Consider the following 46446-nt stretch of genomic DNA (forward strand, 5'->3'; position numbering starts at 1 on the left):
AGCGACCGCTTGTTCATCCTGGAGCGGCAGACGGGCGAGCCGGTGCTGTACAACCCGACGCCGGGTGGTGATCAGCCGCAGCCCAGCCTGCATACCTTCGCCTACACCGAGAATGTGCGCACCGCGCGCCAAGTGCAGCGCGACTACACGTTCAAGAATCCGCGCTTCAATCACGAGTATCCGCGCGAGGGGACCGATCTCGATCATCAAGGTCGAGGCTATCTCCGGCGCCTCGAAGACTATCGTCATCGCCTCAAGGCTGCGGACAATGCCCGTACCACGTCGGTACCTGATGAGCCTCCGCCCGAACCGCCAGTTAAACCATATTCGGATGAGGAAGAAAAACTGGCGCGGCAGATGGAGCTGCGGGAACTCTATAAACAAAAGCTCAGCGTTCCACTCGATGAGTATGGTGCTGTTCGGCCGGTCAGCTCAGGAAAAACGCCGGAAGGCTTGCCTATGGGGTTGATGTCATTCAGCCCGACGGTGTGCGAATGAGATTATCAAAAACATCACGCCGTTATGCATGCATCTTCTTGTTTGTGACGGCGGTTATTGCAGTCGGAACAGGGTTGTCGTGGGATCGAGGGCAAGGTATGGACGAGAAAATATTGATGCGGGCTTCTTTCGACGAGCCGCTTTTTGATGCAAGCCCGTGGTTCGCCGACGGGAAATATCAGCGTGTTCCAAATGACGATCAGCAGTTGTTTCCTGGGTTGAAGTATTCCCAAATCATAATGATTCGCACGTCACCGCAACCATTCACAGATGATGCGGTTCGCTCACTACGATTGAGAATATATATGGCTCTAACGGACCCTCTCGGGGCCAATTTTAGCCCGCAGGTTCCTAAATCTGTAGAGAGCCTTGGACCGGGCTCCGACTATGATCCTCGCTCGCAGGTTGTCTATATCAACAGTGGCTTTCGTCCGGGGTTCGCCGCCCCTGGAGTTGCATTCGACTACTATGAATTCTATGTATTATTAGATGGTGACCGTTTCTTCGTTACTATCGTGCGAGACGGGGAGACCGGGGAAATAATCTCTACCAATAGAGGACATAGCCGCAGCATTCCCAAGGACGAAGAAGAGCGGCGGTTCCAAAAACTTCAATCCAAAGCCGACTACCAAGCCAAGCTGGATGCGCCCGGCTGGAAAAAACGTTCAGGTGAACTCTGCCCCTGGCCCGGCATCTGGGAATGCCTCGAATTGCCCGTGGGCCAACAGACGTTCGCCTATAACTATCCATTCCCGCAGGTCAATGGACAGGATGTGACATGGCGTCATGTTCGATAGGCCGCCGAAAGCCTTGTTTGACATGCTGCTTCAAAAACGCCGGAAGGGTTACCCATGGCGGTAACGGCATCTAGCCCGACGGAGCGTGAATGAAATTATCAAAACCAGCACGCCGCTATGTCTGGCTCTTTCTGTTCGTGGCGGGAGCTATCGCAGTTGTTGAAGGATGGCCGTGGAATCGAGGCAAAGATATGGACGAGAGGATCATGATGCGGGCGTCTTTTGACGAGCCGTTGTTTGATGCAAGCCCCTGGTTCCATAACGGGACCTATCAGCGCTTCCCCAATGATGATCAGGCCTTGTACCCAGGCTTGGAATATTCTCAAATTATCATGAAGCGAACCTCCCCGCAGCCGTTCCCTGATGAAGAAGTGCAGTATCTCCGCGTCAGAATCTATATGGCACTTACACATAAGTTAAGTGGCAATTTTCAGCCGGCTGTTCCCATATCGGTAGAGAGTATTGGCGTTGAGGCGGACTTTGATCCACGGCCTCAGATTGTCTATTTCAGCAGTGGTTTCCAGCGGGGAGTGCATGCACCAGGCGCTCCCGTAGACTATTACCAGTTCTATACCTTGCTGGACGGGAAACGCTTCTTTGTTTCAATAGAGCGCGACGGAGCAAGCGGGGAAATCATCTATGCAAGTCGGGATATTAGCTCCCGCCTACCCAAGGACGAAGATGAGCGGCGGTTCCAGCAACTTCAATCCAAAGCTGACCACCAAGCCAAGCTGGATGCGCCCGGCTGGAAAAAACGGACGGATTGCCCATGGGGCTACGTGTCTTCAAGCCGAGGAGGCAACCATGACAACCAGAAAGTTGTCGCTAATCCTGATGGTTGCCATAACTGGCCTCGTATTGGCCTGGACGATGATGAGAGGTGACACGATGAGCGGCAAGATCCTCCCGTTGCCGGCATTCGCGGACGGCTCCATCGGATTCAAAGAGGATCTGCTCCCTCTTTTCCGCAATAAGCCGACGCTTGAGCGCTTCGTACTGGCAACCTTTACTATCACGGGCGCACCGGAAGGGACACGCATATCCACGGACGCTATTCCCGCCCTAGCAGGAACGAGGATCGGACCGTACTCAGTGCCGGTTACCTGGCAAGACCACGGCTATCCAGTTGCCGCCACATTGACGATCTATACAACGCAGCAGTTCTACGATAAGCACGGAGCGGCTCTCGAAAGCGACCTCCGCACAGCAGTTAGAGTCGCCGAACAAGTGGACTCCATTGACGTCGAGCCCCTTCCTGCTAGCGACCGAGATATACCGCCGTAATTTGCACCCGTTCGTGCCCCAGCTCGCTGGCTGATAACGTGCCGTGCCCTCGCATCCATTCCACGCTGCTCCCTATCTGGGCCAGGATGTGCATGGCATCCACGTCGTTGAACTCTGGCGCTCGTTCAAGGCCATTCAGAGAAGATGCATTCCGTTCAAAGGCAAGGACAAAAATGGCCGTTACATCGATCCGAGCAATAACGCCGACGCATTTTCGGTCGTGAAATGATGCCGCGCATCCGTCAAACACCGTCTCGACTGCTCGCCCTAGCCGCGCTCGCGTACAGTCTTCTCGCCGCACTCCCCGCGTCGGCTGCGCCCGCCGACTGCCCCGCCCGCGTTGCCGTTACCCAGCAGATCGACGGCCAACCGCCCGACGGCTGGAAAACCTTCAACACGCAAAGCACCTATCCGCTTGCCAGCGTCACCTTCTGGTCAGGGCCGCCGGACCGAATGACGTCGCTGGTGCCGAACCGCTCGCGTGCCGAGTCCAAGAGCGACATCTACATCTGGTCGCTCGCCGAAAGCCGTGAAGACTATTGGATCTCGTGTGACTACGGCAATACGAGCGTCGTGATCGCGCGGCCACTGGGCAAACACGCACAGACTTGCGTCGCGCGCTACAGACGTGGGCACGCGATCGTACAAAGCTGGGAATGTACGCCGCGGAAGTAATCCGCGTTCAGGCCGTTGCGCTGCCGTGAATCAGCCGCGCTGCCATCGGCCCGCGCAACGCATTGCAGATCATCAACTCATCCGCATTCAGCACGTCGTCGAGCGTCAGCGCACGCTCTTTTGCGCCTACTGCCGGATCGTCGAGCAGCACGCCACGCATCACGCCCGGCAGCACGCCGCTTGCCAGCGGCGGCGTGAGCCACTGGCCGGCGAGCTTCACGAACAGGTTCGAGCGCCCGCCTTCCGTCACCTCGCCGCGCTCGTTCTCGAACAGCATGTCGAAGCCGCCGAGCGCTTCGGCCGCCTGCCATGCGCGGTCGTATTCGGCACGGCGCGTCGTCTTGTGCAGCAGCAGCGCGTCGTCGGTGCGGGTCGGCGCGAAGCCGTGCGCCGACGCGAGCATCACGCCGACCGGCCCCGCCGGCAGCGGCTTCAACGGCGCGGCGATGATCTCGACCGTGCCGTCCTTTGCGAGCGCGAGCTTCATCCGGTACGGGCCGTCGCCGTCGAGCGCCGCGCAGCGTGCGTCGATCTCGCGGCGCAACGCCTCGATGTCGAAGCGAAAGCCGAACGCGTCCGCGCTGCGTTGCAGCCGCGCGAGATGCCGGTCGAGATACCGGATGCCGTGCGCGCGCGTTGCGGCGGTCGTTTCGAACAACTGGAAGCCGGGATCGGCATCGGTCAGGAATCGGGCCTTCAATTCGCACTCCGCATATTCGTCGGCGGCGACGCTGTCGAGCACGATGCCCGCGCCAACGCCCATCGTGCCGCGCCGCCGGCCGGTAGCAGCCGTTGCCGCATCGCGCGTGCCGATCGTTGCGGCCGCATCGACGGCGGCCGCTTCGAGCGTCAGCGTCCGGATCGCGACCGACAGGCAGAAATCGCCGCAGCCGATCGCATCGCCAAGCGCTGCGTGGCCTGCCGTCGCACCGTCCTTCGGCGCATCGAGCCAGCCGATCGCGCCTGTATAGAGCCCGCGCGGCGTCGACTCGATCGCATCGATCAGTTCCATCGTCTTGTGTTTCGGCGCGCCGGTGATCGACCCGCACGGGAACAGCGCGCGCAGCATCTGCGCGAACGTCGTGCAGTCACGCCAGCCGGCCTCGACCGTCGACGTCATCTGCCACACCGACGCATACGGCTCGACCGAGAACAGCGCGGGCACCTTGACCGTGCCCGTGCGCGCGATCCGCGACACGTCGTTGCGCAGCAGATCGACGATCATCACGTTTTCCGCGCGGTTCTTCGGATCGCTCGCGAGAAACGCGGCGGCCGCCGCATCCTCGCGCGGATCGGCCGAGCGCGGCGCGGTGCCCTTCATCGGCCGTGCGCGCAGCACGTCGCCATGCTTCTCGACGAACAGCTCCGGCGAGCACGACACGACCCATGCGCCGTCGGGCAGCGCGATCAGCGCGCCGTATCGCACCGGCTGGCGCGCGCGCAGCCGCCGATACAGTGCGAGCGGCGTGCCGAACACGTCGAAATTCAGTCGGTACGTGTAGTTGACCTGATACGAATCGCCCGCGCGCAGTGCGTCGTGCACCGCGGCGATCGCCGCGTCGAACGCGTCGCGCGACACGCTCTTCGCGACATGCGCGACACCCGCGATCGACGGCGCACCGCCGCCGTCCTGCCGCGCGAGCCATACGTCGACTTCGTCCCGGGACAAGCGCTCGCAGCGCGCATACAGCAAAAAGCGCAGCGGGGCATCGCCCGGCTGCGCTCTTTCCAGATTGCGTCCGAATTCGTAATCGCCGACGACGACCGCATGCAGCCCGTCGCGCACGTCCTGCGCCACCGCCGCATCGATTTCATCGAGCCGTGCCGGATCCGTGCACACGCGTTCGCGCACGAAACCGGAATACAAACGACTCGACCGCGCGGACGCGGTCGAGTCGCAATCGTCCAAGAGCGCGAACGACGCGCTCTCGTTGCCTTCAGTCATGCCATTACTCGAAGAAGCTCTTCACCCGGTCGAACCAGCTCTTGCTCTGCGGGCTGTGACGCGCACCGCCCTCGGCCAGCGACTTCTCGAACTGCTTGAGCAGATCGCGCTGCTGGTCGGTCAGCTTCACGGGCGTCTCGACCTGCACATGCACGTACAGATCGCCCGCGATGCTCGAACGCAGACCCTTGATCCCCTTGCCGCGCAGACGGAACGTCTTGCCCGACTGCGTGCCTTCCGGCACCGGGAACGTCGCACGGCCGGCCAGCGTCGGCACCTCGATCTCGCCGCCAAGCGCGGCGGTCGTGAACGGAATCGGCATCTGGCAGTGCAGATCGTCGCCGTCGCGCTCGAACACCGAGTGCGGCTTGATGTGGATCTCGACGTACAGGTCGCCCGGCGGCCCGCCGTTGATGCCCGGCTCGCCGTTGCCGGCCGAGCGGATCCGCATCCCGTCGTCGATGCCGGCCGGGATCTTCACTTCGAGCGTCTTGGTTTCCTTCACCTTGCCCGAGCCGTGGCAGTGCACGCACGGTTCCGGGATGTAGGTGCCGGTGCCGTGACACTTCGGGCACGTCTGCTGGATGCTGAAGAAGCCCTGCGACATGCGCACCGTGCCCTGGCCGTGACAGGTCGGGCAGGTTTCCGGCTTCGTGCCGGGCTTCGCACCCGACCCGTGACAGACGTCGCACGATACCCAGCTCGGCACGCGGATCTGCGTGTCGTAGCCGTGCGCGGCCTGCTCGAGCGTGATCTCCATGCTGTAGCGCAGGTCGGCGCCGCGATACACCTGCGGGCCGCCGCGGCCGCCGCGCGCTGCGCCGCCCGCAGCCTGGCCGAAGATGTCGCCGAAGATGTCGCCGAACGCATCCGCGAAGCCGCCGAAGCCTTGCCCGCCTGCACCGCCCATGTTCGGATCGACGCCCGCGTGACCGTACTGGTCGTACGCGGCCCGCTTCTGACCATCCGACAGCATTTCATAGGCTTCCTTCGCCTCCTTGAAATGCTCTTCCGCATCCTTGCTGTCCGGATTGCGGTCAGGGTGATACTTCATCGCAAGCTTGCGATATGCCTTCTTGATTTCGTCGTCGCTCGCATTCTTTGCGACGCCCAGAACCTCGTAGTAATCCCGTTTCGCCATATCGATTCACTGTGCCGTCGCGCGTCACGCACGCGGCGGCTCCTTTCGCCCGCAGTAAAGTCTCTCGACTCGTCTGGCGCTGCGCCGTCCGCGGACGGCTCGCGCAGCACCCGCCAAAAAACAAATGTGCCCGGAGGGCCGCGAAGCCCGCCAGGCGTGGAGTCGATCCGGCCATCCGGAAGGAAAGACAGACCGCTGTTCAGCCGCGCCGCGCGCGTCTCGCGCGCGGCGTGCGGTGCCATGGCAACCCGGCTTAGTCCTTCTTCACTTCCTTGAACTCGGCGTCGACGACGTCGTCCGCAGCCTGCTGCGCACCACCCGCGTGGGCCGCGCCTTCCGCTGCACCGGCCGCGCCGGCTGCACCCGCCTGCTGGGCCTGCATGTCGGCGTACATCTTTTCGCCGAGCTTCTGCGACACCTTGCCGAGCTCCTCGACCTTCGCGTCGATCGCCGCCTTGTCGGCCGACGAGTCCTTCAGCACTTCTTCGAGCGACTTCAGCGACGCTTCGATCGCTTCCTTCTCGCCCGCGTCCAGCTTGTCGCCGTACTCGGTCAGCGCCTTCTTCGTGCTGTGGACCAGCGCGTCGCCCTGGTTGCGCGAATCGGCCAGCTCGCGCAGCTTGTGGTCTTCCGCTGCGTTCGCTTCCGCGTCCTTGATCATCTGGTCGATTTCAGCCTCGGACAGGCCCGAGTTCGCCTTGATCGTGATCTTGTTTTCCTTGCCGGTCGCCTTGTCCTTCGCGCCGACGTGCAGGATGCCGTTCGCGTCGATGTCGAAGGTCACTTCGATCTGCGGCACGCCGCGCGGTGCCGGCGGGATGCCCTCGAGGTTGAACTCGCCGAGCAGCTTGTTGCCCGCTGCCATTTCGCGTTCGCCCTGGAACACCTTGATCGTCACGGCGCCCTGGTTGTCGTCGGCCGTCGAGTACACCTGCGCGTGCTTCGTCGGGATCGTCGTGTTCTTGTTGATCATCTTCGTCATCACGCCGCCGAGCGTCTCGATACCGAGCGACAGCGGGGTCACGTCGAGCAGCAGCACGTCCTTGCGGTCGCCCGACAGCACCTGGCCCTGGATCGCCGCGCCGACTGCGACGGCTTCGTCCGGGTTCACGTCACGGCGCGGATCCTTGCCGAAGAACTCCTTCACCTTCTCCATGACCTTCGGCATGCGCGTCTGGCCGCCGACCAGGATCACGTCGTCGATGTCCGACACCTTGACGCCTGCGTCCTTGATCGCGATGCGGCACGGTTCGATCGTGCGCTCGACGAGGTCTTCCACCAGCGCTTCCAGCTTCGCGCGGGTGATCTTCAGGTTCAAGTGCTTCGGGCCCGACGCGTCCGCCGTGATGTACGGCAGGTTGATTTCGGTCTGCTGGCCCGACGACAGCTCGATCTTCGCCTTTTCAGCGGCTTCCTTCAGGCGCTGCAGCGCGAGCACGTCCTTCGACAGGTCGACGCCCTGCTCCTTCTTGAACTCGCCGATGATGTAATCGATGATGCGCTGGTCGAAGTCTTCGCCGCCGAGGAACGTGTCGCCGTTGGTCGACAGCACTTCGAACTGCATTTCGCCGTCGACGTCCGCGATCTCGATGATCGACACGTCGAACGTACCGCCGCCGAGGTCATACACGGCGATCTTGCGGTCGCCCTTCTCGGCCTTGTCGAGGCCGAACGCGAGCGCGGCTGCCGTCGGCTCGTTGATGATCCGCTTGACTTCGAGGCCCGCGATGCGGCCGGCGTCCTTGGTCGCCTGACGCTGGCTGTCGTTGAAGTACGCCGGCACCGTGATCACGGCTTCCGTGACCGGCTCGCCGAGGTAGTCTTCGGCCGTCTTCTTCATCTTGCGCAGCACTTCAGCCGATACCTGCGGCGGCGCGAGCTTTTCGCCGTGCGCTTCGACCCAGGCGTCGCCGTTGTCGGCCTTGATGATCGAATACGGCATCAGGCCGATGTCCTTCTGGACTTCCTTCTCTTCGAAGCGACGGCCGATCAGGCGCTTCACCGCGAACAGCGTGTTCTTCGGGTTGGTCACCGACTGACGCTTGGCCGGCGCGCCGACGAGGACTTCGTTGTCGTCCATGTAGGCGATGATCGACGGCGTGGTGCGCGCGCCTTCCGAGTTCTCGATGACCTTGACCTGGTTGCCTTCCATGATGGCGACGCACGAGTTCGTGGTGCCGAGGTCAATACCGATGATCTTTCCCATTTTTCCTAATCTCCAGAAATGCTTGTTTGCTGCGCGAAACGCCACTTTTTCAGGCAGTTTCGCGCGCCAGAATTCAACTCTGTTCCCGAAATGCGTCCGGCCGATCCGTTTTCAAGACCCGCCGGGCGATGCAGGTATTAAATTTTTTCAATCGCCGCCGGGAGCCGGATCGAGCGGCTCGCCCGCCGCCGCGGCAACCTTCGCGCGCGCCGCCGATACCGCCGCCTGGAACTGCGCGACGCCATGCCAGCCGGTCGCGCGCCCGAGGCGCTTGCCGCGGTGAAAGAAGAACCACGTCGGCACGCCGTGCAGGCCGAAGCGGCGCCCCAGCTCATGGTGTTCGTACACGTTGCAATGGAACCACTTCAGGTCCAGCGCGCGGATCGCGTCGGACTGCGCGAGCATCGCCTTCTTCGCGATCTCGCAGTTGAAGCAGTCGACGCCCCAGAAAAACACCACGACGAGCGCATCGGCGGCGCCGCCGATCGCCGCGTCGAACGTGTCGGCGGCCAGCGCCTGCATGTCGAACGCTTCGAACGCGGCCGGATCGACGCCGGCGGGGATCATCGCGGCAGCCTTACTTCGGCTGCGCGACGGTGACGAGCGCCGGGCGCAGCACGCGGTCGGCGATCATGTAGCCCTTTTGCAGCACGGCGACGACCGTGTTTGGCTCCTGCTCGGCCGGCACCATCGAGATTGCCTGGTGCTGGTGCGGATCGAACTTCTCGCCGACCGGGTTGATCGCGACGACGCGGCCCTTCTCGAGCGCGCTCGTCAGCTGGCGCAGCGTCAGCTCGACGCCTTCGCGCACCTTCGCGATGTCGCCGGACGTGTCGCTGACCGCCGCTTCGAGGCTGTCCAGCACGGGCAGCAGGTGCTCGGCGAAGCTCTCGATCGCAAACTTGTGTGCCTTCGAGACGTCGTCCTGCGCGCGACGGCGCACGTTCTCGGTTTCGGCCTTCGCCCGGAGGAAGCTCTCCTGCAGCTCGGCGACCTTGGCTTGAGCCTCCGCGAGCGCCGCGTCGGCTGCTTCGGCGGCGGGCGCAGCGCCTTGCGCCGCCTGCTTCTCGCTGCCGATATCTTCGGCCGATTGGGTAGCCGGGTTCTCTTGCGTATTTTCCATGTCGCTGAAAGTCGATTAGAGGTTGATGCCAAATCGGCAACCGCCGGACCGTATGCCGACGGCACCGCACATTGCTGGTGCAGATAGAGGCGAAAACTGCGATTTCAAGAGGGTTATTCGCCGACATTCGCCACCGCCGCGAAACAACCACGCGACACCTCGCCAGATTGCACGCATTTGCCGCCAAACCGGGCGAAACGGCCTGTAACAACCCTTACCCAGCGAGTACTAGCTGGGCACAGAGGGCTGCACTACACTGCACTCAGGCGTCGAAAAAGCGTGTTTACCCCTAGCTGAGCGCCGCCTGACATCCATCTGGCGCCGTAGTCACTGTCTTCTCGAGGCGAGTACCGTGAAACTGACCTTTGCCATATCGGTGGTCGCGCTGGTACTGATTGCCGGCACCACCACCATCTGCCTGTCCGGGGCCGTCACCGACCGCCGACCGAGTACGGCAGTGCGCTCGCGACGTTCGATCACATGTTCAGCGCTCACCCGAAAATCTGTCGATGATGCGTCGATCGCGCTTGGTCGGCCGGCCGTGCAGTTCCGCAGCCGGCTCCCGATACGTGCGGCGCCGCTCGAGTTCGGCAAGCCGCGCGGTGCGCCCCGCTTCCGTTTCCTCGTAAAGCGTCTGCGCGACGCTGGCCGGCCCGCGCACGTCGCAGATGCCGAGCACCGCAATGTGCCAGACGATGCCGTCGATCGCAATCTCGACCTCGTCGCCCACGCGCACCTCCTTCGCCGGCTTCACCGACGCCCCGCCGATCTTCACGTGCCCCTTGTCGACCGCGTCGGACGCGAGCGAGCGGGTCTTGAAGAAACGGGCCGACCATAGCCATTTGTCGATGCGCAGCTTCGCGCCGGGTTCCGTCGAAATCCTGTAATTCATGTCAGCCTCCGCCTAGCCGCCCGCTCACGACGTAGCAAACGCCATGCGAGCCGCGGCCGGGCCATCGTTTCAGTTCACCGCCTCGGGTTGCGCCGCCTTCACGGGCCAGCCCTGCAGGTTCTCGGCGACGATCTCGCCGATTGCGTCGATCCACGCGGGCGCGCCGTTCAGGCACGGAATCCGGTGAAACGCGTGGCCGCCGCCCGCGATGAATTCGTCGCGCACTTCCATGCCGATCTCCTCGATCGTCTCCAGGCAATCGGCCGTGAAACCGGGACAGAACACATCGACCCGCCGCACGCCGGCCTCGCCCAGCTCGCGCAGCGTCGGCGCCGTGTACGGCTGCAGCCATTCGGCCTTGCCGAAGCGCGACTGGAAGGTCACGCGGCATTCGAGCGTCGACAGCCCGAGCGCGGCCATCAGCAGCGCGCCCGTCTGCTGGCATTGGTCGTGATACGGGTCGCCGAGGTCGAGCGTGCGCTTCGGCACGCCGTGAAAGCTCAGCACGAGCTTGTCGCCGGCCGCGAAGTCGGGCCGCCCGTGCTGCGCCCAATACTGCCGCACCTGCTCGGCAAGTGCGTGGATATAGGCCGGATGGTCGGCGTAATGCCGCACCGTGCGCACTTCCGGCTGGTTGCGCATCCGCGCGAGCGCCACGAACGCGGCATCGAACGCCGTCGCGGTGGTGGACGCCGAGTATTGCGGATACATCGGCATCAGCAGCACGCGCTCGACGCCCGCACGCTTGAACTGCGCGAGCGCCTGCGCAATGTTCGGGCTGCCGTAGCGCATCGCGTAGTCGACCTTCACCTGGTAGTCGTTCGATGCGAGCAGGTGCCGCACGCCCTCGGTCTGGCGCTCGGTGTACACGCGCAGCGGCGAGCCTTCGGGCATCCAGACGGCCGCGTATTTCTTCGCGGACGCGCGCCCGCGCAGCGGCAGGATCAGCGTGCGCAGCAGCACCTGCCAGACGGCCTGCGGGATTTCGACGACACGCGGATCCGACAGGAATTCGGCCAGGTAGCGCCGCACCGCGCGCGGGGTCGGGGCGTCAGGCGTGCCGAGGTTGATCAGCAGCACGCCGATGCGATGGGCGGCCGCGGTGCTCGAAGGCGGCTCAAGATCGAAACGCATGGGCAGGAACGTGCTCGGGGCACGCAGTCGGACGGCCCTCAATTATAGCGGGCCGCCTCGCTCCGGTCGGCTGGCCGTTCGGCCGACTGGCGGCGCGCACGGCGCCGCGGCACGATGGCGGGACGGTATCGGCGCCGGTTACTGCTGGCTCAGCGTGAGCGACAGCAGGCGCGCGGTGATGTCGACGATCGGGATCACGCGGTTGTACGCCATGCGGGTCGGCCCGATCACGCCGAGTGTGCCGACGATCTGGCCGTTCACCTCGTAAGGCGCGGTAACGACGCTCATCTCCTCGATCGGCACGAGCGTCGATTCGCCGCCGATGAAGATCTGCACGCCCTGGGCGTGGCTCGACACGTCGAGCAGTTGCAGGAGGCCCGTCTTTTGGTCGAAAACGTCGAACAGCTTGCGCAGCCGCGCCATGTCGGACGAAAGATCCGCCACTTCGAGCAGGTTGCGCTCGCCGGAAATGAGCACGGTGTCCTCGGTATCGGGCACCTCGGTGCTGGCCGTCACGGCCGCATGCATCAGCGTGGTCATGTCGCCGCGCAGCTGGTCGATCTCGTCGCGCAACCGGCGGCGCACCTCGTCGAACGACAGGCCGGCAAAGTGCGCGTTGATGTAGTTCGACGCCTCGGTGAGCTGCGACGGCGAATAGTCGCGCGGCGTCGCCAGCATCCGGTTCTGCACGTCGCCCTCGGGGGTGACGATGATCAGCAGGATGCGCTTGTCGGACAGGCGCATGAACTCGATCTGCTTGAACACGTGGCTGCGGCGCGGCGTCAGCACGACGCCCGCGAACTGCGACAGGTTCGACAGCACGCTCGCGGCGGCCGCCACCACCCGCTGCTGCGGCTCGCCGGCCTGCAGCGTGTTCTGCACCTGGCGGGCGACGGCCTCGGCGTCGATCGGCGCCTCGACCGTCAGCATCGTGTCGACGAACAGCCGGTAGCCGCGCGGCGTCGGCACGCGGCCGGCCGACGTGTGCGGGCTCGACACGAGGCCGAGCTCCTCCAGGTCGGACATCACGTTGCGGATCGTTGCCGGGCTCAGCTCGAGCCCGGAATAACGGGACAACGTGCGCGAGCCGACCGGCTGACCGTCGGCGATATACCGTTCGATCAGGGTTTTCAGGAGGGTTCGTGCGCGAGGATCTAGCATGGTGGAAAATTCTAGCGCAACGGCGCGAGCACGGCGAGTGGCCGCGGCCTGCGTCGAGCGGGCTGGCCGGATCCGGCCCCGCCGGCGCACAACCGATTCTTTTCGTCAACGAGCTATGGTGTAATGCCGGCATGAAAACCGGTAATCAGTTCAACACTGTCGCGCTCGTCGGCCGGAGCAACACGCCCGGCATCGCCGAGCCGCTCGCCACGCTGGCTGGCTGCATCGCGAAGCTGGGCTTCGAGGTTGTCTTCGAAGGCGAAACCGCGCGCGAAATCGGCATCTCCGGCTATCCGGCGCTCACCCCGGCCGAAATCGGGGCGCGCGCCGACGTGGCGGTCGTGCTGGGCGGCGACGGCACGATGCTCGGCATCGGCCGCCAGCTCGCGCCGTACAAGACACCGTTGATCGGGATCAACCACGGGCGGCTCGGCTTCATCACCGACATCGCGGCGGCCGACATGCAGGCGCGCGTCCCGGTGATCCTGTCGGGCAAGTTCGAGCGCGAGGAGCGCTCGCTGCTCGAGGCGCGGATCATGCGCGACGGCGAACCGATCTACCACGCGCTCGCATTCAACGACGTCGTCGTGAACCGCAGCGGCTTCTCCGGGATGGTCGAGCTGCGCGCGTCGGTCGACGGCCGCTTCATGTACAACCAGCGTTCGGACGGCCTGATCGTCGCGACGCCCACCGGCTCGACCGCCTACGCGCTGTCGTCGGCCGGCCCGATCCTCCATCCGCAGCTCGCGGGCATCGTGCTCGTGCCGATCGCGCCGCACGCGCTGTCGAACCGGCCGATCGTGCTGCCCGACGATTCGAAGATCGCGATCCAGATCGTCGGCGGCCGCGACGTCAACGTGAACTTCGACATGCAGTCGTTCACGTCGCTTGAGCTAAACGATACGATCGAGGTGCGCCGTTCGAAGCACACGGTGCCGTTCCTGCACCCGATCGGCTACAGCTATTACGCGACGCTGCGCAAGAAGCTGCACTGGAACGAACACGCATCGAACGAAGACGACCAGGCGTCCTGACGCACCCACGCCCGACACCATGCTCCGCCACCTCTCGATTCGCGACTTCGTCATCGTCGCCGCGCTCGATCTCGAATTCGACAGCGGCTTTACCGTCTTTTCCGGCGAAACCGGCGCCGGCAAATCGATCCTGATCGACGCCCTTGCGCTGGCGCTCGGCGAACGCGCCGACGCGAGCGTCGTGCGCGCCGGCTGCGGCCGCGCCGACATCACCGCCGAATTCACGCCGCACGACCGTGTCGCGCGCTGGCTCGACGAACACGCGTTCGACGCCGAGGACACCGTGATGCTGCGCCGCGTGATCGACGCGAACGGCCGCTCGCGCGCGTTCATCAACGGCACCAGCGCGACGCTCGCGCAGCTGCGCGAGCTCGGCGAGATGCTGGTCGACATCCACGGCCAGCATGCGCACCAGTTGCTGATGCGCCCCGACGCGCAGCGCGAACTGTTCGACACGCACGCGGGGCTCGTCGCCGATGCCGCGAACGTCGCCCGCGCGTGGCGCGTATGGCGCGACGCGACGCAGGCGATCGACGCGGCGAAGGCGCACGAGCGCGAATTGCAGCTCGAACGCGAAAAGCTCGCGTGGCAGCTCGCCGAACTCGACAAGCTCGCGCCGCAACCGGGCGAATGGGACGAAGTCGGCAGCGAGCACAAGCGGCTGTCGCATTCGGCGAACCTGATCGCCGGCGTGCTGGGCGCGCTCAATGCGCTGTCGGAAGCCGACGACGCGATGCTGCCGCAGCTCGGCGCGATCGTGTCGAAGCTGCGCAGCCTCGCCGACTACGATACGGGGCTCGGCGATGCGCTCGCGTCGCTCGAACCGGCCGAGATCCAGCTGCAGGAAGCCGTCTATTCGCTGTCGCACTATGCGCAGCGCCTCGATCTCGACCCGGCCCGGCTCGCGCAGGTCGAAGCACGCCTCGACGCGCTGCACTCGACCGCCCGCAAGTTCCGGCTGCCGCCCGACACGCTGCACGAGGAACACGCGGCACGCCGCGCGCAGCTCGCCGCGCTCGACGCGGCCGCCGATCTCGGCGCGCTCGAAGCCGCGCAGGCCAAGGCCTGGGAAGCCTATCTCCACGACGCGAAACAACTGTCGAAAGCGCGCACGCACGCAGCCAAGGCGCTCGGCACGGCGGTCACGGCCGGCATGCAGGAACTGTCGATGGCGGGCGGCAGCTTCGAGGTCGCGCTCGTCCCGCTCGCCGACGGCGGCCCGCACGGGCTCGAGCAGGTCGAATTCCGCGTCGCCGGGCACCCCGGCGTGCCGCTGCGACCGCTCGCGAAAGTCGCGTCCGGCGGCGAACTCGCACGGATCAGCCTCGCGCTCGCGGTGATCGCCAGCGCGGCCAGCCCGACGCCGACGCTGATTTTCGACGAAGTCGACACGGGGATCGGCGGCGGCGTCGCCGAAGTGGTCGGGCGCCTGCTGCACCAGCTCGGGCGCGATCGCCAGGTGCTGTGCGTGACGCACCTGCCGCAGGTCGCCGCGCGCGGCGACCATCATTTCCAGGTGGCGAAGGGTGCCGACGACCGCGGCGGCACCGTGTCGTCGGTGATCCCGCTCGACAAGGCAAGCCGCGTCGAGGAAGTCGCGCGGATGCTCGGCGGCCTCGAAATCACCGCGACGACGCGCAAGCACGCGAAGGAAATGCTGGCGGCCTGACATCGGCGTCCTTCAGCCGAATGCAAAAAAAACGGCGCATGCGCCGGTCCCTTTTTGCGCAAAGCGGCCGCTCGATCGCGCTGCCGCCCTGCGCCGGCGATTCGAACGCCCGCCTGAAACACCGAACTCAAACACCCAGCTCAAACGCCCGTTTCAACGGCCCCGAACACACGCTCCCACAGCGCCGTCACGGCCGCTCGCTCGTGGGCCACCACGGCCGGATCGACGCGCGCCTTTTCCATCCCGTCGAGCCGCAGCTTGTGCTGCAGCTTGCGGTACTTGCGATACGCCGCGCCGACGCGCTCGGCCTCGTCCTCGCCCATCAGCCCGAAGCGCGCGACCTCGCGCAGCAGCGCGATGTTGCCGGTGTTGCGGATCAGCTCGGCATCGCTCGACGCATGCAGCAGCACCCAGTACTGGACGATGAACTCGATGTCGACCATGCCGCCGCGATCGTGCTTCAAATCGAACAGCTCGGTCTGGTTCGGGTGGCCGGCAAACACCTTGCCGCGCATGTCGACGATTTCCTTCGCGAGCACGCCGCCGTCGCGCGGCATCGTCAGCACCTGCTGGCGGATCGCCTCGAAATCCGCGCCGATCTGCACGTCGCCCGCGCTGTAGCGCGCACGCGTCAGCGCCTGGTGCTCCCACACCCACGCGGTATTCGCCGCATCGCCCTCGCGCAACTGGTAGCGGCGGAACGCGTCGAGATCGGTGACGAGCAGCCCCGCCTCGCCGTTCGGCCGCAGCCGCAGGTCGATGTCGAACAGCGCGCCCGCGCCGGTCGCCGTCGTGAGCCACGTGATCAGCCGGCGCGTAAAGGTCGTGTAGACGTCCGCCGAGCGCTCGTCGGGGTCGTCGTACAGGAAGATCAGGTCGAGATCCGATGCGTAGCCGAGCTCCTTGCCGCCGAGCTTGCCGTACGCGATCACCGCGAACTTCGGCACGTCGCGATGGCGCTTCGCGAGCTGCGACCAGACCACTTCGATCGTCACGTCGAGCACCGCGTCGGCCAGCTCGGACAGGCGGTCGCTGACATGCTCGACCGACAGTTGCCCGGCCAGGTCGATCAGCAGGATCCGGAACACCTCCGCGTGCTGCGCGTGCCGCAGCAGGTCCATCTGCTGCTCGGGGCCGTCGGCTGCCGCGAGGCGCGCGCGCAACGCATCCTTGAACGCGGGCCAGTCGAACGGGCTCGCGATCGCTTCGTCGTCGAGCAGTTCGTCGAGCAGCTGCGGATGGCGGATCAGGTAGCCGCCGCCCCAGCGCGTCGCGCCGAGCACCGACAGCACGCGGTCGAGCGCGGCCGGATATTCGGTCAGCAGCGCCAGGTAGACGCCGCGCCGGCTGACCGTCTCGAGCAGGTCGAACAACCGGACGACAGTGTCGTCGCGGCGCGCGGCGTCGATGTTCGGCGCGGCGTCGAGCGCGCGCTGCGCGACGCTGTCGAAGCGCTGCCGGCTCTTTTCCGGCAGGCCCGCGTAGCGCGACGACTGCCAGATCGCGCGCAGCCGCGCGAGCACGGTGGCCGGATCGGCGAAGCCCAGCGCGCCGAGGCGGGCGAGCAGCGTGTCGTCCTCGCCGTCGTCGCCGAGCGCGCTGCTCCAGATCCACGCGGCCGCCGTATCGTCGCCTGCCGCGCACGGGCCGCCGCCGTTCACCTTGTCCGCGAATATCTGGTCGAACTGCGCCTCGACGAACGTGCGATGGCCATCCAGCACCGTCATCAGCGCCGCGTAGTCGGCAAAGCCGAGCGACGCGGCCAGCGCCGCGCGCTCGTCCGGATCGACCGGCATCGCGTGCGTCTGTGCGTCATCGCGGTATTGCAGCCGGTGCTCGAGCGTGCGCAGGAAGTTGTACGCGTCGGTCAGGTGCTCGCGCACGTCCTCGCCGATCAGCCCGCGCGCCTGCGCATGGCGCAACACCGCGAGCGTCGGCCGCACGCGGAACTCCGCGTCCTGACCGCCGCGGATCAGCTGGAACACCTGCGCGCTGAACTCGATCTCGCGGATCCCGCCGCGCCCGAGCTTGATGTCGTCGGCCTTGTCGGGCCGCATCGACGCACGGCGCGCGGCTTCCTGGCGAATCTGCTGATGCAGCGAACGGATCGCGCCGATCACGCCGAAATCGAGGTAGCGGCGGTACACGAACGGCTTCACGATCGCCTCGAGCTGCGCCGCCAGCCGCTGCGCGGCGTCGCTGTCGCCTTCCGACACGAGCCGCCCCTTGATCCACGCGTAGCGCTCCCATTCGCGCCCCTGCACGTAGAAATATTCCTCGAGCATCCCGAGGCTGCAGACGAGCGGCCCCGAATCGCCGTTCGGGCGCAGCCGCATGTCGACGCGGAACACGTAGCCGTCGGCCGTGACCTCGGACAGCACGCCGATCAGGCGCCGGCCGAGCCGCGTGAAATATTCCTGGGTGGACAGCGGCGCGCGCGTGCCGCCGGTGGTCTCGCCGTCGTCCTCGTAGACGAAGATCAGGTCGATGTCCGACGACACGTTCAGCTCGCGCCCGCCGAGCTTGCCCATCCCGACCACGCCGAGCACCACGCGCTGGCCGTCGGCGCCGCGCGGCTCGCCGTACATCGCCTCGAGTTCGGCCGACAAGAGCGCAAGCGAGCGCTGCACGGCCACTTCGGCGAGATCGGTCATCGCGCCCGTCACCTCGGCGACGTTCGCCAGCCCGCGCAAGTCGCGCTCCGCGACCGCGCCGAACACCTCGACGCGCAGTTGCCGCAGCGCGCGCTTCAGTTGCTCGTCGCTCGGCGCGGCCGCGCCGGCCGGCGGCACGAGCAGCTCGGTCAGGCGCGCGTCGAGCTGCGCGCGGCCGAGCGGCGCGGCGGCCCATGCGGCGATCTGGTCGGACAGCGCGGGACGCGCGGCAGCCGCGCGGGCGATGTAGCGGGAGTAGGATGGGCTGATCAGGGCGGAAGCGTCGGTCATCGAGAAGCGGGCCTGGCGGTAAGGCCCGCCGCGCCGGGAAACGCGCGCGCGCCCCGCCGCCGACAGGCCCCATGGACTCGGCGCGGTGTCGCGCGGCGCACGTGCGCCGCCGCGAAACCGCGCGCCGGAAAGCCCGTGCCGAGCTGCTGCAACGGCCGCCGGCACGGACCCGTGTGATACATTTCAACGTCAGTCTGCAAAACTACCATATCGCCGCCCGTCCGCCGCATGTCCGACCGTCAGGAATCCGCCGTAGCTGCGCCCGAAGCGGGACCTCCGAAGCACGATCACCCGGTCCTGCGTCGCGTGTTCAAGGTGACGCTGGCGGTCGGGATCGGCACGTACTTCGTCGCGTCCGGCGTGTTCCTCGGGATGCGCTACGTGCTGCTGCCGCGCATCGACGAATACCGCCCGCGCATCGAGCGCGCGGTGTCCGACAAGCTCCACGCGCAGCTTTCGATCGGCAAGCTGTCTCCGCACTGGTCCGGCATGCAGCCGGGCGTCGAAGTCGCCAACCTCACCATTCGCGGCCGTGACGGCCGGATCGCGCTGTCGGTGCCGCACGCGACGGCCGCGCTGTCGTGGATGTCGCTGCTGCGGCTGTCGCCCGCACTGTCGAGCCTGATCGTCGACCACCCCGACCTCGTCGTCGCGCGCGCGGCCGACGGCTCGCTGAGCATCGCGGGCGTCGGCGTCCCGACCACCCACGGCGGCAACGACACGTTCAGCACCTGGCTGCTGAAACAGGAAGCGATCGTGCTGCGCAACGGCACGCTGCGCTGGCGCGACGCGCAGCACGACGCGCCGGAACTCGCGCTGTCGGGCATCCGCCTCGCGGTGCTCAACCACGGCCGCGAGCACAAGGCCGCGCTGCAGGCGCCCGCGAACGGCACGCTGCTGCTCGGCCCGCTCGATTTCCGTGCGCGTTTCAAACACAAGGCGCTTGCGCCGATCGGCAAGCCGACCAACTGGACCGGCGACGCGTATCTGTCGACCGGCCCGGTCGACCTGCAGACGCTCAGCCGCTATCTCGACCTGCCGCTCACGGTCCACGCGGGCCGGATCGACAACGCGATCTGGGCGACCTTCCAGGACGGCCACCTGCGCTCGGCGGGCGGCGACCTGCAGGGCGCCGACGTCGCGCTGCGGGTGCGGCCGACCCAGCCGCGCCTCGACGTGCCGACGGTCGGGTTCGGCTGGGACATGGCGCTGAACACCGGCCGCGACTACACGCTGCACCTGACGCGCTTCAACGCAGAGCTCGGTCAGCCGCCGCTGCCGGACGGCACGCCGCTCGCGCGCTCGCTCGCGCTGTCGACCCTCACCGCCCGCTACCGCGTGCCGGCCGCCGACCAGGGGCAGTTGCTGAGCGTGGTCGGCGACCGCGTCGACCTCGGCATCCTCAGCGAGTTCATCCGCGGGCTGCCGCTGCCGGCGCGCCTGCGCAACGAGCTGATCAAGCTCGACCCGCGCGGGATGGTGTCGAACTACCACATCGAGGTCGAACGCGCGAAGCCGGCACGGCCCGACCTTGCCGACGAAGAGCGGCGCATGGGCGCCGCGCCGATCGTCCGCTACCGGTTCCTCGGCGATCTGCAAGGCATCAGCGTCGCCGCGCAGGAGCCGCCGCCGGGGCTGTCGCCGCGCGGTCACCCGCGCGCCGGCTGGCCGGGCGTCGAGAACCTGTGGGGCCGCATCGACGCGAACGAGAAGGGCGGCACCGCGCACTTCGACACGGTCAATGCGGCCGTCACGGTGCCCGGCGAATTCGACGAGCCGCGCCTGACCTTCGACCGGCTGCGCGGGAATGCGAAATGGGTCATCACGCCGGCGCCGGGCGACAAGCACGCGCGCGTCGACGTGACGCTGCCCGACCTGTTCGTGTCGAACCCCGATGCCGAGATCGCGGTGTCGGGCACCTACACGAACCCCGGCCACGGGCGCGGCGTGCTCGACCTGCGCGCGGATTTCGCGCGCGCGTCGGTGGCGCGCATTCCGCGCTACCTGCCGACCGGGATGTCCGAGCACCTGCGCGACTATCTCGGCCATGCGTTGCAGGCCGGCCAGGTGACCAAGGGCGCGTCGATCGTCGCCCGCGGCCCGCTCGAAAAATTCCCGTTCGAACACGAGCCGGATGCCGGCGTGTTCCACATCGTCGCGCCGTTTACCGGCGGGCGCTTCGAGCCGACGCCCTACCCGCCGCGCACGCTCGCGAACGGCACGCCGAGCGTCTGGCCGGCGCTCGACGGAATCGACGGCGTGTTCGAGCTCGCGCAGAACAAGCTGCACTTCGACATCGCGCGTGCGCACTACAAGCGGGTCGTGCTGACGAAGGTCGTGGGCCGCATCGACGATCTCGGCAATCCGTCGAAGTCGCCGCTCGTGATCGACGGCCACGCGCAGGGCCCGCTCGCCGACCTGATCGACTACGCGGACAACAGCTCGCTCGGCACGATGAGCAGGCATATCGGCCAGCGCATCGACGCGCAGGGCCCGGCGGCGCTCGCGCTGAAGATCACGATTCCGCAGCACGTGCCGCATCCGCATACGCACGTCGAAGGCGCGCTCGCGTTCGGCGGCAACACGCTGTCGACCGACGGCGTGCCGCCGCTGTCCGCGCTGCGCGGCAGCGTGCGCTTCACCGAGGCCGGCGCGTCGCTGCACGACCTGTCGGGGCGCTTCCTCGGCGGCCCGGTGCGGGCGAGCGGCAATTTCCAGTCGCATGGCCCGTACGCGGTGGACGTCGACGGCAAGCTCGCGCTCGACGCCGCGCGCGGCCTGAACCTGCGCGGCACGGCCGCGGCGCTGCTCGAGCACGTGGTCGGCGACGCGCCGTACCAGCTCGCCGTGCGCGGCGCGCCGGGCCGGCTGCCCGAAGTCACCGCGCATTCCGACCTGACGGGCGTCGCGCTGAACTTCCCGGCGCCGTTCGCGAAGCCGGCCGGCACGCCGATGCCGTTCCGCTTCACGCTGCAGCCGGCCGCCCAGACGGACGGCAAGCGCCTCGAACACGCCGACCTGACGCTCGGCCCGGTGTCCGCGAGCTACCTGCTCGACGCGACGCCCGGCGAGCCGTTGCGTGCGGTGCGCGGCGCGATGGGCATCCACCGGATGCCCGACATGCCGCAGGACGGCGTGAGCGCGGCCGTCGACGTCGACGAACTCGATGCGGACGCATGGATCGCGCTGGCCCGCACGCTGCAGCCGGATGCGACGCGCACGCCGCAACCGCAAGGCGCGCCGCGCGTCGACTTCGCGAGCTTCACGCCCAAGCGCTTCGCGCTCCACTTCGGCACGCTGAAGCTGCTCAAGCGCAACTGGGAGAACGTGATCGTCGGCGCGTCGCACGTCGACGAGCTGTGGCAGGCGAACGTCGCGTCGAACCAGGTATCGGGCTATCTGTCGTGGGCGCCGGGCGGCGGCCACAACGGCGCGGGCGTGTTGAACGCGCGGCTCGCGAAGCTCGTGATTCCGCAAAGCGCGCAGCACGACCTCGTCGGCCGCGCGATGAACCTGCCGACGCCGACCGACCGCCCGATGCCGTCGGTCGACCTGATCGTCGACCAGGTCGTCGCGCGCGATCACGACATCGGGCGGCTCGTCGTCAATGCCCGCAACATCGACGAGGACGGCGTGCCCGTGTGGCAGCTCGACAAGCTGGAACTCGCGAACCCGGCCGCGAAGCTGACGGCCACCGGCAACTGGCGCACGTCGCGCCGCGCGCTGGCCCGCGGCGTCGACGAAAACGATGCGCCGCGCCGCAGCGTGTTCGACTTCAAGCTCGACATCGGCAATGCGGGCGCGCTGCTCGACCGCGTCGGCCTGCCGCGCACGCTGGCGGACGGCCACGGCACGATCACGGGCAAGGTCGGCTGGCGCGGCGGCCCGACCGCGGTCGACTTCCCGACGTTCGGCGGCCAGGTCGCGCTCGACCTCGAGCACGGCCAGATCCTGAAGGTCGATCCGGGCGCCGCGAAACTGCTCGGCGTGCTGAGCCTGCAAAGCCTCGCACGCTTCCTGACGCTGAATTTCCGCGACGTGGTCGGCAAGGGGCTGCCGTTCGACAAGATCAAGGGCACCAGCCGGATCTCGAACGGGATCGCGCGCACCGACGACTTCTCGATGACGACGGCGCCGGCGAACGTGACGGTGCGCGGCGCGGTCGACCTGGGCGCGGAGACGCAAGACCTGCACGCGCACGTCGCGCCGAAGATCGGCGCCGGCACGGCGGCGATCGCGGCCGCGATCATCAACCCGCTGCTCGGGGTCGGCGTGCTGGCCGCGAACTACGCGCTGTCGCAAACGCTGTCGCACGCGTTCGCGCTCGACTACTCGATCACGGGCTCGTGGGCGCATCCGCACATCGAGCGGGTGCAAGGCGATCAGGGTAAGATGAACCGCGGGCCGGCCAATGCGACGAGCCACTGATCCGCGCATGGTGCCGGGCCGCACCCCATTTACTACGCAATCGATCCTGCGATGACCGATCACACCCGTTCCGCCACGCCCTTGCGGGTCGCCGCGCTGCAGATGGTGAGCACGCCGGACGTCGCGAGCAATCTCGCCGAGGCGCGCCGCCTGATCGCGGAAGCGGCCGGCGAAGGCGCGCAGCTCGTACTGCTGCCCGAGTATTTCTGCTTCATGGGCCACCGCGACACCGACAAGCTCGCGCTTGCCGAACCCTACCGCGACGGCCCGATCCAGCGCTTTCTCGCAGAGGCCGCGCAGCAACACGGCATCTGGGTGATCGGCGGCACGTTGCCGCTGAAGGCGCCGGAACCCGATCGCGTGCTGAACACCACGCTCGTGTTCGATCCGAACGGCCACGAAGCGGCCCGCTACGACAAGATCCACCTGTTCAACTTCGAGAAAGGCGACGAATCGTTCGACGAGGCGCGCACGATCCGCGCGGGCGACACCGTCGTCGCGTTCGACGCGCCGTTCGGTCGGGTCGGCCTGTCGGTCTGCTACGATCTGCGCTTTCCGGAGCTGTACCGCAGGATGGGCGACTGCGCGCTGATCGTCGTGCCGTCGGCGTTTACGTATACGACGGGCCGCGCGCACTGGGAAATGCTGCTGCGCGCGCGGGCCGTCGAGAATCAATGCTATGTGCTGGCAGCCGCCCAGGGCGGCAAGCACGAGAACGGCCGGCGCACCTGGGGCCACAGCATGCTGATCGACCCATGGGGCGAGATCGTCGCGGTTCGCGACGAGGGCGCGAGCGTCGTGACCGGCGTCATCGATCCGCAGCGCATCGCCGACGTGCGCCAGAGCCTGCCCGCGTGGCGGCATCGCGTGCTGGCCTGAACCGCCGAACCGCCGCGGCGCTTGCAATCACGCCCGGCGCAACCCATCTGCCCAGAACGCACCCGACAACTTTTTGAGAACCCCGATACCCGCATGAACATCATCGAACCCGGCATCCGCAACCTTGCGCTGGCGAAGGACATCCTCCTCACGCCGTACGGCCTCGACGAGAGCCTGCTCACGCGCACGATCGCCGACATCTTCACGCATCGCGTCGACTACGCGGACCTGTACTTCCAGGCGACCCGCAGCGAAGCGTGGAGCCTCGAGGAAGGCATCGTGAAGTCGGGCAGCTTCAGCATCGATCAGGGCGTCGGCGTGCGCGCGGTCGCGGGCGACCGCACCGCGTTCGCGTACTCGGACGACCTGTCGCCGGAAGCGATCGCGCAGGCGGCCGCGGCCACCAAAGCGATCGCGGCAGCCGGCGGCGGCCGCCAGAAGATCAAGGCGGCCACGTCCTTGAAGGGCATCTCGGGCCGCGACCTGTACCTGCCGTCCGATCCGCTCGCGTCGCTCGACGCGACGGCCAAGGTCAAGCTGCTCGAGCGCATCGAGCAGATGGCGCGCGGCCGCGACCCGCGCATCACGCAGGTGATGGCCGGCCTCGCCGGCGAATACGACGTCGTGCTGGTCGCGCGCAGCGACGGCGCGCTCGCGGCCGACATCCGGCCGCTCGTGCGCGTGTCGGTCACGGTGATCGCCGAGCAGAACGGCCGCCGCGAGATCGGCTCCGGCGGCGGCGGCGGCCGCTTCGACTACGGCTACTTCACCGACGACGTGCTGTCGCGCTACGTCGACGATGCCGTGCACGCGGCGCTCGTCAACCTCGAGGCGCGCCCCGCGCCGGCCGGCGCGATGACGGTCGTGCTCGGGCCGGGCTGGCCGGGCGTGCTGCTGCACGAGGCGATCGGCCATGGCCTCGAAGGCGACTTCAACCGCAAGGGTTCGTCGGCATTCGCCGGCCGGATCGGCGAGCAGGTCGCCGCGAAGGGCGTGACGGTCGTCGACGACGGCACGCTGCCGAACCGCCGCGGCTCGCTGAACATCGACGACGAAGGCAATCCGACGCAGTGCACGACGCTGATCGAGGACGGCATCCTGAAGGGCTACATCCAGGACACGCTGAACGCGCGCCTGATGAAGATGCCGGTCACCGGCAACGCGCGGCGCGAGTCGTACGCGGCGCTGCCGATGCCGCGCATGACGAACACGTACATGCTGAACGGCGACAAGGATCCGCAGGAAATCATCGCGTCGGTGAAGAACGGCCTGTACGCGGTGAACTTCGGCGGCGGCCAGGTCGACATCACGAACGGCAAGTTCGTGTTCTCGGCATCCGAGGCGTACATGATCGAGAACGGCAAGGTCACCTACCCGGTGAAGGGCGCGACGCTGATCGGCAGCGGCCCGGAATCGCTGAAGTACGTGAGCATGATCGGCAACGACATGTCGCTCGACTCGGGCGTCGGCGTATGCGGCAAGGAAGGCCAGAGCGTGCCGGTCGGTGTCGGCCAGCCGACCTTGCGGATCGACAGGATGACGGTCGGCGGTACGGCAGGCAGTTAAGGATCTTTAAAAGTATCGCAACTTGTACTTTTCCTGGAGCCGGGCAATCGCACCGGCATCCGGTTTCGCCGGTGCGGCTGCCTTGATCAGTTCACCGGCTTCCTTGAAAAAACCCTCTGCGCCCCCGGGCGTGAAGGTCGTCAGGAACCGGCAGTTTCCTGAACCCGCGTTGACGAAGTGCTGCTCGACGCCTCGCGGGGCAATGACGTAGGCGCCCGGGCCGGCCACATAGGTCGTGTTGCCGATGTGCATGGTCAGCTCGCCTTCCAGGATCAGATTGTTCTCGTCCTCATCCTCATGGACATGACGCGGGACGATCGCTCCCGGCGGGAGTGTCGTTTCCATGAGGGAATAGGCTCCGTCGGTATCGGCCGCGAATACCTTGATGAGCATGTCCGCTCCGTTAGGATGCTTCACCTGGAAGCCTTCGGACGCGGGAATCATTCTCTGGGGGGATCGGGTGGCGCTCATGCTGACTCCTGTGATGACTCGGCCGGCCGAGGCTTGCGAGACATGGGTTCAAGTTCGAATCGATGCTAGCACCCGCGCTCACGCCGCCATCTGTCGAGTCCGCCAAGTGATCGTTAAAACCAGACATTCCCGGAAGGAGGATGCGGCGGCCATGATCGAAGACAACACCGTGGAATCGTCTGTGACTGCCGCACGAGTGGTTGCGCCACTACCGGGTGGTGACCCTCGCACGCCTCATTTGCATGAGGAAGGACAACTCGTCGTTGCGCTCAGCGGCGCTGTGGCATGCCGGATTCTTGGCGCCTACTGGGCCGTACCGAGCGGGAGTGCTCTGTGGATTCCGGGTGGCGTGCCGCACGTCGGGCAGGTGTCGGTGGACGCGGAATGCTATTTTCTGTTCATCGATATGAAGGTATCGCAGCTTCCGCGCGAAGCATGCACGATGCCTCTCTCCCCCATTGCCATCGCGTTGATACAAGAACTGAGTGTCGAGCCGCACCGTCGCGATGCCCGGAATCGCGACCTCGTCATTACCCTGCTGCTCGATAACCTGCGCCGTATGCCGGTGCAGCGCACCTTCTTTCCCGTCCCGACAGACGAACGGCTGAAGGCAATCGCGCTCGCGTTGATCGATTCACCGAGCGACCGCCGGACGGTGAAGCAATGGGCTGACCACTTCGCGATGAGCGAAAGAACGCTGTCACGAAGGATCTACGGTGCAACGGGCATGAGCTTCGGGCTTTGGCGCCGGCAGTTGCGCATCGTGGTAGCACTGCGGGCCTTGTCGGAAGGACACTCGGTCCAGCGTATTTCGGCCGATCTCGGGTATAGCGACGCAACGGCCTTTATCACGATGTTCAAGCAGGCCGTGGGCATGACGCCAATGAAGTATCTGGAAAGCCAGCAAGCACCGACGTCCGGGCCGGGCGTGCCCGAGTGATAGCGACATGCGGGTGTTGACGACCGACCGGCGTGACCCAAGAAGGGCGCGACGCTGATCGGCAACGGCCCGGAATCGCTGAGGTGCGTGGGCTTGATCGGCAACGACCTGTCGGTCGACCGGGGCGTCGGCGTGTGCGGCAAGGAAGGACGGACCGTGCCGATCGGCGTCGCCCAGCCGACCGTGCGGAGCGACAGGATGACGGCCGGCGATACGGCATAACCGCATCGCGGCGCAGACAATCCGCGCATTTTGAAGAAAACGCGCGGATTGTCCGCATTTTCGACTGTCCCTGGTTGCCAGTCGCACGGCGACGCGGTATAAATTCCGAATCAACTTTTTTGACGAACCGAATCTCCGTCATGTCCGCCAAGTTTTATTTTTACTTTTTTTGGCATCTCAGACCGCTGGCGGATCGAGAGGGTTGATGGCGCGTAAAGCGCAACCGAAATTCCCGAAAAAACCGCCGGCGAACCCGGCGGTTTTTTTTCGCCCTTCGCCAGCCGGTCGCCGCCGCAAGCCGTCCCGCAGCCCCGACCGCCGCCACTGAATTGCCTGAATTGATGAATCTGCCGCACGCGCACTGACCGAACGGCGCCCCGGAAAATTAGGAGAAACAGCATGCCCCCGCACAATACCGACGACGTCCGCATTCGCGAACTCAAGGAACTGACGCCGCCCGCCCACCTGATCCGCGAATTCGCGTGCTCCGAAGCCGCGTCCGAGCTGATCTACAACGCGCGCCAGTCGATGCACCGCATCCTGCACGGGATGGACGACCGGCTGATCGTCGTGATCGGGCCGTGCTCGATCCACGATACGAAGGCGGCGATCGAGTACGCGGGGCGGCTCGTGAAGGAGCGCGACCGGTTCAAGGGCGAGCTGGAAATCGTGATGCGCGTGTACTTCGAGAAGCCGCGCACGACGGTCGGCTGGAAGGGGCTCATCAACGATCCGCACCTGGACAACAGCTTCAAGATCAACGAAGGGCTGCGCACCGCGCGCGAACTGCTGCTGCAGATCAACGAAATGGGGCTGCCGGCCGCGACCGAATACCTCGACATGATCAGCCCGCAGTACATCGCCGACCTGATCTCGTGGGGCGCGATCGGCGCGCGCACGACCGAGTCGCAGGTGCACCGCGAGCTGGCATCGGGGCTGTCGTGCCCGGTCGGCTTCAAGAACGGCACCGACGGCAACGTGAAGATCGCGGTCGACGCGATCAAGGCCGCATCGCAGCCGCACCATTTCCTGTCGGTGACCAAGGGCGGGCACTCGGCGATCGTGTCGACGGCCGGCAACGAGGACTGCCACGTTATCCTGCGCGGCGGCAAGGCGCCGAACTACGACGCGGAAAGCGTGAATGCCGCGTGCGCGGACATCGGCAAAGCCGGCCTCGCCGCGCGCCTGATGATCGACGCGAGCCACGCGAACAGCTCGAAGAAGCACGAGAACCAGATCCCCGTGTGCGCCGACATCGGCCGCCAGGTCGCGGCCGGCGACGAGCGCATCGTCGGCGTGATGATCGAGTCGCACCTCGTCGAGGGCCGTCAGGACCTGAAGGAAGGCTGCCCGCTGACCTACGGCCAGAGCATCACCGACGCGTGCATCGCGTGGGACGACAGCGTGAAGGTGCTCGACGGCCTCGCGGAATCGGTGAAGGCGCGGCGTGTCGCGCGCGGCAGCGGGAACTGACACGCGGCACCGGACTGAACCGTGGCTTCCCGTCTACGAGACGGCCTGAACATCCCGACGACCGTCGAAGCGTTCAATGCCGGTGACGGATCGATCGCGGCCGATTGCGATGCCAGCGCCGAGCGCGGGCTCGCGCCGTGAAGCCGCTGCTCGATACACGGCGCCGCAAGTAAAAAGCCCGGCTCGCGCCGGGCTTGGTCATTGCGTCGTTGCATCGGCCGAAACCGGCCATCACACCCTCACTCGATCGCGCCCGACCCGAAGATTTCGGTGTTCACGCGCTCCGGCGCGACGCCAAGCGCGACGAGCGCATCGCGTTGTGCCTTCATGAACGCGATCGGCCCGCAGATGTAGTAGTCGGCATCCGGCACCAGCGCGTATTGCTTCACACGCTCCGGCGTCAGGCGCCCTTCCAGGTCGTGATCGACGCCGATCCGGTCGTTCGGGCCGACCTGTTCGTACAGCACCGTGCGCTTGACGTTCGCGTGCTCGCGCGCCGTACCGTTCAACCAGTCGCGGAACGCATGCACCGCGCCCGAACGGCATGCGTGGACGAACCGCACTTCGCGCTTGCTGCCTTCCGCAACCAGCGTCGACGCCATCGACATCATCGGCGTGATGCCGACGCCGCCCGAGATCAGCACGACCGGCGTATCGGCATCGCGCTTCAGCGAGAAGTCGCCCATCGGCGCCGTCACTTCGACGATCGCGCCCTCTTCGACGCCGTCATGCATCAGCGTCGACACCTTGCCGGCCGGCACCGCTTCGGCGTGGCCCGATTCGCGCTTCACCGAGATACGCAGCCACTTGCCGTGCGGCGCGTCGGACAGGCTGTACTGGCGCGGCTGGTCGACGCCCAGCTCGCCGACGAAACGCTTCACCGAGACGTACTGGCCCGGCTCGAACGTCGGCGCGCTGCCGCCGTCGGCGGGCGCCAGGTAGAACGACGTGACCTCGTCGCTTTCACGCACCTTGCGCGCGACCTTGAACGGGCGGAAGCCGCTCCATGCCGCGTTCGCGTACAGATCGGCTTCGGCGCCGATCATGATCTGCGCGAGCTGGCCGTACGCGACGCGCCATGCTTCGAGCGTTGCCGCGTCGACCGCGTCGCCGAGCACCTCGACGATCGACGCGAGCAGGTTCTCGCCGACGATCGGGTAATGCTCGGGACGGATATTGAGGCTCGCGTGCTTGTGCGAGATGCGCGACACCGCGCCGCCCAGCGCGCCGAGGTTGTCGATGTTCGCCGCATACGCGTAGACGGCCTTCGCGAGCGTTTCAGGCTGGCTGCCGGTCTTCTGGTGCGTCTGGTTGAACAGGTTCTTCAGTTCCGGATGACGCGCGAACATGCGCTGATAGAAATGCTTCGTGATCGTCGCGCCGTGCTCGGCGAGGACGGGGGCGGTGGCCTTCACACGGGCCATCTGGTCAGCGGTGATCTGGGTCATGTTCGTTCTCCGTTAAACATGCACATACGATACATGTTTAAAAATCGACGCCCCTCGGTCAAATTGTCGCAGTGCGGAAAAGGACGCCGCGCGTCAGCGCACGCGCCCGCGCTCCCACAGCACGTCCGAGCCGCCATCCGCGCGGTTCAGCACGCGCGCCAGCACGAACAGCAGATCCGACAATCGGTTCACGTAACGCCGCGGCGCATCATTGAGCGTGTCGGTGCGGCCGAGCGCGACGATCGTGCGCTCCGCGCGGCGACACACGGTCCGGCACACGTGCGCGAGCGATGCCGCGCGCGAGCCGGCCGGCAGGATGAATTCCTTCAGCGGCGGCAGCGTCGCGTTGTAGTCGGCCAGCCACCGGTCGAGGCGCGCGAGATGCGTGTCGTCCAGCACCGTATGGCCGGGAATGCACAGCTCGCCGCCCAGATCGAACAGGTCGTGCTGGATCGTGACGAGTGCCGTGCGCACGTCGTCCGGCAGCGGCTCGGCGAGCAGCACGCCGAGGTTCGAGTTCAGTTCGTCGACGTCGCCGATCGCGGCGATCCGCGCGTCGTCCTTGCCGATGCGGCGGCCGTCGCCGAGGCCGGTCGTGCCATCGTCGCCCGTACGCGTGGCGATCTTGCTCAAGCGGTTGCCCATGCGAATGTCCTCCCGTGTGCGGCCGCGACGCGGCCCGGTTGTGTGGAACGCGATTATCGCAGCCCGCGGCGGGGGCCGCAGCACGCGTTGCAGCGTAGAATGGGCCGACGCCGCGTCGCTGCGGCATCCGTCATACAAGCGGTCGATGTGCGGGATCGGGCAGGCGCGACATGCCGGGTCCGGCCGATCGCGAAGCATGGGAGCGTGGCCGGCGCAACAGCGCCAACCGCGCCCCGCCAAGGAGACATACGTGAATCATCCCGCCACGCCGGCCGCCGCGCGCCGCCCGCTCCCGCCCGCGATGCTCGATGCGCTGCGCGCCGCCTTCGGCGAGCGCGTGTCGACCGCCGACGCCGTCCGCGCCCATCACGGCCGTGACGAATCGCCGTTCGATCCGCAACTGCCCGACGCCGTCGTGTTCGCGCACAGCGCCGACGAAATCCGCCAGGTCGTGTCGCTGTGCGCGCTCTACAGCGTGCCGCTGATCCCGTACGGCGCCGGCTCGTCGCTCGAAGGCCACCTGCTCGCCGTGCGCGGCGGCGTGTCGCTCGACCTGTCGGAAATGAACCGCGTGCTGTCGATCAACGCGGAAGACCTGACCGTCACGGTCGAGCCGGGCATCACGCGCAAGGCGCTCAACGACGCGCTGCGCGACACCGGCCTGTTCTTCCCGATCGATCCGGGCGCCGACGCCAGCATCGGCGGGATGACCGCCACCCGCGCGTCGGGCACCAACGCGGTGCGCTACGGCACGATGCGCGAGAACGTGCTCGGGCTGAGCGCCGTGCTCGCCGACGGCCGCGTCGTGAAAACGGGTTCGCGTGCGCGCAAGTCCTCGGCCGGCTACGACCTCACGCGCCTGTTCGTCGGCTCGGAAGGCACGCTCGGCGTGATCACCGAGATCACGCTGCGCCTGCATCCACTGCCCGAAGCCGTGTCGGCCGCGATCTGCACGTTCCCGACGATGGGCGACGCGGTGCGCACCGTGATCGAGACGATCCAGATCGGCGTGCCGATCGCGCGCGTCGAATTCGTCGACTCGCTCGCCGTGCGCTCGATCAACCGCCATTCGAACCTCACGCTCGCCGAAGCACCCACCCTCTTCTTCGAATTCCACGGCACCGAAGCCGGCGTTACGGAACAGGCCGAACTCGTGCAGGCGCTCGCGGGCCAGAACAACGGCCAGGGCTTCGAATGGGCGACCCGCCCCGAAGATCGCACGCGGCTCTGGGCCGCGCGCCACAACGCGTACTTCGCGATGCTGCAGCTCAAGCCCGGCTGCCGCGCGGTGACGACCGACGTGTGCGTGCCGATCTCGCAGCTCGCCGCGTGCGTCGAGGAGACCGAGGTCGACCTGCGCGCGTCGTCGCTGCCGTGCCCGATCGTCGGCCACGTCGGCGACGGCAATTTCCACGTCGCGATCCTGATCGATCCCGACAAGCCCGAGGAACTCGCCGAAGCCGAACGCATCAACGACCGGATCGTCGAGCGCGCGCTGCGGCTGGGCGGCACCTGCACGGGCGAACACGGCGTCGGGCTGCACAAGATGCGCTTCCTGCCGAAGGAGCACGGCGACAACGCGATCGACGTCATGCGCGCGATCAAGCTCGCGCTCGATCCGCGCAATCTGATGAATCCCGGCAAGATCTTCACGTGTTGAGACGGCGGCGCAACGACGCTGCGCTTCCCGCAGGAGACCCAATGAACGCTTCCGTCGAACTGTCGAGCGCGACACGCGCGCAGCGCCAGCGCGAAGTCGTGCAGGCGTTGATGGCCGTGCTGCCGACGCATTGCCTGCTGTATCGCGACGAAGACACCGCGCCGTACGAATGCGACGGCCTGTCCGCCTACCGCCGGCTGCCGCTCGCGGTCGCGCTGCCGGAAACCGAATCGCAGGTGCAGCGGATCGTGCAGATCTGCCGCCGCATGGAGGTGCCGATCGTGCCGCGCGGCGCGGGCACGAGCCTGTCGGGCGGCGCGCTGCCGATCGCGAACGGCGTCGTGCTGTCGCTCGCGCGCTTCACGCGCATCGTCGAGGTCGACCCGTACGCGCGCACGGCGACCGTGCAGCCCGGCGTGCGCAACCTGGCGATTTCGGAAGCCGCCGCGCCTTACGGGCTGTACTACGCGCCCGATCCCTCGTCGCAGATCGCTTGCACGATCGGCGGCAACGTCGCGGAAAATTCCGGCGGCGTGCACTGCCTGAAATACGGGCTGACCGTGCACAACGTGATGCGCGTGCGCGCGGTCACGATCGACGGCGAGATCGTCGAATTCGGCTCCCTCGGGCTCGACATGCCGGGCCTCGACCTGCTCGCGGTGATGATCGGCAGCGAAGGGATGTTCGCGATCGTCACCGAAGTGACGGTGAAGCTGATCCCGAAGCCGCAGACCGCGCAACTCGTGATGGCGAGCTTCGACGACGTCGTCAAGGGCGGCGAGGCCGTCGCCGCGATCATCGCGTCGGGCATCATCCCGGCCGGCCTCGAAATGATGGACAAGCCGGCCACGCAGGCCGTCGAGGCGTTCACGCACGCGGGCTACGACCTCGACGCGAAGGCGATCCTGCTGTGCGAATCGGACGGCACGCCGGAAGAAGTCGCCGAAGAGATCGTCCGGATGACGGCCGTGCTGCGCGAGCACGGCGCGACGCGCATCCAGGTGTCGCGCAACGAAAGCGAGCGGCTGCGCTTCTGGTCCGGCCGCAAGAACGCATTCCCGGCCGCCGGGCGCATTTCCGCCGACTATTACTGCATGGACGGCACCGTGCCGCGCCGCGCGATCGGCCCGCTGCTCGCGCGCATCGAGCAGCTCGAAACGCGCTACGGGCTGCGCTGCATCAACGTGTTCCACGCGGGCGACGGCAACATGCATCCGCTGATCCTCTACAACGCGAACGACCCGGACGAGCTGCACCGCGCCGAGCAGTTCGGCGCCGAAATCCTCGAATGCTGCGTGGAATTCGGCGGCAGCGTGACGGGCGAGCATGGCGTCGGCATCGAAAAACTCAATTCGATGTGCGTACAGTTCTCGCCGCAGGAGCGCGACACGTTCTTCGCCGTCAAGCGCGCGTTCGATCCGCCCGGGCTGCTCAACCCGGACAAGGGGATTCCGACCCGCGCGCGCTGTGCCGAATATGGCCGCCAGCACGTGCGCGGCGGGCTGCTGCCGCACCCGGACCTGCCGCGCTTCTGAGCACCGCGCGGCGCGCGCGGCCCGTGCCGTCCGGCGGGCCGCGACGCACCGCCGTGCCCGCGCCGCCCGTGCGCGCGGCAGCACCTGCCTGCCTTCGTTATACGCAGCTTAGGGATAGTCGCGATGTGGATTCGCGCCACCCCGGTACAATCGACCGGACAACAACGAGGCAGCAACAGAACATGGAAGAGGACGACATCGTCGCCGGATGGGCCGAGCGCGTCCGGGCGGCCAGTGCCGACGGCCGGCCGCTGCGGATTCGCGGAGGCGGCACCAAGGACTGGTACGGCCAGGCGCTGGACGGCGAAATACTCGACACGCGTGCGTCTCAGGGCATCGTGTCATACGACCCGGCCGAACTCGTCGTCACGGTCCGCGCGGGCACGCCGCTCGCGCAGCTTGAAACCGTCCTCGCCGAGTGCGGCCAGATGCTGCCGTTCGAGCCGCCGCACTTCGGTCGCGCGGCCACCGTCGGCGGCTGCGTCGCGGCCGGCCTCGCGGGCCCGCGCCGCGCGACCTGCGGCGCCCCGCGCGACTTCGTGCTGGGCGTCACGCTGATGAACGGGCGCGGCGAACTGCTGCGCTTCGGCGGACAGGTCGTGAAGAACGTCGCCGGTTACGACGTGTCGCGGCTGATGGCCGGCGCGCTCGGCACGCTCGGGCTGATGCTCGACCTGTCGATCAAGGTGCTGCCGGTGCCGGTCGCCGAAGTCACGCTGAAGTTCGAGATGAGCGCGACCGACGCGGTGCGCAAGCTCAACGAATGGGGCGGCCACCCGCTGCCCGTGAGCGCGAGCGGCTGGCGCAACGGCACCCTCGTGCTGCGCCTGTCGGGCGCCGAGGCCGCCGTGAAGTCCGCGAAAACATTGCTCGGCGGCGAAGTCGTCGACGCGGTCGAGGCCGAGCGTTTCTGGGCCGGCCTGCGCGAACACACCGACCCGTTCTTCAACGGTATTCCGCCCGGCTACGCGCTGTGGCGCCTGTCGCTGCCGTCGATCACCGAACCGATGCACCTGCCCGGCACGCAGCTGATGGAATGGGGCGGCGCGCAGCGCTGGTGGATCACCGACGCCGACGCGCAGACGGTGCGCATGAGCGCGAAGCAGGCCGGCGGCCACGCGACGCTGTTCCGCGCCGGCGATTCGTACGACCGCAGCGCGGGCGTGTTCACGCCGCTGCCCGCGCCGCTGATGAAAATCCATCGCGGGCTGAAAGCGGCGTTCGATCCGGCGCGCATCTTCAACCGCAGCCGGCTATACCCGGATCTCTAGGGGCTGGTTACCTATGGAACGCACATGCGAATACCCGAAAGCGGTTGTCCTCCAACGGGACTTCCTTCGGGGCGCAGGGCAAGAAAGGAGGAGCGCCGTTTGGCCGAGCCAAACACGCGGCGAGCGACGCCGTCATACGGGCGATTTCGGGCAGTCCCGTGAAATGAATTTTTTGATCAGGGGTTGCCATGAGAACGGCGTCGCGCGCATCGCGAGCGGCCGTTCTCGTGGCAACGCATGCGCGCCCCATAGGTAAACAGACCCTAAATGCAAACCAACCTCGCCGATTTCATCCGCAACACGCCCGACGGCGACGAGGCCGACGCGATCCTGCGCAAGTGCGTGCATTGCGGATTCTGTACCGCGACGTGCCCGACCTACCAGTTGCTCGGCGACGAACTCGACGGCCCGCGCGGTCGCATCTATCTGATCAAGCAGATGGTCGAAGGCGCGCCCGTCACGCGCAGCACGCAGCAGCACCTCGATCGCTGCCTCACGTGCCGCAGTTGCGAGACGACCTGCCCGTCGGGCGTCCAGTACGGCCGCCTCGTCGAGATCGGCCGCAAGCACGTCGAGGCGAAGGTCGAGCGCCCCGCGCAGCAGCGGCTCATGCGCCGCGTGCTCGCGAGCGTCGTGCCGAACGCGGCGCTGTTCTCCCCCGTGATGCGGCTCGGCCAGCAGGTACGGCCGCTGCTGCCGAAGCGGCTGCGCGACAAGGTGCCGCCGCGCACGCGGCTGCTCGAATGGCCGCAGCGCACGCATCGGCGCAAGATGCTGATGCTCGGCGGCTGCGTGCAGCCGTCGATGCTGCCGAACATCAACATCGCGACCGCGCGCGTGCTCGATGCGCTCGGCGTCGAGACGATCGTGTCTCCCGACGCGGGCTGCTGCGGCGCGATCCGCCTGCATCTCAACTATCACGACGAAGCGCTCGACGACGCGCGCCGCAACATCGACGCGTGGTGGCCGCATGTCGAGCAAGGCGCCGAGGCGATCGTGATGAACGCATCGGGATGCGGCGCGACGGTGCTCGAGTACGCGCACCTGCTGCGCGACGATCCGGCCTACGCGGAAAAGGCGCAGCGCATCGTCGCGCTCACCCGCGACATCTCGGACGTGCTGCTGGCGTTCGAGGCCGAGATCGCGACGCTCGCGCGGCGGCGCGCGATCCACACCGTCGCGTACCACCCGCCGTGCACGCTGCAGCACGGCCAGCAATCGCGCGGCAAGGTCGAGCGCCTGCTCGAGACGCTCGGCATCGACGTGCGGCTGCCGGCCGACAGTCATCTGTGCTGCGGTTCCGCGGGCACGTATTCGCTGACCCAGCCGTCGCTGTCGTACCGGCTGCGCAAGCAGAAGCTGCTGAAGCTGCAGGCGCTCGAACCGCAGATGATCGTGTCCGGCAACGTCGGCTGCATCGCGCACCTGCAAAGCGGCACGCAGATTCCGGTCGCACACTGGATCCAGCTCGTCGAGCATCTGCTGTACGGCTAGCGCGGACGGCCGGCGCCGCCGGTCCCGTGCGACGCCCCGTCCGTATAATGGTCGGATCGATGCGGTGCGTGCCGTGCCGCCTTCGCCTCCTGTGCCTGCTTCCGTGTCCGTCATGTCCGATTTCGCCGCTCGTCTCGACTCCGTTCATCGCCGCATCGCCGACGCCGCCCGCGCGGCTGGGCGCGATCCCGCCACCGTCTCGCTGCTCGCCGTATCGAAGACGTTTCCCGCCGAGGACGTGCGCGCCGCGCATGCGGCCGGACAACGCGCGTTCGGCGAGAACTACGTGCAGGAATCGATCGACAAGATCGACGCGCTCGCCGACCTGCGCGCCGCGCTCGAATGGCACTTCATCGGGCCGCTGCAATCGAACAAGACGCGCGCGGTGGCCGAGCGCTTCGACTGGGTGCATTCGGTCGACCGCCTGAAGATCGCGCAGCGCCTCGCCGAACAGCGCCCCGCTCACCTGCCGCCGCTGAACGTGTGCGTGCAGGTGAACATCAGCGGCGAGGCGTCGAAGAGCGGCGTCGCGCCGCCCGAGGTCGCCGACGTCGCGCGCGCGGTCGCCGCGCTGCCGAGCCTGCGCCTGCGCGGGCTGATGGCGATTCCCGAACCGGCGGGCGACACCGACGCGCAACGCGCGCCGCATCGCGCGCTGCGCGCGCTGTTCGACACGCTGCGCGCCGACGGGCTGCCGCTCGACACGTTGTCGATGGGAATGTCCGGCGATCTCGAAGCGGCCGTGCTCGAAGGCGCGACGATCGTGCGCGTCGGCACCGCGATCTTCGGCGCGCGCGACTATTCGCACTGAACCCCACGCTCTTTTCCGTTCACCTACTCGCTCAATCGACATCATGAAAATCGCATTCATCGGCGGCGGCAACATGGCCGCGGCCCTGATCGGCGGCCTAATCAAACGCGGCGTCGCCGCCGACGGCCTGTATGCCATCGACGTCAACAATGATGTCCGCGCACGTGCCGCCCGGCAATTCGGCATCCGCACCGGCGCGGCCGCCGACGCGACGCTCGCGGAATACGACGCGATCGTGCTCGCGGTGAAGCCGCAGGTGCTGAAGGACGTCGCGCAGGCGCTCGCGCCGCATCTGAAGTCGCAGCTCGTGATCAGCATCGCTGCCGGCATCCGCGCCACCGATCTCGCCCGCTGGCTCGGCGACTACGCACGCGTCGTGCGCACGATGCCGAACACGCCCGCGCTGGTCGGCATGGGCGTGACCGGTCTCGCCGCGCTGCCGGGCGTCGACGCCGCCGGTCGCGAGCTCGCATCGAACGTGCTCGGCGCGGTCGGCGAGATCGTATGGTTCGACGACGAAGCGCAGCTCGACGCGGTCACGGCGATCTCGGGCAGCGGCCCGGCCTACGTGTTCTATTTCATCGAAGCGCTGCAGGAAGCCGCGCGCCGCCTCGGCATGAACGACGAACAGGGCCGCGCGCTCGCGGTCGCGACGTTCGCGGGCGCCGCGCAGCTCGCCGCGCAATCGGGCGAACCGGCGAGCGTGCTGCGCGAGCGCGTGACGTCGAAGGGCGGCACGACGGCCGCCGCGCTCGCATCGTTCGATGCGCAGGGCGTGAAGGAAGCGATCGTGCGCGGCGCGCTCGCGGCCGAAGCGCGCGCGAAGGAAATGGGCGACGAACTCGGCCGCGCGTAAGCACCGCGACGTCCGCCGGGCTCGCCCGGCAGTTGCAACAAAAAAGCGGCCTCGGCCGCTTTTTTGTTGGTTTCGCGCTTGCGCGCCGACGCCGGCACCAATGTCGGCGCGGCGCACGGCCGCGTCAGTTGCCTGCGGCGCCCGCCAGCAGGTAATGCGCGGCGATCCCCGCGAACAGCACGCCGCCGAGCCAGTTGTTGTGCCGGAACGCCGCGAAGCACGGCATCCGCTCGCGGCCCCTGATCAGCGTGTAGTGATACAGCGCACAGCCGACCGCCGCGGCCCAGCCGGCCCAATACGCGAGCCCGAAGCCGAGCGTCACGCCGATCCACACGTAGATGCCGAGCGTCGCCGCGTAGCAGGCCATCACGGCCGCGACGTCGAAGCGGCCGAACGTCAGCGCGGACGTGCGAATGCCGATCTTGATGTCGTCGTCGCGATCGACCATTGCGTATTCGGTGTCGTACGCGATCGACCAGAAAATGTTCGCGATCAACATCACCCAGGCCAGCATGGGTACCGTGTCCTGCACGGCCGCGAACGCCATCGGGATGCCGAAGCCGAACGCGATGCCGAGATACGCCTGAGGAATCGCGAAGAAGCGCTTCATGAACGGATACGAGCCCGCGACGAACAGCGCGACCACCGACAACTCTTTCGTCAGCGTATTGAGCGGCAGGATCAGCAGGAACGCGATGAACGACAGCACCACCGCGATCGCGACGGCTTCCCATGCGCGGATCTTGCCCGACGTCAGCGGACGGTCGGCCGTGCGCTTCACGTGGCGGTCGAAATCGCGGTCGGCATAGTCGTTCATTGCGCAGCCGGCCGAGCGCATCAGCAGCGTGCCGAGCGCGAAGATCACGAGCAGCGGCCAGCGCGGATGGCCGTCCGACGCGATCCACAGTGCGTTGAGCGTCGGCCACAGCAGCAGCAGGCTGCCGATCGGCTTGTCCATCCGGACGAGCCGCAGGTACAGGGGGAAGCGGGCAAGCATGGCGAAGCACCGGGAAGATAATCCCGGCATTTTAGAGCCGACCGGTGGGTCGCGTCATGTCGAGACGGCTCGCACGCGCCGCTCGCGGCCCGGCGAGGCCGCTTGAAGCCGCCACGCGTGGGCTGTCCGCGGTACGGGTCCATCAAGGGACAGATGCCGTGCCGTGCCGTGCCGTGCCGTGCCGTGCCGTGCCGTGCCGTGCCACGCTGCGCGTGCTCGGCCGGAATGCGGGGCGGGCGCGGCGAAGCCGAACCGGCGCGGGCCTGAATCGAAGCACGAGGGCGCCGCTGCGCCCGGCCGTCGTCGCGGCCGGCGTCGCCGCGGGCTTACGCGAGCAGCGACCGCAACATCCACGCGGTCTTTTCATGCGTCTGCAGGCGCTGCGTGAGCAGGTCGGCGGTCGGCTCGTCGCTGGCCGCGTCGGCGACCGGGAAGATTTCGCGCGCGGTGCGCACGACCGTCTCGTGCCCTTCGACGAGCTGGCGGATCATCTCTTCGGCCGCCGGTACGCCGTTCGCTTCCGGCACCGACGACAGCTTCGCGAAATCCGCGAACGTGCCCGGCGCCACGACGCCGAGCGTGCGAATGCGCTCCGCAACCAGATCGACCGCGAGCCACAGTTCGTTGTACTGCTCTTCGAACATCAGGTGCAGCGTGTTGAACATCGGACCCGTGACGTTCCAGTGAAAATTGTGGGTCTTCAGGTACAGCGAAAACGTATCGGCCAGCAGGCGCGACAGGCCGTCCGCGATCTTCTTGCGGTCCTTGTCGCTGATGCCGATGTTGATCTGCGTTGCATTGCCTTTCTTGGCCATCTTCGGGACTCCTCACTCGAAATGTTGAACCGGAAAATGCGGCGAGCAATCCGCGTGCCGCGTCGCGCGGCATGCGTTCGCGGCTTGCGGGCGCAGCGCGTCGCGCTGATCGCCGCGCTCAGCCGCCGGAAAGCGGCGCAATCGCGTGCAGCGCCTGCGCGGCCAGCTCCGCGGCACCGCCGATGACGATCGCGAAACCGACGACGCGCCGTGCCAGCTCGCCCGGCGAGCGCAGGAGGGGCGCCGCGGCTGCGGCACGCATGTTCAGCATCATCTGCGTCATGGTCGTCACTCCTTCGACGAAACGGTGGGGGATGAAACGGCCGGTCGGGCGACCGGCCGTTTCGCGCTACAACACGACTGCGCTACCGCATCGCGGCATTCACGCGAGGTCGAAGCGGTCGAGGTTCATCACCTTGGTCCAGGCCGCGACGAAATCGCGCACGAACTTCTCGTTCGCGTCCGCGCTGCCGTACACCTCGGCGAGCGCGCGCAGCTGCGAGTGCGAGCCGAAGATCAGGTCGACGCGCGTGCCCGTCCACTTCACCTGGCCCGTCGCGCGGTCGCGCCCTTCGAACACGTCGTTCGCGGCCGACACCGGCTTCCACTCCGTGCCCATGTCGAGCAGGTTCACGAAGAAGTCGTTGGTCAGCGCGCCCGGACGATCGGTGAACACGCCGTGCTTCGAGTCGCCGACGTTCGCGCCGAGCACACGCAGACCACCGACGAGCACCGTCAGCTCCGGCCCGCTCAGCGTCAGCAACTGCGCCTTGTCGACCAGCAGCGCCTCGGCCGGCGTCTTGTACGGATGCTTCAGGTAGTTGCGGAAACCGTCCGCGACCGGCTCGAGCACGGCCATCGCATGGACGTCGGTCTGCTCCTGCGACGCGTCGGTCCGGCCCGGTGCGAACGGCACCGTCACCGCGACGCCCGCGCTCTTCGCAGCCTGCTCGACGCCGGCCGCACCGGCCAGCACGATCAGGTCGGCCAGCGACACCTTCTTGCCGCCCGGCTGCGCGTCGTTGAACGCCTTCTGCACGCCTTCGAGCGTCTCGAGCACCGCCGCGAGCGCAACCGGCTGGTTCACTTCCCAGTCCTTCTGCGGCGCGAGGCGAATGCGCGCACCGTTCGCGCCGCCGCGCTTGTCCGAACCGCGGAACGTCGAGGCCGACGCCCACGCGGTCGACACGAGCTGCGACACGGTCAGCCCCGTCGCGAGAATCCGTGCCTTCAGCGCCGCGACGTCCGCGTCATCGATCAGCGGGTGATCGACGGCCGGGATCGGGTCCTGCCACAGCAAATGCTCGGCCGGCACTTCCGGGCCGAGATAGCGTGCGCGCGGACCCATGTCGCGGTGCGTGAGCTTGAACCATGCGCGTGCGAACGCGTCGGCGAACTCGGCCGGATTCTCGTAGAAGCGGCGCGAGATCTTCTCGTAGGCCGGGTCGAAACGCAGCGACAGGTCGGTCGTGAGCATCGTCGGGCGATGCTTCTTCGACGGATCGAACGCATCCGGAATCACCTCGTCGGCGCCCTTCGCGACCCACTGGTGCGCACCGGCCGGGCTCTTCGTCAGTTCCCATTCGTAGCTGAACAGGTGCTTGAAGAAGTCGTTGCTCCACTTCGTCGGCGTCGACGTCCACGTGACTTCGAGGCCGCTCGTGATCGCATCGTGGCCCTTGCCCGATGCGTACGTGCTCTTCCAGCCGAGACCCTGCTGCTCGATGCCTGCCGCTTCCGGCTCCGGGCCGACGTTCGTCGCGGGGCCCGCGCCGTGCGTCTTGCCGAACGTGTGGCCGCCCGCGATCAGCGCGACCGTCTCTTCGTCGTTCATCGCCATCCGCGCAAACGTCTCGCGGATGTCGCGCGCCGCGGCGACCGGGTCGGGATTGCCGTCCGGGCCTTCCGGGTTCACGTAGATGAGGCCCATCTGCACGGCGGCAAGCGGGTTTTCGAGCTCGCGATCGCCCGAGTAGCGGCTGTTCGGGCCGCCGCTCAGCTCCAGCCAGATCTTTTCCGAACCCCAGTAGACGTCGTCCGGTTCCCACGTGTCGACACGACCGCCCGCGTAACCGAAGGTCTTGAAGCCCATCGATTCGAGCGCGACGTTGCCGGTCAGGATCAGCAGGTCGGCCCACGAGATGTTGCGGCCGTACTTCTGCTTGATCGGCCACAGCAGCCGGCGCGCCTTGTCGAGGTTCGCGTTGTCCGGCCAGCTGTTCAGCGGTGCGAAGCGCTGTTGCCCGCCGCCCGCGCCGCCGCGGCCGTCGGCGATCCGGTACGTGCCGGCGCTGTGCCATGCCATCCGGATGAACAGGCCGCCGTAATGGCCGAAGTCGGCCGGCCACCAGTCCTGCGACGTCGTCATCAGCGCGTGCAGGTCCTTCTTCACCGCCGCGAGGTCCAGCTTCTTGAACGCCTCGGCGTAGTCGAACTCCTTGTCCATCGGATCGGACAGCGCCGAGTGCCGGTGCAGGATGTTCAGGTTCAGCTGATTCGGCCACCAGTCCTTGTTCGACGTGCCGCCGGCCGCCGTATGGTTGAACGGACATTTCGATTCGGTCGACATGCTTTTCTCCTTTTATTGCTCATAGGCCCCCACGTGCCGGGCGCGGTTCGTGGTGCATTGCGGGGGATGAAACGGAACAGGTTGGCCCTGTCGGTGCTACGGGGTGCCGGGCGCGGCCTTCGGTGCGGGTTTCGTGATTTCCGACATGCAACGCTCCCTCATGGCTGGACAGCAGGTGAAGCGGGGGAACACGGGACCGGCGTGCAGCGGCACTCATCCGCCATACACACGATCCGCCAGATACGCGAACGCAATCGGGCGCAGGCTGCGGGCCGCGGCCCTGGCTCGACTTACGACTTCGTCGCGCGACGGGATGTTCCGCTGCGCGTGCTGCAATACCGACCGCATCATGACATCCTCCTTTGACCCTTGCATCCAGCGTGCAAATCAGCGCTCGCTGCGACGCCGATCCATGGAGAAGATTCTATGCGCACCTATCGAATATTTGAATTTGATTAATTTCATCTATGCGATAGGGAAAAATAAACGGGGTCGTGAGCCCCGTTCATCGATTCGTAGCGGTACACACCGTGCCCGGTCAGTTCATCGTCGCCGGCATGTCGAGCTTCGCGACGCCCGGCAGATCGCATGCGGCGATCGCCTCGCTGATCGCGTCGATCGCCGGCATCCGCGTGAAGCTCTTGCGCCACACCAGCACGACGCGGCGATCGGGCACCGGTTCGTTGAACGGCACGTACGACAGCAGCTCGGCATCGGGGCCGTTCGCGCGCGGCCCGATCTCGGCGACCGACATGCGCGGCAGCACCGTGATGCCGACGCCGCTCGCGACCATGTGGCGAATCGTCTCGAGCGACGAACCTTCGAAGGTCTTCTGGATGCCGTCGGCCGTCTGCGAGAAGCGCATCAGCTCCGGGCACACGCCGAGCACGTGATCGCGGAAGCAGTGGCCGTTGCCGAGCAGCAGCATGGTTTCCTGCTTCAGATCCTCGGCGTCGATCTCTTCGCGCTTCTCCCACGGGTGGCCGGCCGGCAACGCGACGACGAACGGCTCGTCGTACAGCGGTCGCACCATCAGGCCGGTTTCCGGGAACGGCAGCGCCATGATCGCGGCGTCGATCTCGCCCTGCTTCAGCAGTTCGAGCAGCTTCAGCGTGTAGTTCTCCTGCAGCATCAGCGGCATCTGCGGCACACGCTGGATCATCTGCTTGACGAGCGTCGGCAGCAGGTACGGCCCGATCGTATAGATCACGCCGAGACGGAACGGGCCGACGAGCGGGTCCTTGCCCTGCTTCGCGATCTCCTTGATCGCGAAGGTCTGCTCCAGCACGCGCTGCGCCTGGGTGACGATCTGGTCGCCGATCGGGGTCACGCTCACTTCGCTCGCGCCGCGCTCGAAAATCTGCACGTTGAGCTCGTCTTCCAGCTTCTTGATCGCCACCGACAGCGTCGGCTGGCTCACGAAGCATGCTTCGGCCGCGCGGCCGAAATGCCGCTCACGCGCAACCGCGACGATGTATTTCAATTCAGTCAGCGTCATTGTGGGTCAATCAGGGTTATACAGGCGATAGGTTTAATTTATACACCTACTGACGCCGGTTCGCCAAGTTTCTCTTCATCGGGATACGCTCGGCGGCCCTGGGAATCCGACCCTGAATGGGCGCATCAGGCCTTCAGATACTGCTCGCGCGCGCCGAGCCAGCGCGCGAGATGCTGCGTGACGATGTCGGGATACGCTTCGATCAGCCGCGACGCGGCATCGCGGGCCGGGTCGATCAGCCAGCCGTCCGTTTCGAGGTTCGCGAAGCGCAGCATCGCCGCGCCCGACTGGCGCGCGCCGAGGAATTCGCCGGGGCCGCGGATTTCGAGATCGCGCCGCGCGATCTCGAAGCCGTCGGTCGTCTCGCGCATCGTCTTCAGCCGTTCGCGGCCGGTCAGCGACAGCGGCCCGGTGTACAGCAGCACGCACACCGACGCCGCGGTGCCGCGCCCGACACGGCCGCGCAACTGGTGCAGCTGCGCGAGGCCGAAGCGCTCCGCGTGCTCGATCACCATCAACGATGCGTTCGGCACGTCGACGCCGACTTCGATCACGGTCGTCGCGACGAGCAGCTGGACCTCGTTGCGCGTGAACGCTTCCATCACGGCCGCCTTGTCGGCCGGCGACAGGCGGCCGTGCACGAGGCCGACCTTCAATTCGGGGAGTGCGGCGGCCAGCGTCTCGTAGGTCTCGACGGCCGTCTGCAGCTGCAGCGTCTCGCTCTCCTCGATCAAAGGGCACACCCAGTACACCTGGCGGCCCGTCAGCGCAGCCTCGCGCACGCGGGCGATCACCTCCTCGCGCCGCGCGTCGCCGACGAGCCGCGTCAGCACCGGCGTGCGGCCGGGCGGCAGCTCGTCGATCGTCGACACCTCGAGATCCGCGTAATACGTCATCGCGAGCGTGCGCGGAATCGGCGTGGCCGACATCATCAGCTGGTGCGGCTGGAAATCGCGTGCGCCGTTGGCCGCATTCGCCGCCTTCGCGCGCAGCGCAAGCCGCTGCTCGACGCCGAAGCGGTGCTGCTCGTCGACGATCACGAGGCCGAGCCGCGCGAATTCGACGGTGTCCTGGATGATCGCGTGCGTGCCGATCACGAGCTGCGCGGTGCCGAGCGCCGCGGCCTCGATCGCCGCGCGTTTCTCCTTCGCCTTCAGGCTGCCGGCGAGCCATGCGACCGTCACGCCGAGCGGCTCGAGCCATGCGCGCAGCTTGCGCGCGTGCTGCTCCGCGAGGATTTCGGTCGGCGCCATCAGCGCCGCCTGGTAGCCGGCATCGATCGCCTGCGTCGCGGCCAGCGCCGCGACGACCGTCTTGCCGCTGCCGACGTCGCCCTGCAGCAGCCGCTGCATCGGGTGCGGGAGCGTCAGGTCGTGCGCGATCTCGTCGACCACGCGCGCCTGGGCGCCCGTCAGCGTGAACGGCAGCGCCGCGTAAAGGCGCGTGGTGAGCGCATCGGCGTCGCTCGCGGTGCGGCGCGGCATCGCGGGCGCGGCGCGGGTGCGGCGCTCCTCGTGCGCGCGCTTGAGCGACAGCTGCTGCGCGAGCAGCTCCTCGAACTTGATGCGGGTCCACGCCGGATGCGAGCCGTCCATCAGCGCGGCTTCGTCCGAATCGACGCCCGGGTGATGCAGGATCCGCACGGCCTGTTCGAGCGACGGCACGCCGAGCGGCTTCAGGTAGTCGCGCACGATCTCGGGCGGCAGCAGCTCGGGCAGCGGCGTGCGCTCGACCGCGTTCTCGATCGCCTTGCGCAGATACGCCTGCGACACGCCGGCCGTGCTCGGGTAGACGGGCGTGAGCACCTGCGGCAACGGCGCATCGGCTTCGACGACGCGCACCGCCGGATGCACCATCTCCATCCCGAAGAAGCCGCCGCGCACGTCGCCGCGCACGCGCAGCCGCTGGCCGACGGCCATCTGCTTGACCTGCGACCCGTAGAAATTCAGGAAGCGCAGCACGAGCTGCTCGCCGTCGTCGTCCTGGATCTTCACGACGAGCTGGCGGCGCGGCCGGTACGCGACCTCGTTGTCGAACACGACGCCTTCGGTCTGCGCGATGCCGCCCGGCAGCAGTTCGCCGATCGGCGTGAGCGTGGTTTCGTCCTCGTAGCGCATCGGCAGATGCAGCACGAGATCGATCGAGCGCGTGAGGCCGAGCTTCGCGAGCTTGTCGACGGTCTTCACGGGCTTGTCGGCGGCCGGCTTCTTCTTGCGTTTCGTGCCGGATGCGCCGGGCGCATCCGCTTCGTCGCCGCCCGCGCCCGGTTCGACATCGGGCGCGGCGGCGGCCGGCTGCGCGAGCCGCCCGTCGGCGCCGCGCTTCGGGGCGGCACGACGCGGTGCGGCACTGCGCGGCTCCGCA

At 67.2% G+C, this 46446-nt stretch carries 37 protein-coding genes and 3 pseudogenes; 21 read left to right on the forward strand and 19 right to left on the reverse strand.

The window, feature by feature from the left end:
- From O1Q03_RS33320 to O1Q03_RS33345, 6 genes and pseudogenes are all read left to right on the forward strand, one after another.
- Positions 1 to 498, forward strand: a pseudogene (locus tag O1Q03_RS33320) (hypothetical protein); the annotation flags it as partial.
- A gap of 98 nt (positions 499 to 596) precedes the next feature.
- Positions 597 to 1295, forward strand: a complete 699-nt coding sequence (locus O1Q03_RS33325; RefSeq protein WP_269509018.1) for a hypothetical protein — start codon at positions 597 to 599, stop codon at positions 1293 to 1295.
- A gap of 89 nt (positions 1296 to 1384) precedes the next feature.
- Positions 1385 to 2179 carry a hypothetical protein gene (locus O1Q03_RS33330; protein ID WP_269509020.1) on the forward strand — a complete coding sequence of 265 codons (795 nt, stop codon included), beginning with the start codon at positions 1385 to 1387 and terminating at the stop codon, positions 2177 to 2179.
- Positions 2180 to 2183: 4 nt separating this feature from the next.
- Positions 2184 to 2579 carry a hypothetical protein gene (locus O1Q03_RS33335; RefSeq protein WP_269509022.1) on the forward strand — a complete coding sequence of 132 codons (396 nt, stop codon included), beginning with the start codon at positions 2184 to 2186 and terminating at the stop codon, positions 2577 to 2579.
- Between the two features lie 88 nt (positions 2580 to 2667).
- Entirely contained in the window at positions 2668 to 2808 is a 141-nt protein-coding gene (locus O1Q03_RS33340) for a BPSL0067 family protein (RefSeq protein ID WP_269509093.1), read from the forward strand.
- Positions 2805 to 3254, forward strand: a complete 450-nt coding sequence (locus O1Q03_RS33345) for an STY0301 family protein (RefSeq protein WP_269509024.1) — start codon at positions 2805 to 2807, stop codon at positions 3252 to 3254. Before O1Q03_RS33340 ends, O1Q03_RS33345 begins: the two co-directional genes overlap by 4 nt.
- A 7-nt stretch (positions 3255 to 3261) precedes the next feature.
- On the opposite strand, the gene O1Q03_RS33350 is transcribed toward O1Q03_RS33345, so the two are convergent.
- The 8 genes from O1Q03_RS33350 to hrcA all read right to left on the reverse strand — a co-directional run bounded on the left by O1Q03_RS33350 (position 3262) and on the right by hrcA (position 12856).
- A complete protein-coding gene (locus O1Q03_RS33350) occupies positions 3262 to 5199 on the reverse strand; it encodes a bifunctional anthranilate synthase component I family protein/class IV aminotransferase (protein WP_269509026.1) in 1938 nt (645 codons plus the stop codon).
- 4 nt (positions 5200 to 5203) lie between these two features.
- Positions 5204 to 6340, reverse strand: coding sequence for a molecular chaperone DnaJ (gene dnaJ / locus O1Q03_RS33355; protein WP_269509028.1), 1137 nt, complete (start codon positions 6338 to 6340; stop codon positions 5204 to 5206).
- A 253-nt stretch (positions 6341 to 6593) separates the two neighbouring features.
- Positions 6594 to 8546: a molecular chaperone DnaK gene (gene dnaK / locus O1Q03_RS33360; RefSeq protein ID WP_269509030.1), complete on the reverse strand. Its 1953-nt coding sequence runs from the start codon at positions 8544 to 8546 to the stop codon at positions 6594 to 6596.
- A gap of 147 nt (positions 8547 to 8693) precedes the next feature.
- Positions 8694 to 9113 carry a thioredoxin family protein gene (locus O1Q03_RS33365; protein ID WP_269509033.1) on the reverse strand — a complete coding sequence of 140 codons (420 nt, stop codon included), beginning with the start codon at positions 9111 to 9113 and terminating at the stop codon, positions 8694 to 8696.
- 10 nt (positions 9114 to 9123) lie between these two features.
- Complete coding sequence (gene grpE / locus O1Q03_RS33370; RefSeq protein ID WP_269509036.1) at positions 9124 to 9669, reverse strand: nucleotide exchange factor GrpE; 546 nt, start codon at positions 9667 to 9669, stop codon at positions 9124 to 9126.
- A 484-nt stretch (positions 9670 to 10153) separates the two neighbouring features.
- Complete coding sequence (locus tag O1Q03_RS33375) at positions 10154 to 10561, reverse strand: RNA-binding S4 domain-containing protein (protein WP_096505043.1); 408 nt, start codon at positions 10559 to 10561, stop codon at positions 10154 to 10156.
- A 69-nt stretch (positions 10562 to 10630) separates the two neighbouring features.
- On the reverse strand, positions 10631 to 11695 hold the full coding sequence (gene hemH, locus O1Q03_RS33380; RefSeq protein WP_269509038.1) for a ferrochelatase: 1065 nt from the start codon (positions 11693 to 11695) through the stop codon (positions 10631 to 10633).
- A gap of 138 nt (positions 11696 to 11833) precedes the next feature.
- Entirely contained in the window at positions 11834 to 12856 is a 1023-nt protein-coding gene (gene hrcA, locus O1Q03_RS33385; RefSeq protein ID WP_011544637.1) for a heat-inducible transcriptional repressor HrcA, read from the reverse strand.
- Between the two features lie 131 nt (positions 12857 to 12987).
- On the opposite strand from hrcA, the gene O1Q03_RS33390 reads away from it, so the two are divergent.
- Both O1Q03_RS33390 and recN read left to right on the forward strand, forming a co-directional pair.
- On the forward strand, positions 12988 to 13890 hold the full coding sequence (locus tag O1Q03_RS33390) for an NAD kinase (RefSeq protein ID WP_269509041.1): 903 nt from the start codon (positions 12988 to 12990) through the stop codon (positions 13888 to 13890).
- Between the two features lie 19 nt (positions 13891 to 13909).
- Positions 13910 to 15559, forward strand: coding sequence for a DNA repair protein RecN (recN, locus tag O1Q03_RS33395; protein WP_269509043.1), 1650 nt, complete (start codon positions 13910 to 13912; stop codon positions 15557 to 15559).
- Positions 15560 to 15699: 140 nt separating this feature from the next.
- Here the strand turns inward: recN and glnE are convergent, their stop codons facing one another.
- Positions 15700 to 18504, reverse strand: a complete 2805-nt coding sequence (glnE, locus tag O1Q03_RS33400; RefSeq protein ID WP_269509046.1) for a bifunctional [glutamate--ammonia ligase]-adenylyl-L-tyrosine phosphorylase/[glutamate--ammonia-ligase] adenylyltransferase — start codon at positions 18502 to 18504, stop codon at positions 15700 to 15702.
- Between the two features lie 228 nt (positions 18505 to 18732).
- Here glnE and O1Q03_RS33405 point away from each other — a divergent pair, with 228 nt between their 5' ends.
- The 3 genes from O1Q03_RS33405 to tldD all read left to right on the forward strand — a co-directional run bounded on the left by O1Q03_RS33405 (position 18733) and on the right by tldD (position 25377).
- The gene (locus O1Q03_RS33405; RefSeq protein WP_269509048.1) at positions 18733 to 22932 is read left to right on the forward strand and encodes a YhdP family phospholipid transporter; all 4200 of its coding nucleotides are present in this window, start codon (positions 18733 to 18735) and stop codon (positions 22930 to 22932) included.
- 51 nt (positions 22933 to 22983) lie between these two features.
- Positions 22984 to 23811: a carbon-nitrogen hydrolase family protein gene (locus O1Q03_RS33410; RefSeq protein WP_269509050.1), complete on the forward strand. Its 828-nt coding sequence runs from the start codon at positions 22984 to 22986 to the stop codon at positions 23809 to 23811.
- A gap of 93 nt (positions 23812 to 23904) precedes the next feature.
- Positions 23905 to 25377 (forward strand): metalloprotease TldD, encoded by a 1473-nt coding sequence (tldD, locus tag O1Q03_RS33415; RefSeq protein WP_269509052.1) that lies wholly within the window; start codon positions 23905 to 23907, stop codon positions 25375 to 25377.
- 6 nt (positions 25378 to 25383) lie between these two features.
- On the opposite strand, the gene O1Q03_RS33420 is transcribed toward tldD, so the two are convergent.
- Positions 25384 to 25848 carry a cupin domain-containing protein gene (locus O1Q03_RS33420; RefSeq protein ID WP_269509054.1) on the reverse strand — a complete coding sequence of 155 codons (465 nt, stop codon included), beginning with the start codon at positions 25846 to 25848 and terminating at the stop codon, positions 25384 to 25386.
- A 151-nt stretch (positions 25849 to 25999) separates the two neighbouring features.
- On the opposite strand from O1Q03_RS33420, the gene O1Q03_RS33425 reads away from it, so the two are divergent.
- On the forward strand, positions 26000 to 26788 hold the full coding sequence (locus O1Q03_RS33425) for an AraC family transcriptional regulator (protein WP_269509056.1): 789 nt from the start codon (positions 26000 to 26002) through the stop codon (positions 26786 to 26788).
- Positions 26789 to 26824: 36 nt separating this feature from the next.
- Positions 26825 to 27010, forward strand: a pseudogene (locus tag O1Q03_RS33430) (hypothetical protein); the annotation flags it as partial.
- Between the two features lie 110 nt (positions 27011 to 27120).
- Here the strand turns inward: O1Q03_RS33430 and O1Q03_RS33435 are convergent.
- A complete protein-coding gene (locus O1Q03_RS33435) occupies positions 27121 to 27411 on the reverse strand; it encodes a hypothetical protein (protein WP_269509059.1) in 291 nt (96 codons plus the stop codon).
- Here O1Q03_RS33435 and aroG point away from each other — a divergent pair.
- Together aroG and O1Q03_RS40030 are read left to right on the forward strand one after the other, a co-directional pair.
- On the forward strand, positions 27410 to 28483 hold the full coding sequence (aroG, locus tag O1Q03_RS33440; RefSeq protein WP_269509062.1) for a 3-deoxy-7-phosphoheptulonate synthase AroG: 1074 nt from the start codon (positions 27410 to 27412) through the stop codon (positions 28481 to 28483). The two genes, O1Q03_RS33435 and aroG, sit on opposite strands and share 2 nt — an antisense overlap.
- 24 nt (positions 28484 to 28507) lie before the next feature.
- Positions 28508 to 28624, forward strand: a pseudogene (locus O1Q03_RS40030) (type II toxin-antitoxin system Phd/YefM family antitoxin); the annotation flags it as partial.
- Positions 28625 to 28722: 98 nt separating this feature from the next.
- On the opposite strand, the gene hmpA reads toward O1Q03_RS40030, so the two are convergent.
- Together hmpA and O1Q03_RS33450 are read right to left on the reverse strand one after the other, a co-directional pair.
- On the reverse strand, positions 28723 to 29931 hold the full coding sequence (gene hmpA / locus O1Q03_RS33445) for an NO-inducible flavohemoprotein (RefSeq protein ID WP_269509065.1): 1209 nt from the start codon (positions 29929 to 29931) through the stop codon (positions 28723 to 28725).
- 93 nt (positions 29932 to 30024) lie between these two features.
- Positions 30025 to 30576: a cob(I)yrinic acid a,c-diamide adenosyltransferase gene (locus O1Q03_RS33450; protein WP_269509068.1), complete on the reverse strand. Its 552-nt coding sequence runs from the start codon at positions 30574 to 30576 to the stop codon at positions 30025 to 30027.
- Between the two features lie 250 nt (positions 30577 to 30826).
- On the opposite strand from O1Q03_RS33450, the gene O1Q03_RS33455 reads away from it, so the two are divergent.
- From O1Q03_RS33455 to proC, 6 genes are all read left to right on the forward strand, one after another.
- On the forward strand, positions 30827 to 32236 hold the full coding sequence (locus tag O1Q03_RS33455; RefSeq protein WP_269509070.1) for an FAD-binding oxidoreductase: 1410 nt from the start codon (positions 30827 to 30829) through the stop codon (positions 32234 to 32236).
- A gap of 41 nt (positions 32237 to 32277) precedes the next feature.
- A complete protein-coding gene (locus O1Q03_RS33460; RefSeq protein ID WP_269509072.1) occupies positions 32278 to 33771 on the forward strand; it encodes an FAD-linked oxidase C-terminal domain-containing protein in 1494 nt (497 codons plus the stop codon).
- A gap of 182 nt (positions 33772 to 33953) precedes the next feature.
- Positions 33954 to 35042: a glycolate oxidase subunit GlcE gene (gene glcE, locus O1Q03_RS33465; protein ID WP_269509074.1), complete on the forward strand. Its 1089-nt coding sequence runs from the start codon at positions 33954 to 33956 to the stop codon at positions 35040 to 35042.
- A 267-nt stretch (positions 35043 to 35309) separates the two neighbouring features.
- Positions 35310 to 36536, forward strand: a complete 1227-nt coding sequence (gene glcF, locus O1Q03_RS33470) for a glycolate oxidase subunit GlcF (RefSeq protein WP_269509076.1) — start codon at positions 35310 to 35312, stop codon at positions 36534 to 36536.
- A gap of 112 nt (positions 36537 to 36648) precedes the next feature.
- The gene (locus tag O1Q03_RS33475; RefSeq protein ID WP_269509078.1) at positions 36649 to 37347 is read left to right on the forward strand and encodes a YggS family pyridoxal phosphate-dependent enzyme; all 699 of its coding nucleotides are present in this window, start codon (positions 36649 to 36651) and stop codon (positions 37345 to 37347) included.
- A 43-nt stretch (positions 37348 to 37390) separates the two neighbouring features.
- Entirely contained in the window at positions 37391 to 38203 is an 813-nt protein-coding gene (gene proC / locus O1Q03_RS33480) for a pyrroline-5-carboxylate reductase (protein ID WP_269509080.1), read from the forward strand.
- Between the two features lie 124 nt (positions 38204 to 38327).
- Here proC and ubiA read toward each other — a convergent pair whose 3' ends face one another.
- The 6 genes from ubiA to recG form a co-directional block, all read right to left on the reverse strand.
- On the reverse strand, positions 38328 to 39200 hold the full coding sequence (ubiA, locus tag O1Q03_RS33485) for a 4-hydroxybenzoate octaprenyltransferase (protein WP_269509082.1): 873 nt from the start codon (positions 39198 to 39200) through the stop codon (positions 38328 to 38330).
- 326 nt (positions 39201 to 39526) lie between these two features.
- Entirely contained in the window at positions 39527 to 40015 is a 489-nt protein-coding gene (dpsA, locus tag O1Q03_RS33490; RefSeq protein ID WP_269509085.1) for a non-specific DNA-binding protein DpsA, read from the reverse strand.
- Between the two features lie 118 nt (positions 40016 to 40133).
- The gene (locus O1Q03_RS33495; RefSeq protein ID WP_269509087.1) at positions 40134 to 40298 is read right to left on the reverse strand and encodes a hypothetical protein; all 165 of its coding nucleotides are present in this window, start codon (positions 40296 to 40298) and stop codon (positions 40134 to 40136) included.
- 99 nt (positions 40299 to 40397) lie between these two features.
- Positions 40398 to 42584, reverse strand: a complete 2187-nt coding sequence (gene katG / locus O1Q03_RS33500) for a catalase/peroxidase HPI (RefSeq protein ID WP_269509089.1) — start codon at positions 42582 to 42584, stop codon at positions 40398 to 40400.
- Between the two features lie 538 nt (positions 42585 to 43122).
- Positions 43123 to 44082, reverse strand: coding sequence for a hydrogen peroxide-inducible genes activator (locus O1Q03_RS33505; protein WP_096505078.1), 960 nt, complete (start codon positions 44080 to 44082; stop codon positions 43123 to 43125).
- Between the two features lie 125 nt (positions 44083 to 44207).
- On the reverse strand, positions 44208 to 46446 hold a 2239-nt coding region (gene recG, locus O1Q03_RS33510), incomplete at its 5' end, for an ATP-dependent DNA helicase RecG (RefSeq protein WP_269509091.1).

The organism is Burkholderia sp. IMCC1007, from assembly GCF_027257875.1.
GTDB lineage: Bacteria > Pseudomonadota > Gammaproteobacteria > Burkholderiales > Burkholderiaceae > Burkholderia.

Excerpts from the sequence above, each read along its gene's own strand:
- O1Q03_RS33365 (WP_269509033.1), bottom strand. The coding sequence starts at position 9,113 with ATGATCCCCGCCGGCGTCGATCCGGCCGCGTTCGAAGCGTTCGACATG.
- O1Q03_RS33335 (WP_269509022.1), top strand. The coding sequence starts at position 2,184 with ATGAGCGGCAAGATCCTCCCGTTGCCGGCATTCGCGGACGGCTCCATC.
- aroG (WP_269509062.1), top strand. The coding sequence starts at position 27,410 with ATGCCCCCGCACAATACCGACGACGTCCGCATTCGCGAACTCAAGGAA.
- dnaK (WP_269509030.1), bottom strand. The coding sequence starts at position 8,546 with ATGGGAAAGATCATCGGTATTGACCTCGGCACCACGAACTCGTGCGTC.
- glcE (WP_269509074.1), top strand. The coding sequence starts at position 33,954 with ATGGAAGAGGACGACATCGTCGCCGGATGGGCCGAGCGCGTCCGGGCG.
- O1Q03_RS33345 (WP_269509024.1), top strand. The coding sequence starts at position 2,805 with ATGATGCCGCGCATCCGTCAAACACCGTCTCGACTGCTCGCCCTAGCC.
- O1Q03_RS33495 (WP_269509087.1), bottom strand. The coding sequence starts at position 40,298 with ATGACGCAGATGATGCTGAACATGCGTGCCGCAGCCGCGGCGCCCCTC.
- tldD (WP_269509052.1), top strand. The coding sequence starts at position 23,905 with ATGAACATCATCGAACCCGGCATCCGCAACCTTGCGCTGGCGAAGGAC.
- O1Q03_RS33435 (WP_269509059.1), bottom strand. The coding sequence starts at position 27,411 with ATGCTGTTTCTCCTAATTTTCCGGGGCGCCGTTCGGTCAGTGCGCGTG.
- O1Q03_RS33420 (WP_269509054.1), bottom strand. The coding sequence starts at position 25,848 with ATGAGCGCCACCCGATCCCCCCAGAGAATGATTCCCGCGTCCGAAGGC.
- O1Q03_RS33375 (WP_096505043.1), bottom strand. The coding sequence starts at position 10,561 with ATGAATTACAGGATTTCGACGGAACCCGGCGCGAAGCTGCGCATCGAC.
- katG (WP_269509089.1), bottom strand. The coding sequence starts at position 42,584 with ATGTCGACCGAATCGAAATGTCCGTTCAACCATACGGCGGCCGGCGGC.
- O1Q03_RS33460 (WP_269509072.1), top strand. The coding sequence starts at position 32,278 with ATGAACGCTTCCGTCGAACTGTCGAGCGCGACACGCGCGCAGCGCCAG.
- ubiA (WP_269509082.1), bottom strand. The coding sequence starts at position 39,200 with ATGCTTGCCCGCTTCCCCCTGTACCTGCGGCTCGTCCGGATGGACAAG.
- O1Q03_RS33425 (WP_269509056.1), top strand. The coding sequence starts at position 26,000 with ATGATCGAAGACAACACCGTGGAATCGTCTGTGACTGCCGCACGAGTG.
- dpsA (WP_269509085.1), bottom strand. The coding sequence starts at position 40,015 with ATGGCCAAGAAAGGCAATGCAACGCAGATCAACATCGGCATCAGCGAC.
- O1Q03_RS33325 (WP_269509018.1), top strand. The coding sequence starts at position 597 with ATGGACGAGAAAATATTGATGCGGGCTTCTTTCGACGAGCCGCTTTTT.
- O1Q03_RS33330 (WP_269509020.1), top strand. The coding sequence starts at position 1,385 with ATGAAATTATCAAAACCAGCACGCCGCTATGTCTGGCTCTTTCTGTTC.
- recN (WP_269509043.1), top strand. The coding sequence starts at position 13,910 with ATGCTCCGCCACCTCTCGATTCGCGACTTCGTCATCGTCGCCGCGCTC.
- O1Q03_RS33505 (WP_096505078.1), bottom strand. The coding sequence starts at position 44,082 with ATGACGCTGACTGAATTGAAATACATCGTCGCGGTTGCGCGTGAGCGG.
- glnE (WP_269509046.1), bottom strand. The coding sequence starts at position 18,504 with ATGACCGACGCTTCCGCCCTGATCAGCCCATCCTACTCCCGCTACATC.
- O1Q03_RS33390 (WP_269509041.1), top strand. The coding sequence starts at position 12,988 with ATGAAAACCGGTAATCAGTTCAACACTGTCGCGCTCGTCGGCCGGAGC.
- O1Q03_RS33350 (WP_269509026.1), bottom strand. The coding sequence starts at position 5,199 with ATGACTGAAGGCAACGAGAGCGCGTCGTTCGCGCTCTTGGACGATTGC.
- O1Q03_RS33410 (WP_269509050.1), top strand. The coding sequence starts at position 22,984 with ATGACCGATCACACCCGTTCCGCCACGCCCTTGCGGGTCGCCGCGCTG.
- O1Q03_RS33405 (WP_269509048.1), top strand. The coding sequence starts at position 18,733 with ATGTCCGACCGTCAGGAATCCGCCGTAGCTGCGCCCGAAGCGGGACCT.
- dnaJ (WP_269509028.1), bottom strand. The coding sequence starts at position 6,340 with ATGGCGAAACGGGATTACTACGAGGTTCTGGGCGTCGCAAAGAATGCG.
- glcF (WP_269509076.1), top strand. The coding sequence starts at position 35,310 with ATGCAAACCAACCTCGCCGATTTCATCCGCAACACGCCCGACGGCGAC.
- hemH (WP_269509038.1), bottom strand. The coding sequence starts at position 11,695 with ATGCGTTTCGATCTTGAGCCGCCTTCGAGCACCGCGGCCGCCCATCGC.
- grpE (WP_269509036.1), bottom strand. The coding sequence starts at position 9,669 with ATGGAAAATACGCAAGAGAACCCGGCTACCCAATCGGCCGAAGATATC.
- hrcA (WP_011544637.1), bottom strand. The coding sequence starts at position 12,856 with ATGCTAGATCCTCGCGCACGAACCCTCCTGAAAACCCTGATCGAACGG.
- O1Q03_RS33450 (WP_269509068.1), bottom strand. The coding sequence starts at position 30,576 with ATGGGCAACCGCTTGAGCAAGATCGCCACGCGTACGGGCGACGATGGC.
- proC (WP_269509080.1), top strand. The coding sequence starts at position 37,391 with ATGAAAATCGCATTCATCGGCGGCGGCAACATGGCCGCGGCCCTGATC.
- O1Q03_RS33475 (WP_269509078.1), top strand. The coding sequence starts at position 36,649 with ATGTCCGATTTCGCCGCTCGTCTCGACTCCGTTCATCGCCGCATCGCC.
- hmpA (WP_269509065.1), bottom strand. The coding sequence starts at position 29,931 with ATGACCCAGATCACCGCTGACCAGATGGCCCGTGTGAAGGCCACCGCC.